General features: G+C 42.0%; 42 protein-coding genes and 3 tRNA genes (2 of these 45 cut by a window edge). 30 read left to right on the top strand and 15 right to left on the bottom strand.

The annotated features are described in order from the left end of the window. Nucleotides 1-729 carry the 5' portion of a bifunctional methylenetetrahydrofolate dehydrogenase/methenyltetrahydrofolate cyclohydrolase FolD gene (gene folD, locus GFB48_RS06085; protein ID WP_163932761.1) on the bottom strand. The gene continues 129 nt to the left of window position 1, outside the view, so only the first 729 of its 858 coding nucleotides appear in the window; the start codon lies at nucleotides 727-729; the stop codon falls past the left edge of the window. A 298-nt stretch (nucleotides 730-1,027) separates the two neighbouring features. Here folD and GFB48_RS06080 point away from each other — a divergent pair. From GFB48_RS06080 to GFB48_RS06040, 9 genes are all read left to right on the top strand, one after another. Continuing rightward, nucleotides 1,028-1,104, top strand: a tRNA-Pro gene (locus GFB48_RS06080). A 37-nt stretch (nucleotides 1,105-1,141) separates the two neighbouring features. Continuing rightward, nucleotides 1,142-1,218 (top strand) — tRNA-Arg (locus GFB48_RS06075). Between the two features lie 9 nt (nucleotides 1,219-1,227). Then, nucleotides 1,228-1,303 (top strand) — tRNA-His (locus GFB48_RS06070). Between the two features lie 303 nt (nucleotides 1,304-1,606). Continuing rightward, entirely contained in the window at nucleotides 1,607-2,911 is a 1,305-nt protein-coding gene (gene tig, locus GFB48_RS06065) for a trigger factor (RefSeq protein ID WP_163932641.1), read from the top strand. Between the two features lie 86 nt (nucleotides 2,912-2,997). Continuing rightward, nucleotides 2,998-3,606: an ATP-dependent Clp endopeptidase proteolytic subunit ClpP gene (clpP, locus tag GFB48_RS06060; RefSeq protein WP_163932639.1), complete on the top strand. Its 609-nt coding sequence runs from the start codon at nucleotides 2,998-3,000 to the stop codon at nucleotides 3,604-3,606. A 68-nt stretch (nucleotides 3,607-3,674) separates the two neighbouring features. Then, nucleotides 3,675-4,955 (top strand): ATP-dependent protease ATP-binding subunit ClpX, encoded by a 1,281-nt coding sequence (gene clpX, locus GFB48_RS06055; protein ID WP_163932636.1) that lies wholly within the window; start codon nucleotides 3,675-3,677, stop codon nucleotides 4,953-4,955. A gap of 163 nt (nucleotides 4,956-5,118) precedes the next feature. Next, nucleotides 5,119-7,467 (top strand): endopeptidase La, encoded by a 2,349-nt coding sequence (gene lon / locus GFB48_RS06050; RefSeq protein ID WP_163932633.1) that lies wholly within the window; start codon nucleotides 5,119-5,121, stop codon nucleotides 7,465-7,467. Between the two features lie 244 nt (nucleotides 7,468-7,711). Beyond that, a complete protein-coding gene (locus GFB48_RS06045) occupies nucleotides 7,712-7,984 on the top strand; it encodes an HU family DNA-binding protein (RefSeq protein WP_163932630.1) in 273 nt (90 codons plus the stop codon). 175 nt (nucleotides 7,985-8,159) lie between these two features. Continuing rightward, entirely contained in the window at nucleotides 8,160-10,001 is a 1,842-nt protein-coding gene (locus GFB48_RS06040; RefSeq protein ID WP_163932627.1) for a SurA N-terminal domain-containing protein, read from the top strand. Nucleotides 10,002-10,063: 62 nt separating this feature from the next. Here GFB48_RS06040 and GFB48_RS06035 read toward each other — a convergent pair whose 3' ends face one another. After that, entirely contained in the window at nucleotides 10,064-10,384 is a 321-nt protein-coding gene (locus GFB48_RS06035) for a hypothetical protein (protein WP_163932624.1), read from the bottom strand. Nucleotides 10,385-10,572: 188 nt separating this feature from the next. On the opposite strand from GFB48_RS06035, the gene GFB48_RS06030 reads away from it, so the two are divergent. Then, the gene (locus GFB48_RS06030; protein WP_163932621.1) at nucleotides 10,573-10,950 is read left to right on the top strand and encodes a hypothetical protein; all 378 of its coding nucleotides are present in this window, start codon (nucleotides 10,573-10,575) and stop codon (nucleotides 10,948-10,950) included. 2 nt (nucleotides 10,951-10,952) lie between these two features. Here the strand turns inward: GFB48_RS06030 and GFB48_RS06025 are convergent, their stop codons facing one another. Beyond that, the gene (locus GFB48_RS06025; protein WP_163932618.1) at nucleotides 10,953-11,756 is read right to left on the bottom strand and encodes a RecX family transcriptional regulator; all 804 of its coding nucleotides are present in this window, start codon (nucleotides 11,754-11,756) and stop codon (nucleotides 10,953-10,955) included. Nucleotides 11,757-11,843: 87 nt separating this feature from the next. Here GFB48_RS06025 and GFB48_RS06020 point away from each other — a divergent pair, with 87 nt between their 5' ends. The 3 genes from GFB48_RS06020 to pbpC all read left to right on the top strand — a co-directional run bounded on the left by GFB48_RS06020 (nucleotide 11,844) and on the right by pbpC (nucleotide 20,790). Further along, nucleotides 11,844-13,877, top strand: a complete 2,034-nt coding sequence (locus GFB48_RS06020; protein ID WP_163932616.1) for a TonB-dependent receptor — start codon at nucleotides 11,844-11,846, stop codon at nucleotides 13,875-13,877. Between the two features lie 240 nt (nucleotides 13,878-14,117). Beyond that, nucleotides 14,118-18,698 carry an alpha-2-macroglobulin gene (locus GFB48_RS06015; protein ID WP_163932613.1) on the top strand — a complete coding sequence of 1,527 codons (4,581 nt, stop codon included), beginning with the start codon at nucleotides 14,118-14,120 and terminating at the stop codon, nucleotides 18,696-18,698. Between the two features lie 19 nt (nucleotides 18,699-18,717). After that, entirely contained in the window at nucleotides 18,718-20,790 is a 2,073-nt protein-coding gene (gene pbpC / locus GFB48_RS06010; RefSeq protein WP_240464833.1) for a penicillin-binding protein 1C, read from the top strand. 53 nt (nucleotides 20,791-20,843) lie between these two features. Here the strand turns inward: pbpC and GFB48_RS06005 are convergent, their stop codons facing one another. Then, entirely contained in the window at nucleotides 20,844-21,302 is a 459-nt protein-coding gene (locus GFB48_RS06005; RefSeq protein ID WP_163932607.1) for an Lrp/AsnC family transcriptional regulator, read from the bottom strand. Between the two features lie 145 nt (nucleotides 21,303-21,447). Between GFB48_RS06005 and GFB48_RS06000 the strand changes: the two genes are divergently transcribed. From GFB48_RS06000 to GFB48_RS05990, 3 genes are all read left to right on the top strand, one after another. Then, complete coding sequence (locus tag GFB48_RS06000; RefSeq protein ID WP_163932604.1) at nucleotides 21,448-23,259, top strand: aminotransferase class I/II-fold pyridoxal phosphate-dependent enzyme; 1,812 nt, start codon at nucleotides 21,448-21,450, stop codon at nucleotides 23,257-23,259. Nucleotides 23,260-23,473: 214 nt separating this feature from the next. Then, the gene (locus tag GFB48_RS05995) at nucleotides 23,474-25,111 is read left to right on the top strand and encodes a sulfatase (RefSeq protein ID WP_163932601.1); all 1,638 of its coding nucleotides are present in this window, start codon (nucleotides 23,474-23,476) and stop codon (nucleotides 25,109-25,111) included. A gap of 314 nt (nucleotides 25,112-25,425) precedes the next feature. Then, nucleotides 25,426-27,525 carry a lipopolysaccharide assembly protein LapB gene (locus GFB48_RS05990; protein WP_163932598.1) on the top strand — a complete coding sequence of 700 codons (2,100 nt, stop codon included), beginning with the start codon at nucleotides 25,426-25,428 and terminating at the stop codon, nucleotides 27,523-27,525. Between the two features lie 103 nt (nucleotides 27,526-27,628). Here the strand turns inward: GFB48_RS05990 and GFB48_RS05985 are convergent, their stop codons facing one another. Further along, entirely contained in the window at nucleotides 27,629-28,402 is a 774-nt protein-coding gene (locus GFB48_RS05985; protein ID WP_163932595.1) for a hypothetical protein, read from the bottom strand. An 807-nt stretch (nucleotides 28,403-29,209) separates the two neighbouring features. Between GFB48_RS05985 and GFB48_RS05980 the strand changes: the two genes are divergently transcribed. The 9 genes from GFB48_RS05980 (at nucleotide 29,210) to GFB48_RS05940 (ending at nucleotide 38,386) form a co-directional block, all read left to right on the top strand. Continuing rightward, the gene (locus GFB48_RS05980; protein ID WP_163932592.1) at nucleotides 29,210-30,472 is read left to right on the top strand and encodes an efflux RND transporter periplasmic adaptor subunit; all 1,263 of its coding nucleotides are present in this window, start codon (nucleotides 29,210-29,212) and stop codon (nucleotides 30,470-30,472) included. Between the two features lie 21 nt (nucleotides 30,473-30,493). Further along, nucleotides 30,494-30,715, top strand: coding sequence for a hypothetical protein (locus tag GFB48_RS05975; protein ID WP_163932591.1), 222 nt, complete (start codon nucleotides 30,494-30,496; stop codon nucleotides 30,713-30,715). Between the two features lie 17 nt (nucleotides 30,716-30,732). After that, on the top strand, nucleotides 30,733-31,446 hold the full coding sequence (locus GFB48_RS05970) for an ABC transporter ATP-binding protein (protein WP_163932589.1): 714 nt from the start codon (nucleotides 30,733-30,735) through the stop codon (nucleotides 31,444-31,446). Between the two features lie 11 nt (nucleotides 31,447-31,457). Continuing rightward, nucleotides 31,458-32,759: an ABC transporter permease gene (locus tag GFB48_RS05965; protein ID WP_163932587.1), complete on the top strand. Its 1,302-nt coding sequence runs from the start codon at nucleotides 31,458-31,460 to the stop codon at nucleotides 32,757-32,759. 12 nt (nucleotides 32,760-32,771) lie between these two features. Next, nucleotides 32,772-33,986 (top strand): ABC transporter permease, encoded by a 1,215-nt coding sequence (locus GFB48_RS05960; protein ID WP_163932585.1) that lies wholly within the window; start codon nucleotides 32,772-32,774, stop codon nucleotides 33,984-33,986. A 78-nt stretch (nucleotides 33,987-34,064) separates the two neighbouring features. Beyond that, a complete protein-coding gene (locus GFB48_RS05955; protein ID WP_163932583.1) occupies nucleotides 34,065-35,423 on the top strand; it encodes a sigma-54 dependent transcriptional regulator in 1,359 nt (452 codons plus the stop codon). Between the two features lie 63 nt (nucleotides 35,424-35,486). Then, the gene (locus tag GFB48_RS05950; protein WP_163932758.1) at nucleotides 35,487-36,839 is read left to right on the top strand and encodes a PAS domain-containing sensor histidine kinase; all 1,353 of its coding nucleotides are present in this window, start codon (nucleotides 35,487-35,489) and stop codon (nucleotides 36,837-36,839) included. A 507-nt stretch (nucleotides 36,840-37,346) separates the two neighbouring features. Further along, entirely contained in the window at nucleotides 37,347-37,538 is a 192-nt protein-coding gene (locus GFB48_RS05945; RefSeq protein WP_163932581.1) for a class IIb bacteriocin, lactobin A/cerein 7B family, read from the top strand. 683 nt (nucleotides 37,539-38,221) lie between these two features. Beyond that, nucleotides 38,222-38,386, top strand: a complete 165-nt coding sequence (locus GFB48_RS05940) for a hypothetical protein (RefSeq protein WP_163932579.1) — start codon at nucleotides 38,222-38,224, stop codon at nucleotides 38,384-38,386. Between the two features lie 287 nt (nucleotides 38,387-38,673). Here the strand turns inward: GFB48_RS05940 and GFB48_RS05935 are convergent, their stop codons facing one another. Next, nucleotides 38,674-39,402 carry an RluA family pseudouridine synthase gene (locus GFB48_RS05935; RefSeq protein ID WP_163932577.1) on the bottom strand — a complete coding sequence of 243 codons (729 nt, stop codon included), beginning with the start codon at nucleotides 39,400-39,402 and terminating at the stop codon, nucleotides 38,674-38,676. 213 nt (nucleotides 39,403-39,615) lie between these two features. On the opposite strand from GFB48_RS05935, the gene GFB48_RS05930 reads away from it, so the two are divergent. Next, a complete protein-coding gene (locus GFB48_RS05930) occupies nucleotides 39,616-42,192 on the top strand; it encodes an ATP-binding protein (protein WP_163932574.1) in 2,577 nt (858 codons plus the stop codon). A gap of 186 nt (nucleotides 42,193-42,378) precedes the next feature. Here the strand turns inward: GFB48_RS05930 and lysS are convergent, their stop codons facing one another. Continuing rightward, the gene (gene lysS / locus GFB48_RS05925; RefSeq protein WP_163932571.1) at nucleotides 42,379-43,920 is read right to left on the bottom strand and encodes a lysine--tRNA ligase; all 1,542 of its coding nucleotides are present in this window, start codon (nucleotides 43,918-43,920) and stop codon (nucleotides 42,379-42,381) included. 10 nt (nucleotides 43,921-43,930) lie between these two features. Beyond that, a protein-coding gene (prfB, locus tag GFB48_RS05920) for a peptide chain release factor 2 (protein WP_163932569.1) occupies nucleotides 43,931-45,029 on the bottom strand; the annotation gives its coding sequence in 2 pieces (ribosomal slippage) (nucleotides 43,931-44,953 and nucleotides 44,955-45,029; 1,098 coding nt in all). 229 nt (nucleotides 45,030-45,258) lie between these two features. Between prfB and GFB48_RS05915 the strand changes: the two genes are divergently transcribed. Together GFB48_RS05915 and GFB48_RS05910 are read left to right on the top strand one after the other, a co-directional pair. Next, nucleotides 45,259-47,037 (top strand): aminopeptidase P family protein, encoded by a 1,779-nt coding sequence (locus tag GFB48_RS05915; RefSeq protein WP_163932566.1) that lies wholly within the window; start codon nucleotides 45,259-45,261, stop codon nucleotides 47,035-47,037. Nucleotides 47,038-47,130: 93 nt separating this feature from the next. Continuing rightward, the gene (locus tag GFB48_RS05910) at nucleotides 47,131-48,378 is read left to right on the top strand and encodes an EAL and HDOD domain-containing protein (protein WP_163932563.1); all 1,248 of its coding nucleotides are present in this window, start codon (nucleotides 47,131-47,133) and stop codon (nucleotides 48,376-48,378) included. Here GFB48_RS05910 and recJ read toward each other — a convergent pair. The 4 genes from recJ to brnQ are packed head-to-tail and all read right to left on the bottom strand — an operon-like array spanning nucleotide 48,375 to nucleotide 53,182. After that, a complete protein-coding gene (recJ, locus tag GFB48_RS05905) occupies nucleotides 48,375-50,087 on the bottom strand; it encodes a single-stranded-DNA-specific exonuclease RecJ (protein WP_163932755.1) in 1,713 nt (570 codons plus the stop codon). The two genes, GFB48_RS05910 and recJ, sit on opposite strands and share 4 nt — an antisense overlap. A gap of 43 nt (nucleotides 50,088-50,130) precedes the next feature. Next, entirely contained in the window at nucleotides 50,131-50,940 is an 810-nt protein-coding gene (dsbC, locus tag GFB48_RS05900; RefSeq protein ID WP_163932560.1) for a bifunctional protein-disulfide isomerase/oxidoreductase DsbC, read from the bottom strand. Nucleotides 50,941-50,992: 52 nt separating this feature from the next. Further along, nucleotides 50,993-51,886, bottom strand: a complete 894-nt coding sequence (xerD, locus tag GFB48_RS05895) for a site-specific tyrosine recombinase XerD (protein WP_163932558.1) — start codon at nucleotides 51,884-51,886, stop codon at nucleotides 50,993-50,995. A gap of 12 nt (nucleotides 51,887-51,898) precedes the next feature. Then, nucleotides 51,899-53,182 carry a branched-chain amino acid transport system II carrier protein gene (gene brnQ, locus GFB48_RS05890; protein WP_163932555.1) on the bottom strand — a complete coding sequence of 428 codons (1,284 nt, stop codon included), beginning with the start codon at nucleotides 53,180-53,182 and terminating at the stop codon, nucleotides 51,899-51,901. 245 nt (nucleotides 53,183-53,427) lie between these two features. On the opposite strand from brnQ, the gene GFB48_RS05885 reads away from it, so the two are divergent. Further along, on the top strand, nucleotides 53,428-54,120 hold the full coding sequence (locus GFB48_RS05885) for a tRNA1(Val) (adenine(37)-N6)-methyltransferase (RefSeq protein WP_163932553.1): 693 nt from the start codon (nucleotides 53,428-53,430) through the stop codon (nucleotides 54,118-54,120). An 18-nt stretch (nucleotides 54,121-54,138) separates the two neighbouring features. Then, the gene (gene srmB, locus GFB48_RS05880; protein WP_163932550.1) at nucleotides 54,139-55,377 is read left to right on the top strand and encodes an ATP-dependent RNA helicase SrmB; all 1,239 of its coding nucleotides are present in this window, start codon (nucleotides 54,139-54,141) and stop codon (nucleotides 55,375-55,377) included. Nucleotides 55,378-55,463: 86 nt separating this feature from the next. On the opposite strand, the gene GFB48_RS05875 is transcribed toward srmB, so the two are convergent. The 3 genes from GFB48_RS05875 to GFB48_RS05865 all read right to left on the bottom strand — a co-directional run. After that, entirely contained in the window at nucleotides 55,464-56,492 is a 1,029-nt protein-coding gene (locus GFB48_RS05875) for a TRM11 family methyltransferase (RefSeq protein ID WP_163932547.1), read from the bottom strand. 116 nt (nucleotides 56,493-56,608) lie between these two features. Continuing rightward, nucleotides 56,609-57,034: a nucleoside-diphosphate kinase gene (ndk, locus tag GFB48_RS05870; protein ID WP_163932544.1), complete on the bottom strand. Its 426-nt coding sequence runs from the start codon at nucleotides 57,032-57,034 to the stop codon at nucleotides 56,609-56,611. A gap of 81 nt (nucleotides 57,035-57,115) precedes the next feature. After that, on the bottom strand, nucleotides 57,116-57,671 hold the 3' portion of the coding sequence (locus tag GFB48_RS05865) for a glutathione S-transferase family protein (RefSeq protein WP_163932541.1). Its footprint extends 41 nt past the window's final position; 556 of the gene's 597 nt are visible here — the last part of the coding sequence; its start codon lies beyond the right edge, outside the window; its stop codon occupies nucleotides 57,116-57,118.

Here is a 57,671-nt window from a genome sequence, read left to right as displayed (position 1 = left end):
ATCACCGACAAGTGAACCGTTCTCTAAACGGTTAATGCCCACATCAATCACAATCGCACCTGGCTTAATCCAATCCCCAGGAATAAAGTTCGGCTTACCCACCGCTACCACCAGTAGATCAGCCTTTTGTACCTGTTCTTTTAAATCTTTAGTAAAGCGGTGACAAGTAGTCGTCGTGCAACCTGCCAGCAGCAGCTCTAGGGTCATAGGACGGCCTACAATATTAGACGCCCCCACAATCACGGCATGTAAACCATGCATGTCCACCCCGGTTGACTCGATTAGGGTCATAATGCCCATTGGCGTACATGGGCGCAGAACTGGAATACGTTGGGCTAAACGGCCAATATTATAGGGGTGAAAGCCATCCACATCTTTGTTTGGAGCAATGCGCTCAATCACCTTAGAGGTATCAATATGCTCAGGCAAAGGCAGCTGCACTAAAATACCGTCAATTTCATTATCTAGATTTAACACATCAATTAATGCCAATAGTTGCTCTTCGCTAGTGCTTGCCTCTAAATCATAAGACTTCGATTTAAAGCCAATTTCTTCACAGGCTCGGCGCTTTGAACCCACATAAACCTGAGAAGCAGGATCGCTACCAACTAAAACAACGGCTAAACCTGGTGCACGTTTTCCTGCAGCAACGCGCTCTGATACTGATTGAGAAATATTTTGACGTATTGAAGCGGCAATCGCTTTTCCATCTATGATCTGGGCTGACATGTGAGTGATGCTTCCTATTGGCATATGAGTCACTAAATGTAGCGCTATTTTAACAGCCCCTTGATACTGTGTCATTGCCAAAGCACCTGAATCAACTTGAAGTCTTATCAACTAAAAAGCGCTTGTTGTGTTAGCTAAAAAAATTAAACAGCGTTGCAAGTCATCATTGCCAAGCTTGATGATTCGCACAAAAAAGATTCAGTCACACTATTTTTTGAAAAAAACGTTTGACGCTTTTAAACTTAGTCAGTAATATCCGCTTCCGTTGTCAAGGCGAACTCGCCAACAACAACTGTATCGGTGATTAGCGCAGTTTGGTAGCGCATCTGGTTTGGGACCAGAGGGTCGGGGGTTCAAATCCCTCATCACCGACCAAATTCAAGGATGTCCTGGTTATAGACTCCTGAACAGTGCGCCCGTAGCTCAGCTGGATAGAGCATCCGCCTTCTAAGCGGATGGTCGCAGGTTCAAGTCCTGCCGGGCGTGCCACATACAATGGTGATTGTAGCTCAGTCGGTAGAGCCCCGGATTGTGATTCCGGTTGTCGTGGGTTCAAGTCCCATCAGTCACCCCATCTTATGAAGGTCAGCTTAATGCTGACCTTTTTTGGTTTTAGCCTCAAAAAAGTATCTATTTTTCATTCGCTTAATTAGTGCCCAAGCGCTGTATTGACAGAATTATGAAAAAGGACTACATAGCACTCGACTCTTATCCAAACGCTGGCTATAATGCCCCGTCTTATTTTAAAGCTATAAAATCCGCAAGCACGATTTAGGTATCTAGTAACCTATAAACAACAGTAGCAGCGGTAAGAATTTTTTAATGGGCGTTATTGCGTTCGTTTAAATAAAACATAGAATTTATTGAGGTAACATCAATGCAAGTTTCAGTTGAAACCACTCAAGGTCTAGAGCGTCGCCTGACCATTACTATAGAAGCTAAGCAAATCGAAGATATGGTTGCTGCTAAGCTAAAAAGCGAAGCAAAGCGCGTTCGTATTGACGGTTTCCGTCCTGGTAAAGTACCACTAAGCGTTGTTAACAAGCGTTTTGGCGCAGCTATCCGTCAAGAAGTAATGGGTGAAGCAATGCAACGTAGCTTCTTTGAAGCTGTAGTTGCTGAGAAAATCAACCCAGCTGGTATGCCAACTTTCGCTCCTACACAATCTGAAGGCGAAGATTTCGTATTCACTGCTACTGTAGAAGTTTACCCAGAAGTTGAACTTGCTAACCTAGACGCAATTGAAGTTGAAAAGCCAGTTTGTACAATCAAAGCTGAAGACATTGATTCAATGGTTGATACGCTACGTAAGCAACACGCTAAATTTGAAGCGGTTGAACGTGAAGCAAAAGATGGCGACAAAGTTAAAATTGACTTCGTTGGTTCTATCGATGGCGAAGAGTTCGATGGCGGTAAAGGTGAAGGTTTTGATCTAGAAATCGGTTCTGGCCGTATGATCCCTGGTTTCGAGTCTGGCATCGCTGGTCACAAAGCTGGTGAGCAATTCGATATCGAAGTTACTTTCCCAGAAGAGTACCACGCTGAGAACCTAAAAGGTAAAGCAGCGACTTTCGCAATTACTCTGACTGAAGTAACTGAAGCGGTTCTACCTGAACTAAATGATGAGTTTGTTGCTCTATTTGGTATCACTGAAGGTGGCGTAGACGCACTTAAAGCTGAAATTGAAAAGAACATGCAGCGCGAACTAGATCAAGCTCTGAAAGCGAACATCAAGACTCAAACTCTTGATGGTCTAGTAGCGAAGAACGAGTTAGAAGTTCCTGCAGCACTAGTTGAGCAAGAAGTTAACGTTCTACGTCAACAAGCGGTACAACGCATGGGCGGTGCTCAAAACAAGAATATGCCAGAATTACCAGCTGAGCTATTCACTGAGCAAGCTGCACGTCGCGTTAAGGTAGGCTTATTACTTGGTGAAGTTATCAAGTCAAACGAACTAGAAGCTTCAGATGAAAAAGTTGAAGAATTAATCGCTTCAATGTCTTCTGCGTATGAAGATCCAGCAGAAGTTATTGCCCACTACAAAGGTAATCAAGAACTTATGCAACAAATGAAAAATGTTGCACTTGAAGAACAAGCGGTTGAAAAGCTACTAGAAACAGCTAAAGTAACAGAGAAAGAAGTTGCTTTTGAAGAGTTCATGAACCAAGCTGGTCAACGTTAATTAACTGACCGGTTTCGTTTAGAAGTCATTTTTATGGCTCGCATGGATTGTTCCTTGCGAGCCATTTTTATTAGGAAAGGAATGATATGAATCAAGACCCACAAGCGGTAATGAATGCATTAGTACCAATGGTAGTCGAACAAACTTCCAAGGGTGAGCGCTCCTACGACATCTATTCTCGCCTTCTTAAAGAACGTATTATCTTCTTAACTGGTCAAGTTGAAGAGCATATGGCGAATTTAGTTGTGGCGCAGCTTTTATTTTTGGAAGCTGAAAACCCTGACAAGGAAATTTACCTGTATATTAACTCCCCAGGTGGTTCGGTAACTGCTGGTATGTCAATTTATGACACTATGCAATTTATCAAGCCGGACGTGGCAACGGTGTGCATGGGCCAAGCTTGCTCTATGGGTGCATTTTTACTTGCTGGCGGTGCTAAGGGTAAGCGCTATGTTCAGCCAAATGCCCGAGTAATGATTCACCAACCCCTTGGCGGCTTCCAAGGTCAAGCATCGGATATTGCTATCCATGCACAAGAAATTTTAGGCATAAAGCAGCGTTTGAATGAAACTCTTGCACAACATACAGGTCAACCACTAGAGGTAATCGAGAAAGATACCGATCGTGATAACTTTATGAGCGCAGAGCAAGCTGTAGAATATGGATTGGTTGACTCAATCCTAGCTAGCCGATAACTGCTAAACTAAATTTCACAGTTAATACTTTCCTAGTTCAGTAGTTCTCAGGCAGAAGAGGTATTTAAATGAATGATAACAATAACGAAAGCGACAACAAAAAACTGTTGTACTGTTCGTTTTGTGGCAAAAGCCAGCATGAAGTCCGCAAATTAATTGCGGGCCCTTCTGTATATGTGTGTGACGAATGTGTTGATCTTTGTAATGACATCATTCGTGAAGAAGTAAAAGAAGCTACCCCACAATTAGATGGTAAAAAGCTCCCTACTCCAAAAGAAATTCGTGCGCATTTGGATGACTATGTAATTGGTCAAGATACTGCTAAAAAAGTATTATCTGTAGCGGTATACAACCACTATAAGCGTCTACAAAACGGTGACCGTAGCAAAGATGGCGTAGAGTTGGGTAAAAGTAACATTCTTTTACTTGGTCCAACTGGCTCTGGTAAAACCTTGCTTGCTGAGACGATGGCACGTTTGTTAGACGTTCCTTTTACAATGGCTGATGCGACCACCTTAACCGAAGCCGGTTATGTGGGTGAAGATGTTGAAAATATCATTCAAAAGCTATTGCAAAAATGTGATTACGACGTAGAAAAAGCCCAACGTGGTATTGTTTACGTAGATGAAATCGACAAGATTTCTCGTAAGGCAGATAACCCATCGATCACCCGTGATGTTTCAGGTGAAGGTGTACAGCAAGCACTACTAAAACTGATTGAAGGAACCATTGCCTCGGTACCACCCCAAGGTGGCCGGAAGCATCCACAACAGGAATTCTTACAGGTTGATACCTCTAAAATCCTATTTATCTGTGGTGGTGCATTCGCAGGTTTAGATAAAGTGATTGAACAACGTGCGAATGTAGGAACAGGCATAGGCTTTGGCGCTGAAGTCAAAGGCGTTAATGAGCAAATGACCTTATCTGACATCCTTGCTAAGGTTGAAGCCCAAGACTTGGTTAAGTATGGTCTCATTCCAGAATTCATTGGTCGTCTACCGGTTATGGCTACCCTTGAAGAGCTTGATGAAGAGGCATTGGTACAAATTCTAAGTGAACCTAAAAACGCCATTACTAAGCAATATGCAGCCCTATTTGAAATGGAAGGGGTTGACCTTGAGTTTCGTCAAGATGCTCTAGCTGCCATCGCTAAAAAAGCAATGGAGCGTAAAACGGGTGCTCGTGGTCTGCGTTCAATTGTAGAAAATGTTCTGCTTGATACTATGTACGAAATTCCTTCCCTAGAGGGTGTGGTGCGTGCAGTAGTAGACGAAGGAGTCATTAATGGTGAATCGGAACCCCTATTGATCTACGACAATAGCGAACAACAACAAGCCGTTGCTGAGTAAAACCGACCTTCAACATTAAAAATGTTACTATAAAGGAGCCAAATGGCTCCTTTTTTCATTTAACCTATTGAAACTATCGATTTTACCCACATATACTTAATTAACACGTCGCCTTAAATTTTAAGTTGACCTAAGCATATTCATTACGAAACGGAATATAAGAATGACCCAAGAAACGATTGATCGCAAAGAATTGCCGGTTCTGCCCCTGCGCGATGTAGTAGTATATCCTCATATGGTAATTCCGTTATTTGTTGGTCGTGAGAAATCTATAGCTGCCCTAGATGCCGCTATGGACAAGGACAAGCAAGTATTACTACTGGCTCAACAGGATGCGGATGTCGATGAACCTAGCCTAGATGATGTTTATCAGGTAGGTACCATTGTTAATATTTTACAACTTCTACAGTTACCAGATGGAACAGTAAAAGTTCTCGTCGAAGGTGCTCAGCGCGCTAAAGTTTGCCAAAACTTAGAGGAAGAACCATTTTTTAAAGTTGAAGCAGAACCACTAGTCAGTGCCGCTATTGAAGAGCAGCAAGAGGAAGTATTGATTCGTTCTGCGGTTAATCAATTTGAAGGCTACATAAAACTAAACAAGAAAATTCCACCTGAAGTACTCACTTCGTTATCAGGAATTGATGAAGCTGCTCGCCTCGCAGACACTATTGCAGCACATATGCCCCTTAAGCTTGATGATAAGCAATCGATCTTAGAGATGATTGACGTTCAAGAGCGTCTTGAATACCTAATGGGGATGATGGAGTCTGAGCTTGATATCCTGCAGGTAGAGAAAAGAATTCGTGGCCGTGTAAAAAAACAGATGGAAAAAAGCCAGCGCGAGTACTACTTGAATGAGCAAATGAAAGCCATTCAAAAAGAACTGGGCGACCTGGATGAAGGCGGCTTAGACGAATTTGAGCAAATGGCCAAGAAAATTGAAGAGGCTGGCCTACCACCTGAAGCGAAAGAAAAAACCACTGCTGAGTTAAATAAGCTAAAAATGATGTCAGCCATGTCAGCTGAAGCCACCGTTGTGCGCAGCTACATCGACTGGATGACTAACGTACCTTGGAAGAAACGCTCTAAAATTAAACGTGACATTAGCGTAGCTGAGCAAGTACTGGATAGCGACCACTACGGTCTTGAGAAAGTAAAAGAACGCATAATCGAGTATTTAGCCGTTCAGAGCCGAGTAAAGCAACTTAAAGGGCCTATCCTATGTCTTGTGGGGCCACCAGGTGTGGGTAAAACCTCTTTAGGTCAATCCATTGCCAAGGCAACGGGCCGTAAATACGTGCGTATGGCTCTAGGTGGTGTGCGTGATGAAGCGGAAATCCGTGGGCACCGTCGTACTTATATTGGTTCTATGCCAGGTAAGATCATTCAAAACATGGCGAAAGTGGAAGTTAAGAACCCACTATTCCTGTTAGATGAAATCGATAAGATGAGCTCAGATATGCGAGGGGATCCAGCTTCAGCATTACTTGAGGTATTAGATCCTGAGCAAAACACAGCCTTTAACGACCACTACCTAGAAGTGGACTACGACCTATCAGATGTCATGTTTGTCGCGACTTCTAACTCAATGAATATTCCAGGTCCACTACTTGACCGTATGGAAGTGATTCGTCTTTCTGGTTACACCGAAGATGAAAAGCTTAATATTGCTAAGCAACACTTACTGCCTAAGCAAGTAAAACGTAACGGCCTGAAAAAAGGCGAGCTAATTGTAGAAGACTCAGCACTGCTTGGTATTGTACGCTACTACACCCGAGAAGCAGGGGTTCGTTCATTGGAGCGTGAAGTCTCTAAAATCTGCCGCAAAGCCGTGAAGAAGATCCTTCTGAATAAAGACATTAAAACGGTTACCGTTGATGGTGATAACCTAAAAGACTTCCTTGGCGTTCAGCGCTTTGACTTTGGCAAGGCTGAAAGCCATAACCAAGTAGGACAAGTCGTTGGCCTAGCTTGGACTGAAGTAGGTGGTGATTTACTGACCATCGAAGCCACCTCTGTTGCAGGCAAAGGCAAGCTTACTTACACCGGTAGCCTTGGTGATGTAATGCAAGAATCGATTCAAGCTGCAATGACTGTCGTTAGGCAGCGTGCCGACAAGCTTGGGATCAATGACGATTTCTATGAAAAACGAGACATCCATGTGCATGTACCTGAGGGCGCCACACCTAAAGATGGTCCTTCTGCCGGTATTGCCATGTGTACCACCTTGGTTTCTTCATTAACTGGCAACCCGGTTAGAGCCGATGTCGCCATGACAGGTGAAATCACCTTACGCGGTGAAGTGTTACCTATTGGTGGTCTTAAAGAAAAGTTACTCGCGGCCCATCGAGGTGGCATTAAAACCGTCATTATTCCAAAAGATAATGAAAAAGATTTAGAAGAAATTCCGGCGAATGTAATTGGTAATTTAGAAATTCACCCAGTTCAATGGGTGGATGATGTACTAAAAATTGCTTTAGAACGTCCGCCAGAGGGATTTGAAGCCGGATAATTTGTTCCAAATTGCCATTTTTTTTAAAAAATCGTGAAAAAAGTGGCAATTAGGGCTTTTCAAATCATTTTAAAGTGGTATCTTGATTGAGCACTGTCCATCAACACAAACCCTTGTGAGGGCTGGACTAGAGCTTAATTACAACAAGTAAATAGGGTCAAACTAGTTTGACTTAGTTTTTTAGCTACGCAGAAGTGCTAAAGTGGATTTAGCTAGCGTAGAAGTTATATTTATAGGGGATGACATGAATAAGTCTCAATTAATCGAGAAAATTGCTTCTGGTGCTGATATTTCAAAAGCTGCGGCTGGCCGTGCTCTAGATTCTTTTATTGGTGCAGTTACTGAAGGTCTTAAAGACGGTGAGAAAATCTCTCTTGTTGGTTTCGGTACTTTCGAAACTCGTCAACGCGCAGAGCGTACTGGCCGTAACCCACAAACAGGTCAAGAGATCAAGATCGAAGCTGCTACTATCCCAGCATTTAAAGCTGGTAAAGCGCTTAAAGACGCTGTTAACTAATCAAGCGCAGATTATATCTGTGTAACTAAGGCACCTTATGGTGCCTTATGATTTTAAGGTTTTACCTTAAACAGCCAAAGGCGCACTGATAATTCATGTGCGCTTTTTTATTGGTGCCAAATTATTTTCATTGGCAGTAAATATGATCGCCCAAGGCGACAAGTGAGTTATTTAGATGTTAGAAAAGATCCGCGAAGGTTCACAGGGTCCAGTAGCTAAGACGATTTTGGTTCTTGTTATACTGTCTTTTGCCGTTGCAGGTGTTGGCAACTACTTATCTGGTAACAATGTAGCTCCTGCTGCAGAAGTTAACGGTGTAGTTATTTCCCAAGCCGAAGTTGAACAAGCTTATAACAATGAGCGTGCTCGTTTAGAAAGTCAATTAGGCGAGATGTTCAACCAATTAGCCGCAAACCCAAGTTATATTGCAAGTATCCGTCAAGGGGTATTAGAGCGTTTAATCTCAAAAACGCTATTGGATCAAGCTGCAGCTGAACTGGGTTTGAGCATTTCTGATCAGCAAATCATAAAAGCCATTCGCTCAATGCCTGAGTTTCAAGTAGATGGTCAATTTAATAATGATGTTTACCTTGCTACCCTTAGAAATGCTGGTTTATCACCAAGTCGTTTCCGTGACATGCTAGAATCGGATCTAAGCCGAGCACAGTTAATTCAGGCGATCACAAACAGTGAATTCACTTTGGAATCTGAGGTTCAAGAGCAAGCTGTATTGTTAAGTCAATCTCGTGACATTCGCAGCGTGAATGTCAGCAGTACCGACTTTACTGACCAAGTTCAGCTCAGTGAAGAGCAAATTCAAACTTACTATGACCAAAACCTTAATCTTTTTAATGTTGAAGAAACAGTAACTCTTGAATATGTAGAGCTAGACCTAACGTCACTTGCTGCTAAAGTCGAACTTGAGCAAAGTGAGGTTGAGCAATACTACCAAGACAACCTTAGCCAGTATCAAACTCCTGAAAAGCGCTTAGCCGCACATATTCTAATCAATGATAGCGAAGGTGCAGAGTTAAAAGCCCAGGACATCTTAGCCCAAATTCGATTAGGTGCTGATTTTGCCGAACTTGCAAAAACTCATTCTGATGATACATTCTCAGCAGAGAATGGTGGCCAATTAGACTGGTTCCAAGCTGGGGTAATGTCGCAAGAATTTGATGACGCTTTGTTTGCCCTTGATAAAGGCGCTGTGTCTGATGTTGTTAAAACTGACTTTGGTTACCAAATCCTAAAAGTGCTAGATATTGAAGCTGCAGGCCAGTCACCGCTATCCGAAGTTAAAGATTCTATAGAAAACTCGCTAAAGCGTGATGCCGCTCAACAGGAATTTTTCCAACTATCTGAGCAACTTGCCAGCATTAGCTATGAAATACCTGATTCTCTTGAGACGGTTAGCAAAGAACTTGGTCTAGCAATCAAAACGAGTCCGGCATTTAATCGAATGGCTGCACCAGCACCATTTAACAAAGCAGATACTCTAGAAATTATTTTTTCTGATGAAGTTATCAATTCACGCTTTAACTCAGAGCCAATCGAAGTCGGAGCTGACAAGGTTATGGTGCTGCGTGTTAAATCGCACCAACTAGCAGGTACTCAACCTCTAACTGAGGTTACCGAGCAGGTTCAGCAAGCATTAACAGAAGAGCAAAGCTTAGCTCTTGCCAAAGTTAAAGCTGAAGAAATTGCCCAAAGTATTCGTGATGGTCAAACTGTCGCTGAGCTAACTGAAACTAAGACTCTTGGTCGCTTTAATGCCACCGTTGACCGCGGTATCGCAGAAGAAGCATTTAAACTGGCCATTGGCCAAACCAGCACAGCTCGAACTGCAGATGGTTATGGTGTAGTGGTCGTCGATGCCATTAATGTGGGTGAATCACTTGAAGCAGAAATGCTATCAGGATTCAGTCAGCGCTTAACCCAAGAACGCACTAATGCCCTTTACCTTGCTCTTATTGAGCACTTAAAGGCACAAGCTGAAGTTACCTACGCTGGCCAGTAACTGACACACTGAAACTAAAAAGGCGGCTGATTCAGCCGCCTTTTTTTATGGCAAGTTAGCCCTTAAGATTTGCGATTACGTTTTCGTTCTGCCTGCTTACCCGCTTTATTTAGTTTGCGGTCAATCTTATTGCCCTTTGCATTAAACTTTCTTTCAATTTTATCGCCTTTTGCATCCATTTTATTAGCCACTTTGGTTTTTCCTTTAGCTTCTAGGCGGGCAGCGTTTTTATCTAAACGGGAATTAATACGCTCTCCTTTAGCGTCCATTTTATTTTCAATTCTGTCACCTTTAACATCGAGTTTCTTTTCTACATCGACGGCTTGAGCACTGAGGCTGGTAAAAATAACAGTAATCGCTGCGGTAAGTAAAAGCTTCTTCATTAACATTAGGACTCTCCATTTTGATTGATATAGCTTTAACGAATCCAATCCCTAAAGGTTGACAACTCACTTGAAAAAAATGACTGAGGTGATTTATTTTGCATAAAGTAGGTTATCATCGTTGTTTTAAAGTGACACACTTAATACTTCACTACAGAAGCTATACAATTAATTTTAAAGGGATTCTTATGTTAAAAATAGTCAATACCCTGCTACTCGCGCTACTTCTACTTGGCTGCAGTGGCAAGCCCAGCGATAGCGAAGTATTTGAACAGATCACCGCTAGTATCACCACCCCTAATGTCTATAAAGTGGTCGACATTGAGCGCTTAAATGGCTGGATGGAAGATCAACAGTATGTGGTTGAGGTGAATTACACCATTATGTTTACCAACGATATTGAAAACGCTGCTAAACACATGGCCAAGCAAAGTGGGTTTTTAGGCGGGCTTGGCGCGATGGCCTTAAAAATGCAATTTGGCGACTTTAAAAAAGGCGATACCAGAAGCATTACTCATGCTTTTCATTTCAGACAAACTGAAAATGGTTGGCGTCTAAATGATTAGGCTCAAGCCGCATTAAATGCCTCATTAATCTCATCAGAGCTAAAGCCTTTGCGGTATAAATAAGCGTACGCTTTAGCTCTCCCCTTATGACAATTCATGTCATACTTTTTTTTTGATAATTGTTGTTTGCAGCTTTCAAAAAAGTCGACCTCACCATTAGCTTCTAACTGATACAGCTTATCGTTAAATTCGCTGACATCTATCAGACGCTGTTTTAACTCTTGCAAAATGACACTCTTACCCTTGCCTTTTTTATAGAGCTTAATAATTTCTTTGGTTAAATCCGCCTTTTCGGCTTTTACCTCAAGCTTGGTTTTAAGTGATGCTTTGGCTGGATGCTGGGCCAGTGCTTTATCAACTTGCGCGCGACTAAAACCCTTATTGGTCATTTGCTGATACAGCTTTTCTTTGGTGGTATTAGCAAACGTTTGAAAGCTGTTATTAAGCCTTGATACTGCTAACCGGTCTTCATCAATATTTTGTTCATGGGCGACCTGTTCTATTGCTTGTTGAATATCCGCCTCTTTTAAGCCACGCTTTTTCAGCTTTTGTTTAATGGCGGCGGCCCCCATTTCATTAAAGAAACACGACTCACTAAAACGAATGGCAAACTGTAAATCGGATTTTAAAAAGCCATCGTCTATCAGTTTCTTGATAACTGTATCTATCCATTGTTGGTTCTCAGTCTTGCGTTCAAGCTTTTGGCGAATTTCATTAACGGTGAAGTCCTGCTGACTTAGATGCCAGAAAGCAGAATTAAACACATTATCTATGGTTTTGGCTTGTCTTAAGGGAGGCTTATGCATAGCAGCAACAAAACTATTTCACTATATTCTTCGTAAACAAAGCATATCATGGAATACTAACTCTAAAATAATAATCAATGGACTGAAATGCACGCTTACCAACTCAATACAATCCTTATTTCTACACTTGTCATTGCCCCTGCCCTAGCCAGTGAAATGGATGAAATCATGGTGGTTTCAGCAAATCGCCACCAAGTGGCCATCAACGAACTGCCTGGCACAGTGCAGCAACTGACTGAGCAAGAGCTCGCAAACACTCAGGCACAACATATCCAGCAGGCACTCGTGCAAATTGCAGGTGTGACTTTTTCCCGTGGTGATGGTGTTGAATACCTACCAGGGCTGCGCAGCCCAGTTCAAACCGGCGCCGGTGCCTGTGGTTCAATATTATCAGCGATTGACGGGATACCACTAAGGGCGGCGGGCTTTTGTAATATTAATGAGTTATTTGAAGCCCCAACCGAATTAGGTGCCAGCTTGGAAATACTATCCGGCCCATGGAGTGCGGTATATGGCAGCAACGCCCTAACCGGAGTCATTAATGTACTTACCCCAGGTTTTGATAGCGGCTCTCGATTATCCTTAACGGCCAGCAGCAATGATTACTATCAACTCAATTTACTCAATAATGCCGATGTTGATGACCATAATTTATTGATCGGCCTTAGCCACACAAACGATGGCGGTTACCGTGACAGCTCAGGCTACAACCAGCAAAAACTGCTCTTTAAGCATGGCACTTCAGTGGCTGGTCTAACGCTAGTGAACACCCTAAATGCCAGCCGTTTAGACCAGCAAACTGCCGCTTACCTCGAAGGTAAAGACAGCTATAAAGATGAGCTACTGTCTAAAACTAACAGCGCGCCAGATGCCTACCGTAAAGCTAATTCCATCCGCTTAACCTCTAGCTTATCCAGTGATAATGGCAGCATTAACTGGCAAATTAATCCGTATTTGCGTCATGCTAATATGGCGTTTTTACAGCACTTTTTACCGGGCACTCCAGTAGAAGAAAACCAGCATACTTCAATTGGTGTGCAAACGTCATTACAGTACGATTGGTTAGATGCAGGAATCGATGTTGAGTGGACCCATGGTGAATTACTGCAATACCAATATAAACCCACCGAAGGCAGTGCATTTTTAGAGGCCACCATTCCCCAAGGTAAACACTATGATTACCAAGTGGATAGCCTGCTGATTTCCCCTTATATACAAGCCAACTTCAACCTAAGCGAACAGCTGATTGCCACTGTCGCCGGCCGATTTGATTACCAATCCTATGACTACCAAAATCAAATGAACTCTGGCCGAGTGGATGAGCAGGGCAATACCTGTGGTTTTGGTGGCTGTCGCTATGCACGACCTGAATCGAGCAAGGACAGTTTTAGCCATTTTTCACCCAAATTCGGGCTAAGCTACCAGCTGAGTACGAACCAACAGTTATATAGCAACCTAAGTCGTGGGCATCGCGCTCCCCAGGCGACAGAACTGTATCGCTTGCAACGAGCACAAACCAAAGCGGAATTAACAAGTGAAACCATAGACAGTTTCGAACTAGGTTGGCGTGGGGCAACCCCAAGCATTAATTGGCAACTTACCGCTTATCTTATGCAAAGGGATAACCTGATCCTGCGTGACAGCGATTACTTTAATGTCAGCGGTGGCAACACTAAGCATAAGGGCATTGAGGGAGCGTTTAAGCTTGCCCTAAGCCAAAGTATTCATTGGCAACTTAATGCCAGCTATGCCAACCATGAATACGGTGAAATTGCGCAATTGGGTGATGTGAAGGGCAATAAAGTAGACAGCGCTCCGGCGGTTAATGCCTCTAGCCAAGTTAACTGGCAAGTACTTGATAGTTTAGCTGCCACCTTAGAATGGATTTATGTGGACGAATACTTTACCGATATCGCCAACGAGCATAAATATGAGGGCCACCAGCTGGTCAACCTTCGCAGCCAATGGCAGATCAACCAGAGCCTGCAACTCAGGGCTAAGGTCGATAACTTATTGGATACTCGTTACGCAGAAAGAGCAGATTTTAGTCATTTTAGTGGTGATAGGTACTTTCCAGGTAGAGATCGCCAATGGTTGGTGAGTGTTCAATACCAATATTAATTAAATGATCGCTTTGGACAGACCGTTTAACTCCCCTAAAACTTAGACTAAGCATATCGTGTTGGTGTTTCCTTTATCATGAACACAAAGTATACTGACCAAAAAAACAACTTAAAATCAATGAATTATGCACATTTAAGGTGCTAAACTGTGATCTCTAGGGTGTTCCCCAAAATAGTCATATAAAGGTACAGAAATCAGTATCTACTATTTTTAGGTGCCAAGCTAAAGGATGCTAAGATGAATAAAAAGATAATAAACATATTTAAAGTGTGTATCTGTTATATGAGTTTAAGCTTGAGTCTCTATGCTAATGCAAAGAACAACAACTTGGCTCAGTACAATGCTAATGAGTCTGAACTGGAAATTTCCCTTACCAGTGTAGCGCCTATAGAAAATGGCCCTGTTTTAACGAAAAAGATGGGTTACCTACCGATCAGCTATAAAAACGTAACCGAAGTTGAGCTAGAACTTTTATGGCTAAATAAGCCCGGCAAAGTTATCTCCCAAAGAGACTGGAGTACTCAGGGGGGAAAATTAAGCGAATATCAAATCGAACGAGTGATTAATGACCTACAAAGTGTTTGGCTAGAACGCTTTAAGTTAGAGAACCCAAAGCAAAATATTGAGCATTCAGCACGCTTAGCCCTCCCGAGCAATATAAAAGATGGTTGGTATATCGCTAGAATAAGAAATACCGCTAAGTTGCAAAGCGAATACTTCCCTATTCATGTCAGCTCACTAGGACTACAAATTCGTCGTCATAACCAAAGTAAACTGTCATACCTAAAAGCCTTTGATCTTAACACTGGCGAAGAATTACAAGATGTAAAACTAAAAGTATTCTACGATGGGGCTGAAATTAATTCTTATGACAACATCAACCAGCCATTACAACTTAATAGAGGTGTCCTTGTTGCATCCTACCAAGATCAATTAGCTATCCTAAATATTAGTGACCGAGCCGCTGATCTAAACGATTTTGAGAGAATTTCTGGACCAAAATTTCAACATCACAAAGTCTATAGTTGGAGCACTAAAGACCTTTATCGACCTAATGAAACGATTGAGTTAAGAGCCTTATTAAGAAACCATGATGGTACCTTAGCTTTAGAGCAACCGTTACATGTGACACTTTTAAACCCTTATCAATCAAAAGTAAAACAACAACGCATTGAAGCCACTACTCACGGTTTCTATGAATGGAAAACAAAACTTTCCGACTCTATTGGCCGCTGGAGAGTTGAATTTAGAACCAGTGAAAATAGTCCAGTTATCGATACCTTTTACTTTCAAGTACAAGAGTTTAAACCTGAGAAAGTCAGCATCACAGGTGATGTGAGCAATAAAGTCGTTATCGCTAATGACCCCAACCAATTAAAACTGAATGTTAAATACTTATTTGGTGCGAATGCCACGGGCAACACAGTCGTCACTTCTGTGCGCTTTTCACAGCAATCTAAGCTATGGGATAAATATAGCCAATACAAAGTTGGCTTAGATGACAATCAGCCAGGGGCATACACGACAAAGCGGTTAAGCCAACAAACTATCGACCAAAATGGTGATGCTGTTATTGAGCTGCCGACTGATTTTGGGTCGCATGTAGCGCCAGTTAAGGCTTCTGTTGATGTTGAGATATTAGAAAATGGTAATACCTTAGCACGCAAGAGCTTTGGCTATATCATTTTACCCAATGATGATGCCTTTATTGCTTTAAGGCCAGTTAATACCAGCCCCGAATATGGTGAATCGATCCATTTTAAAGCTGGAATCATTACACCAATAAACCAGCACTTAAAAGAGGCAACAGTCAATTTAGACATCTACAGTTACCGCGGTAATTATTCTTGGCATTATATTGAAAACCAAGGTTGGGAAAAAACCAAACATGAAAACCCCTGGGTGTACCATGACACTGTCACTCAAGCAGTTAGCGGTATTACCGACGTCAAATTCAATTTAGATAAAGGCCATTTCAAAGTATTAGCAAGCATTGATACTGATGCCAGCGATGTGAATGTAAATAATACTGAATATGAGTTTTATAACAGCTGGTACGACAATGATACTGGCAACCGCCCAGGTAAACTTGAAACAAAATTAGATAAAAGTACTTATGAGTTAAACGCTAAGGCGTTGCTAAGTATTCACATCCCACAGGCCGGCAGAGTGAATATTGCGTTAACTTCCCAGGAGGTTTTATGGGAAAAAAACCTAGGTCTAGTTGAGGCTGGAAAGCAAGTCATTGAAATACCCGTTGAGCATGACCGTACCGACTTATTTTTAACCACAAGTTTAATGGTTGCAACACAAGGCCAGCCAATACAACAGAGTATTGATATTGTACCTCTTAAAATTAATCGAGATGATAATAAACTGGCAGTACAGTTAGAAACTAAAAATCCCCCTAGGCCCAATAAACCGTTAACGATTGATTTAAATGTTTCAGGGTTGAAAGGAAAGGGCCATGCCGTTATTAGTATGGTTGATAAAGGGGTAACGAATATCAGCGGCTATACTATAAACAATCCATTTGACCACTTTTACCAACAAAATGGCTACCCTTTTTCTTTAAAGGGTAATTTATATAATCAATATGGTCATTTATATTCTAACTTTGCGGAGGCCAAATTTGGCTCAGATGTTGGTGTTTCTTATCGAAAACAACTCAATCGTAGTGCATCTCAATTACTCGAAGTCAAAAGTTTATCAATTATTAGTAAACTCATAGAATTAGATGAGAATGGCCAGGCGACTGTTTCTTTAGATATACCTGATTATAACGGCGAAGTTGATCTAGTTGCCATCGCTTTTGACGATAACAACTTCGGTCACTATCAAAAAGATTTGGCCATTTTTGCTCCCTTAGTTGCAGAGCTATACCTACCCAACAACTTAGTGATAGGTGATAAAACCAGCTTAAGTGTTGTTATTCATAATATGGATGATGCTCAGCAAGCGATTGATTATCAGGTCCAATTACCCACAGGCCTGACTGCATCACTGACCACCGGAAGCGTCACCCTTAACAAAGGTGAAAAGGCCTCAAACCAAATCAATTTTGATGTTACAAAAACGCTGCTTAATCGCATTGATGATGTGATTAGCATTGGTTTAAAGGCCTCATTTGTTGATCCTAACCTAGCAGCCGAGAGTCAACACCGCACCTGGAAGGTACCTGTTCAGCACCCGACAGGAGTACAACAAACTCGCAAGCAAATTGAAATTGTTGAACCTAACCAGTCCTTTTCACTCAACACAGCACTTTTTAGTGGGTTAGAAGCACCTAAACAACACTTATTAATCAGCACCAAGCCTGAACTTAATCTCAATGTTATATCTGGTTCGCTGCTGCAATACCCGTACGGCTGTACCGAACAAACGACCTCGAAAGCTTGGGTTTGGTTACTACAACACCCACAGATTAAAGACAAAATTAGCAACAAATTAAACGATGAGACTATCGAAGATGTTTTAGCGAGCGCCACCAACATCATCAATAAAAGAAGAAGCTATAGTGGTGCCTATGGATTATGGAGTAAACATAGTGAGGATCCTTGGATAACAAGCTATGTTGCCGATTTCTTATTAACCCTAAAAGAGCAATATCCGGCCATCTACAAAGATGCTTGGAACCCCAAAACCAATGCCAAATTAAAAAGCTATGTGAAAAAAGCGGATAAAACCTCGAAAGACCTTGCCGTAGCAGCATACGCTGCGTACCTTCTTGCTAAACAAGGGCGCATACCTAGAGGCGAGTTATTGCTGTTACATGAGGAATTTGAATCTACAGCAGATAGCAACTATACGCCTGCACATATGAAAATGTTAGCCACATTAAGCCCACAGAGCAGTAGCGAAGAAAAGCAAATTAATAGCCTTTCTCAAGCTTATATCGCTAGTGCATTTGCTCATGTCGGCGATGTTAGCAAGGCCATTGAACTGATGGATTCTATTAAATTTGTTAGAAGTGATAAATACATTGGTGACTACGGTTCAGCAATTAGAGATCGCTCTTTAATCGCCAGCCTCATGTTGGAGTTATCTAAAAAATACCAAAATTTCAATACATTGTATGCTAATTGGTTTTTAGATGTGTATTTACAACAACATCAACAAAGCTATTTGAGCACCCAAGATAAAATCGCTCTACTAAAAGCTGATAACTATCAGCCAACTAACACACACTTCATGATTTCTGACGACCATTCAGGAAAGTCTTTTACTGGTGAAAATAACCTTAACTTGGTTGAGCAGTCCCATGGAGAATTAATCAATAACAATGATTTCCCTTTATATTTTGATGCCACAGTCAATGGATACTCTGCAGTAGGGCTGGACAAAGAAAGTAACATTTACGCATCTACAACCAAGCAATACTATTACCAAGATGGCTCACCTTATCTAGGGGAAGCGGTGAGTGTGGGTACTCGTCTCTATGTCGTAGGCACCTTCTCTGTCAGTGAAACAATCAAGCAGGGTATGCTAGTAGATAAAGTCCCAGCTGGTTTTGAAGTAGACAATCCCGCTCTTAGTGGCACACTCAATTACAACCATATTGAACCCAAAGATAAAGATGGAATTGTGATAAAACACTTAAATAAATTTGATCTTATTGAACATAGAAATGATAGGTTTGTGATTGCAGATCACTTCTATAAAAACAACCGATACGCATTTATTTATAGTATAAAAGCTCAAAATTCTGGCTTGTATCAGGTTCCACCTATGTATATAGAAAGCATGTACCAACCACAAAAGCATGTCATTAGCTATCCACAATTTAAGCAAATTTCAATCATAGATAATGCTCAATAAATATGTTGTAACAACAGTGATGCTTGTAATCATGGCATCACTGTTGTTTTGGTTTTTATCACCAATCACTACTAAAAACAGAGTTCAATATCCCAGTGCATTGCTCCTTAGCCAACAGCAACATGTGTTGCACAGGTACAGTAACGCTAAAGGTCAATATCAATTTGATGTTGAACTCGATAACGTCAGTAAGGAGTACCTAAAACTACTTATTAATTATGAAGATAAGTACTTTTTTGAACATTATGGAATTAATTTTAGCTCATTATTAAGGGCACTAAAACAGTGGTTAAGTAATGGTAGAGTTATCTCTGGTGGTTCAACGATCACAATGCAACTTGTGAGGATTGAACAAAACATCCCGAGAACAGTTTTGGGTAAATTACAGCAATTATTTTTTGCCCTAAAATATGAATTTACCCTGAGCAAGCAACAAATCTTGCAAAGATATGTTAATCAAATTCCTTTTGGTGGTAATTACCTAGGCATTGAAGCGGCCTCAAGATTTTACTTTAGTGTGTCAGCCCAGCAACTTACTAGGGCTCAAGCCGCATTACTGGTCGCCCTCCCCCAGCGCCCATCGGCTTACCGCCCAGATAGGTATCCTGAACTTGCAATAAAAATGCGCAACAAGGTCGCTCAGCGTGCTTATCAAAATCATATTTTAAGCCAATTACAACTCGATGCTATCTTAGAGCAACCTCTCGAATTACAGCCTTTAAAACAACAGGTTTATAGCGAGCACATTGCAGCTTGGCTGAGGCAACACACTAAAAGCAGTATTATTCGAACCACAATTTCAGAACAAGTTCAGTATCAACTCAACCTTATTGCCGATGTATATAAACCTCTTCTTAATTATGATAATTCCATTGCCATAATTGTTATCGAAAACGACACAGCAAACATTCTTGGGTATCTAGGCTCGATTGACTTTTGGAATAAAGAAATTGATGGACAGGTCGATCTGGTAAGGGCAAAACGCTCTCCAGGTTCAACATTAAAACCTTTTATTTATGCTTTAGCACTCGAGCAACAGTGGATCCATAGTAAAAGCTCTTTAATTGATACCATTCATAGTTTCGACGGTTATCGGCCGCAAAACTTTAACAAGAAGTATCAACAACTCATCCAAGCTGATGAAGCCCTAATACAATCCAAAAATGTTGCGGCAGTGCAATTACTCAATACTATCGAGATCACAAGCTTGATTAATTTGCTTAACAAGGCACATATTCAAATCAGCCCCGAACAACAAAACCTTTCTCTCGCTCTTGGGGGAGCAGAGCTAAGCTTATGGCAGTTAGTTCAGCTTTACCGCAGCTTAGCCAGAAATGGCTTATATTGCCCTCTTACTTGGAAAAGTCGCAGCTCTGGTTGCCCAAACAAGCCACTCTTAAGTCCTGAATCTGCCTATATTACTTTTCAAATTTTATCCCAGCAGTTAGGCCCAAGCTATCGTATACCCGCTTATCAAAGAAAAATAGCTTGGAAGAGTGGCACAAGTTCCAATCAAAGAGATGCATGGGCTATAGGGGTTAGTGGCGATTATACCGTGGGTGTTTGGACAGGCAGAGCGGATGGCGGTTCCGTTCATAATCAATTGGGTCGCATCAGTGCTGGGCCCATTCTATTTGATGTCTTTGATAGCCTTGCCCCGGATACCTATAAAATAGAAAAACCTAACAGGGTGAGCCAAATCCAGCCATGCCACAAGGCGACAGCAACAGCATCGAACACTTGTTCAGACAGCCAAGCTGGGGCCTATATCATCGATAGTTTTATCCCTAAGACTTTAAAAGTTGATGGCAGCATCATCAATTCAAAGCAATCTTTATCGCATCTGAATTTAGCTAATTTACTTTCTCAAGAATTAGTGATTAAGTCGCCAGAAAACTTAACGCATTTATTTAAGCACCAGCAATCAACACTTAAATTGAAGAGCAATCAAAAAGGCATAGATTGGTATATTGATGGTCAGTTATTAAGCAGCAATCAAATTACCCTAAACAAACTTACCAATGGCGATCATTTAGTGGAAGCCTGCAACAAGCTTTTTTGTGCTAAATCTTCAATCACAATTCACCCATAAGTCATTGTTTTGTTTATCTTTTAATTTAAACGTTAATTTTAAACAGCAAAAAATCAGCGGGGTATAGGGATTCTGGTGAGCCGTTTTACTTGCCCAAAAGCAAAACTAGATTCGATTGAAGCAATGCTTTCAAACATGTTCAGTTCCCTGCGAACAAACTTTTCATACTCTTTCAAAGATGGACTCACCACATGCAGCATGTAGTCATGGGCGCCAGTCATTAAAAAGCATTCAACCACCTCTTCCACGCGATTGATATGATCCTCAAATGCTTTCATTATGCTTTCGGTTGGCCTAACCATTTTAATAAGTACAAAGGCATTAATACTTAAGCCACATTTTTCTTGATCGACACTGGCATGGTATCCTTGAATAATGCCTTGTTGTTCGAGAGCTCTGACTCTCCTTAAACAAGGTGCAGGTGATAAAGAAACCTTTGTCGCCAACTCTTGATTGGTTAACTTGGCATCTTTTTGTAACTCATCAAGAATTTTCTTATCTATGCTATCCATGACCCTTTCGCAACTTATTTAACAAAACACCTATATTTAAGCAATTATTGATAACTTTCAAGCGCAAATACTCTTGTAAACGCAATCTAAAAAAGTATTGCTTGCCTACAATGGTGTTAACAAAAAAACAACAACAAGGGTTAGCATGAATTTTACCAACCAACTTAGTCCCCTTAGAAACACGACTAAACATGAACATCACCTAGCGTTAGCAACTGAGCAAGCGCAGCACTTTGGGGTTGATGCCGATTCCCCCTTTGGTAAAGCTATGATTGAACTTGCGGCAACCTTGTATCAAGCTAATAATAAAACCCATGATCTGTGGCAAATCACGGTGGACGGCTTAGCGAGCTTAGACAAAGGAGATCGCATTGCATGGTTCAATGCCAAACGTTTTTTATCTTTCCAATTGGCCAAAATCTTAGATAATTTACAAAAACCAAGCCAAGCAAGTTACCGAACTATTGCTAACAACAACGGTCATTTTGCATCAAAAGGCGTTTACCCGGTTTTTAATAATGTCGCGGCCATCTTTTCCGCCACTCCTGTTATCACCAGAACCGCCACTTATATGTTCGCCTGTACAGAGTGGATCGAAGATGCCTTTAATGGCAAAGAGCCTCTGCACGATATCTATTCAAGACTCATGAATCCAACATCGATAGCTTTAGCCAATCAGATGGTTGAACTCGAAGCAGGACAAGATGCAGATAAATATCTCGCTTGGAACTTTAACTCAGGCATGGGCGCAATTGATGGCCTGTTGAGCCACCTGCTATGCCATGAAGATATCATGATAGTATCGCGTAATATCTATGGTGGTGCTTATCAATTAATTGAAGACTTTTTTGCGAAGCCCCACAACCTCAATATCAGTGTTGAATGGGTTGATGGTTATTCTGCTGATGAGTTTGCCATTGCTATTGATCATGCTAAACAAAAGTATGCCGCTAAACTTGCTGCCGGTAAAAAAATGGTAGTCTATCTTGAATCACCCTGTAATCCCCATGGCTATGTATTAGATGTCGCAGGGATCTGCTATCAAGCTCATAAAAAAGAGTGCACCGTAGTGGTCGATTCAACGGTTGGAACACCATTATTACACCCCATTTTAAAGCGTTCAAATATAATGGAACGACCCGATTTTGTTATCCATTCCTATACCAAAGAGCTTGCTGGTTCTGGAACCACAACAGCAGGTGTTGTCATTGGTCGAATTGAACACATGTTTATTCCTAAAGGGGAAAAGGTTGAGTTTATAAAGCCAAATGGCGATACCGTGACGATTAATTGGGACCAGACTTTATTTTGGAACGTTTATTACGTTAAAGGGGCATTTCTAGATGCCGACAAAGCCTTTGAAGTACTTAATGGCATGAAAACCTATGAACTACGTGTGATCCAAAAAGCCATTAATACTCTATCTCTTGCCCGCATTTTAAATGAACATCCCCAGATAAATGTTTCCTGTCCTGGTATTGCCAACAGTGATAACTACTCTCACTGTCAGCAAAATATGTATTTAGGGCTACCAGCTTCACTATTCACCATCAATATGGAAGGAAAATCAGGCAGTGATGGCTTATCTAAAGCAACCTTTAAAAAGTTTTACGATATGCTTGAACCGGCTATTGGTATGCAAGTTAGCCTTGGACAAACGAATACGGTGGCACTCTGCCCTGGATTAACCACTCATTCCGAACTGAATCAAGATGCTCAAATAAAATCAGGCATATATGCGACGACAATGCGAATTGGCGTCGGATTAGAAGATCCAAGAATGTTAATTGCACATTTTATTGAAGCAGCGAAACACTCAATCGATAAAGAACAACAGGGTTTTTCAGAGGCATTTTTAGATGGCCAGAGCATTGACCGTATTTATCAAGAAACCTATCTGGAAGTTCAGCAAAAGTTTTTACAACATCTACCAAGCTTTACCGATATTAGCCTTTAAAGCAAACAACCTTTAGGGTGCCATGGCACCCTAATTTACCTTAATTAGTGACACTTCGGCCGACTAAACGGCTATCTAATAGTAAGCGCGATTGTTATTTACAAAACGCTAGCCTTTCCATAATCGAAACATAAAGCTTAAATGCCCACAAGCGAACCAGAGCTCATGTTAAGGTGACTTGCTAATCAATTGTAATGTCATAAGAATAACGAATATGAAGCTTTTGAAAACTGTTATTGCAACCACCGCTGCATTTTTACTATCTGCATGTAGCTATGGCCCCAAACAGCAAGTCCAACTTGAGGAAAAGGTTACCAGCAAACCTAATGTATTATTTTTAGTTGTCGACGACCTTAATGCCTGGGTAGGCTACCAAAAAATTCATCCCCAAGCGCAAACACCTAATATTGACGCCCTAGCTCAATCGGGTATTGCCTTTACTAATGCTCATGCTTCTGCTCCTGTTTGCGTTGCTTCTAGAGCCTCATTTATGACTGGCATACATCCCATTAATTCAGGGCTTTACACCAATGCAGGTTGGAAAAGCGCCCACAAAGTGATCCCTAACACCCCGCATCTTCCACAGCTTTTTAAAGCCGCAGGCTATAGTCTGCACGGTGCAGGTAAGATTTATCATAACTGGGTAACAGACACTACTGATATTAAGATTAACAAGCACAACACCACTTTACATGGGCAATGGTATGACAGCTTTTTAGATGAAGAACTCACTATGCCAGGTATCGAGCAACTGGCGGATGGTGAAGGCTATGGCATGGGAGATACAGGCCGTGGAAATAAGTATTACCCTTTTCCTGTTGGCGGAACTCGTCTGCATAAGGAACTAGGAGTCACAGCTGGTACATCATTATCTGCAGGCGCGATTCCGCGCGATAAAATGCGTAATGGCCTAATGCCAGATGAAGTCATTGCTAATTGGGGCGTTGATCAGTTAAAGCAGCTGGGTAAACAACAATCTGATCAGCCTTTCTTTATGGCCTTGGGGTTTATTCGCCCCCATGTGCCTTTTACCGCACCTACCGAGTACTTTGACCGCTTCCCTGTTGATGACATTATTCTGCCTAAAGCGACGGATATGGCCAACATTCCACTGTATGGTAAAGCGATGACTATGGGGCTCGTGCCTGGTGGCGACCACGCTGCCGTTGAAAAGTTAGGGGATAAATTCTGGCGACAATTGGTTCAGGGTTACCTTGCTAGTACCACTTTTGTGGATGCCCAAATTGGTAAAGTATTAAAACAGCTTCAAGCTTCTGGCTTGAGTGAAAACACTATGGTGGTGCTTATTTCTGATCATGGTCAAAACCTAGGTGAAAAAAAGAATTGGCGTAAAATGAGCTTATGGGAAGAATCAACCAAAGTACCATTTATCGTAAGAATGCCCGGCACAAAATACGCTGGTAGCCAAGTCAACTCTGCCATAAGTTTACTGGATCTATACCCTACTTTTAATGAAGTTATGGGTAATCAGCAACAACCTCATGCCGATGGTAACAGCTTGTTACCACTTATTAATGATCCATCTTTAGAATGGGACAAACCAGTACTTACCAGCTGGTTCTATAAAAATTTCGCCATTCGCTCTAATGATCATAGATACATTCTATACCGCGATGGTAGTGAGGAGTTTTATGATCATAATAATGATCCCAAAGAACAAAATAACTTAATCGGCCACCCTGAAATCGCTAAGCATATTGCCCGATACCAAGCCCTCATTCCAGCTCAAGTTGCGCTTCCTGTGGGTAAACAGGAAAAGCACACTGATCGTCTCGACAGCTTAGTAGAGCAATTTAAAGACCCTAACAAGCTTCCTGATTTTTTAAAATAGCTGAAAGATATAGAATAAGCCTTACCCATGTGAGGCTTATTCATTCATTTATTACTAGCAATAACAATAAACATCACTTCAGCACAGATTATTGAGTGATGAGTGCTAAAAGTTCATCAATAAGCTCAGTGAAATATTGCTTAGCATAACCAATCAATAAAAACTCAATATGATAATTGTTCAAGCAAAATACCTTCGTTGTAGTTCCCTACATGAAGGTTTTAAGGTTAACATGGGGTAATGTTGTAAAAGCCTTTGTAGTATTCAGGCAGCCTAAAGTGATAAGACGTTTCCTACTAACACTGTCAATATTAATGACTAGCTGGCAAAGTATATCTGAGGATATATTCAAGCTAAACATCATTGATTTACATAAGAAAATAAATGAGAACCCGCGTCATTATCTTTCATTATTTGAATCACAGGTGCAATTGGCTGGACTACTAAAAAATGACATTACTCTAAAGCGACAAGCAAACAAGCTTAAGCTACCAACTTCAGAACTCTTGGATAAAATTCTTTCTTATAAGCTTAGCTTAATTGGGCACCGAGCCTCATACTCCAGCCCTTCAATCCAAATAAATGAATTATCTCAATGGCTAGCCAATCAACCCAAAACCGCTTATCAACAGGGTGTGAGCCACTTAATCAAAGCCAAGTCATATATGATGGGAGATTCCAATTTCAATTCAGCATTAGATGAAATTAACCACATCTTCCAACTCAAATTATCACCTAAAAAAACTTTACACCAATGGTTATATGTTGAGGCCTACTTCAGTAAAGCTATGTTAGGTATTCTAATTGATTCTGCAGCTTCTCAATGGCCATTACTCGAAAACGCCAAAGCGATTACCGACAAAATCAACCATCCTTACCTCAGGGCAAAGCTGCACAGGATCAGAGGCCATTTATACGTTGAACAACAAAAATTGAAACTCGCCCTTAATGAATTTACCTTAGCAAAAGATATTTTTAATAACATAAATGCCCCCATACAGGGAGCGAGTATGTTAAATCATATTGCTTGGATCCATAAAGAATTCAAACAATATGCACTATCTGAAATGTATGCGAATCAAGCTCAGCAACTATTTAAAAAAAATAATATGCCCTCGGAGCTGGCTGACAGCCATCATTTATTGGCATCTATTTTTTATCAACAAGAGCGATGGCACGAATCTTTAGACTTGCATCTCGAAGTATTAAAACATGACATCAGTAAAGGAAGAAAAATCAATATTGCTACCAGCAACCTGAATATTGCCGAAGCATATTTCAAACTAAATCAATTAGATAAAGCACAACATCATATTAGTATTGCCCATAAGTTTTTTAAAAATAATCAAATCACTAAATTCTCAATCTTTACTCATATACTACTTGGAAAAATTGCCCACCAGCAAGGGCAATATACAAAAGCGATATTGCATTTCGAAGAGTCTCAGGCTCTCGCCCAAAGCACTAATAATTCTGAAGCGTTAACAACGCTTTTACCATTAAAAATAGCCAGTCAGCAAGCGAATAATGACTACCAAGGGGCATTAGAAACCCTACAAACTATAAATGAACAAGTAACCACTACACCCGCTGTTGCCAGCTTATCGATGGAGCAAAACCTGCAACAAATCGAGCATCAATTAAAAAAAGCTCAACAACAAAGCAACCTTATAAAATCTAATAAAGAAAAGTTATTTCAGTTCATTATTTTACTTACTTTTTTATCTCTGTTGTTAGCCTTTACCATCTTTTTTATGTGGATAAAGACCAACGATAAGCAATCTAAAGTAACTCAATTACGCAACTTGGCTATTCTTGAGCGCTATACCCAGTTACCAGGTTTAACTAATTTAGAGCAACATCTCGCTCAGGGAACCACCAAAACTCTGGCTGTTATTGTCATCCAGGAACTGCTCAATCAAGACATTGACTCTGGTATTGATAAGTTAAATGACCAACATAAAAACATCTTTAATGCCCTTTCTATGTTGCCGTATTGCCATGTTTTCATCTCACGTCCTGGCGTGTTAAACCTATGCTTTGAACACGACAATAACTTACAACAAGTTATCAGCCACCTTAGTAAACTGCAGCAAAATGGCGATCTGCCAGAGAATTTAGGTCTGGGCATTATTCAGCTACCGTTCCTAAGCCCAGAGCATAGTGAATTAACGCCAATGAAGCTTTATCAAATAGCCTTATATGCGTGCCAACTATCTATGCAAGCAATTGATAGCCTACGCTATGGGGTTCAGCTAGAAGCAATACCATCCACTTCTGCAGCCACATTTTCTGGTTCAATATTTGAAAAGTTACAAATAGCGATAAGCCGTGGAGTGATAAAAAAACAGCAATCCCCCATAATGCCAACAACCATAAATAAAGCCTCCAGAGAGCGATTAGAATTGGTTTAACTGTTTTAACTAATCGCCGTTGAATACTTTAATAAGCTGCACAGCTCTGTGCAGATAAAAATACCTTATGTTGAATAGACATTTAACTTATTAAACATTCCATTTATCGCGGGAAAACAAACGAAAAAGCAAATTTAGCTTGCCATTCAGGGCCATATTTAGGACTTGTCACTACTTTGTAACCACCGACTTTAAGCTCAAAGCCGTAGCCGCCACCCATATCGAACATCCTACCCCCACTTAATCCCAGTGGAATGGTCCAGCCAGCTTGATTTTTCCAATCATATGTTAAGACGCTATCGTAAGCGAGAAAAGTGCCAGGGCTTGATTTAAAGTTATAATAAACAATAGGTTGAATTGCCGTCATGCTAAAAGCATCCTCACCCCACATATGATTGACAATGGCAGATAATGACCAAATATCATTGCCACCGACGATTACACCAGCGAGTCCTCCGCCCCAGCCTGCACCAGCAAACTGAGCATCAGATCGGGTTTTAAGGGAGACCTGCGGCCCAATACCCCATTTAATATCTGAATCCGTAGAAGGCGCATAAAACATTTGAATAGAGCTATCGCCAATACCCCAATCGGTGCCGCCGCCATTGGGTTGCCCTAAAACCGGCACCACCGCCCGCGGCACAAGGCTAAAACCATGGTCCGTTTGAATCGAATAGACCGGCTGAAATTGAAAATCATAACCGGTTTGGTCTTGATTCAAGCCTTGATTAAGGCCTACCGTATTATCAATTGTAATGGCAGAAATGTAGGCCAACGGATCTTGCAGCTGCTTTGCCATTTTTTCAGCGGCAGTTTCTGCCCATGCATGATTGGTAAAAAATAGATAAGCGACAACGAAGCTTGAAATGAATTTCATATTTATTCCTTGAATATTTTATTTTAAACACTGGAAGTTCATTATGTAGGCGAATTTCAATACAACCATTCACTCTTAATATTAGCTTTAGATCTTGATTTAACAAGATATTATCTAGGTAATTGACGAGTAAAAAACACTGACTAGCGGTTAAAAATCAAACAGCACCAATATGAATGTTTAATAAAGTTCTACACTCATTCCATTTAAAAAAACCAGTACCGAACCACTTTGACACTTCAGTTTACCATTTAAAATCAACACCTTATTTTTAGATGTGAGCATATTGAAATTTGGCTTAAATCAGACTCAAAAGTTGCAGTTAAGTCGCGAGGCATTTTTAATACGCCACGACGGTAATCGGACACTTTCATAAACATGGACAGTGTCCGCGGACGCTTTTCAAACAACCCAACACCCCAAAATACACCTAATGCATTGATAAATAAGTAAATTAACTATTGGCACAGGAATTGTATTACCTATAGCAAGTATATATTTCGCGAACACTGCGGACAAGAGGGCATGTTGACCTTTCATGTTTACTTTATGTGCGAATTAAAGGTCAAGATAGCAAGGCACTCGAATTGAAGCATAGTTATTCTATGTAAAATGAGAGTAACGCAGATAGGTTGACCTTTAAACGCATCCTGCGGACAGCGTTTGTTAGCCATTTCTACTGCGTTGAAGCTCATTGGTGTGGAACAACCACACGTCAATCGCTTCGCCTTGTATAAAAGACTAACAAACTGCTGCAGAAACAAACAGCAAAGGTCAATATGCCCTAAATAATGGCAGGAGCCAATAATGATCAGAGACACCAGCGCCCAAGACACAGTCGTTAGTCAAAGCCCAATCGTTAGCTTTAAAAAGCCTATGGGTCTATTCGCTGTTGTGGCAATACTAGGCGGCGTAATTTGGACCACCTTTGCCAATGATGGTGTTAGCGAATCGATTGATAAAACCGATTTACGCTTTGCTACACTAATTAAAGGCGACCTTATTCGCGACATCGCCACCGCAGGCAAGATTGTTGCAGCTAATGCCCCGGTGCTTTATAGCACGGACAAGGGGGTGGTGACTCTAATTGCCAAACCTGGCGATAAAGTAAAGCAAGGTGAAGTTGTCGCCACCATTGACAGCCCAACATTGGTTAACGCCCTAAAGCAACAGCAAGCCCAACTTGAGGGCATGAAGAGTAATTTAGAACGTGCCCGTTTAGATGCCCGCCTAGAACAAATTAAAGCTCAGCAAATTCTGGATATGGCTGAGGTTGATCTAGAAGCGGCTGACCGTGAGTCTCGCCGGGGTGACAAACTGATTGCCGATGAATTGATTTCCCAAATCGATTTCGAGAAAAGCAAAGACGATCTCAAAAAAGCCAAGCTCAAATTTGCCCATGCCCAGCAAGAAGCTGAGCTAATGAAAGACACCTTAGCCTTTGAGTTAAAAAATCATGCTTCCGAAGTGAACCAACAGCAATTAGTCGTGAGCGAATTACAACGCCAAGTGCAAGAACTCAGCATTAAAGCGCCAGTGGCTGGAATCATCGGTAACTGGTTAGTCGAGCAAAAAGCCCGCATTGATGCCAGTTCACCAGTATTAACCGTGGTCGACCTAAGCGCCTTTGAAGCTGAACTGGCTGTACCGGAATCCTATGCCGATGAACTTGGCCTAGGCATGGATGTCGAGCTGAGTTTTGGGGCGATTAAAGTCATGGGCCAACTGAGTTCTATTTCTCCAGAGGTACGCAATCGCGAAGTGACCGCCAGAGTGCGGTTTGAGCAAACCGAACAGCTTAGCCTACGTCAGAATCAACGTTTATCCGCCCGAGTATTACTAGAGAACCGCCAAGACGTACTCATGGTAAAACGCGGCGCGTTCGTGACTACAGGTGGCAGTCGCGAGGTTTATAAGCTAAACGGCGATATTGCCACACGACAGGACATACGTTTAGGTGCGCGCAGCACCAGCCATATTGAAGTACTGAGTGGCGGCCAAGAGGGTGATGTTTGGGTGATATCCAGCATTGAAGACTTTAACGGCGCCCAGCAAGTGCTGATCCGCTAACTGACCAAGATAGGTAGCAACATGAATACACAATCAAAACTCAACCAATTTATCGTTAAGCTGATAGATGTTTTTCCGCTATTTATCTTGCTGTATGCGATTAGCCAGTTTCACCAGAAAGTAGAGCAAGTGCTACTTGGTGACTTTCATTTCAGTCAAGCTCAAAGCAATAACGAGCTTGAGCAACTTATTAATCTGATCCTCGAACTTCTTAAACTGCTGTTCGACATCAACCTGATTTAACTTTTAGGAGCAACCCCATGTTATTAATGAAAAACATTAGCAAGGTATTTAAAACGGACTTAGTTGAAACCCATGCCCTACGTGAATTCAACTTAGAGGTTAATGAAGGTGAGTTTGTTGCGGTAACCGGCCCCTCTGGTTCGGGTAAAACCACGTTCTTAAATATTGCTGGTTTATTAGAAGGGATAAGTGCAGGCGAATATCACCTTGACGGTGTCAATATTGCTAACCTTTCGGACAATGAAAGCTCAAAAATCCGTAATGAAAAAATCGGCTTTATTTTCCAAGGCTTTAACCTGATCCCAGATCTTAATTTAGCGGAAAATGTAGAAGTGCCATTACGCTACCGGGGCTTCAGCGCTAAAGAACGTGCACGCCGCGTGAAAGACGCCCTAGAAAAAGTCGGCTTAGGTGCCCGTATGAAACATTTACCTTCGCAGTTATCCGGCGGTCAGCAACAGCGTGTTGCCATTGCCAGAGCATTAGCAGGTGAGCCGCGCTTCTTATTGGCCGATGAGCCTACCGGCAACCTAGACAGCATTATGGCCCGCCAAGTGATGGAGCTATTGGAAGAAATTAATAAGTCAGGTACCACCATTATTATGGTGACCCACGATCCTGAATTGGCTCGCCGCGCCCAACGCAATATCCAAATTGTCGACGGTAAGGTATGTGACTTTACCCTATACAACGGCGGTCAAGCTGAAGTCGCTGAACAAGTGGCCAGCTAAGGAGCAACACTATGTTTTTCTATTACTTAGATTTAGCTTGGCGCAGCATTAAAAAAACGCCGCTACTATCACTCTTGATGGTATTTGCGATTTCAGTTGGTATTGGCATTACCATTACCGCATTAAATGTTTATCAAATGTCGGCAACTAACCCAGCAGGTGAGCGTTCCTCTGAACTTTATTCTGTGCGTTTATTCAGCCAAGACCAAGACAGTTGGGAAGAGCTAAACCCACAAATCACTTACCAAGATGGTTTTAACATGAGACAAAGCAGTATCCCTACTCGCCAAACACCCATGTTTAGAACCGGTATGGCAGTGCAAACTGAAGACCCGAAACAAGCCCCGAGATTAGAAGAGGCTCGCGTCACCGACAGCGACTTTTTTAAGATGTTTTCGGTGCCGTTTATTTATGGCGGCCCATGGGATAAACAAATTGATTTAGAAGCCGGTTACCAAATGGTGATCGATAAAGATCTTAACCAAGAATTATTCGGCGGCGAAAACAGCGTTGGCAAGGTGCTGTTTCTTAACCAAAAGCCTTATAAAATTGTCGGTGTAATCGATGATTGGGCGCCAAGCCCTAAGTATTATGATGTCAATAACGGTGCCTTTAATGAAACCGAATCTATGTTTTTGCCTTACTCATTAACACCAATCGAAGAGTATCAGAGCTGGGGCAACAACAATAGTTGGAAAAATGAATCCATTCTCTCTTATCAAGATAAACTCAACTCTGAAACCCACTGGAATCAATATTGGGTTGAACTAAATAACCCTGAACAAAAACAAGCCTTTGAGCAATGGTTATCTGGTTATATTGAGCAACAACAACAGCTTGGCCGTTTTAACTCGGATAAACCTTATGCCAGCTTATCTAATGTTGAACGGTGGCTTGAAGTGAACAAAGTAGTACCTGAAGACGCAAAAGTGATGGTGGGATTAAGTACCCTTTTCCTCGTCGTTTGCCTGGTTAACATGTTGGGTTTACTGCTGGCTAAGTTTTTAAAACGCGCCTCTGAGGTGGGGGTTCGCCGTGCCATTGGCGCCAGTCGCAGCCACATTTTTTCACAGCATATGGTGGAAGTAGGCTTAATTGGTTTCTTTGGTGGCGTGATTGGTATTGCCTGGGCGGCCATGACGTTATCCGCGTTATCATCCCGCTTTGGCGTAGAGGAGTCACTGACACAATTAGATATGAGCATGTGGTTTATTGCCCCAAGCATCGCCATTGGCAGCGCCTTACTTGCCGGACTTTACCCCGCATGGCGTGTGTGCGCCACCAACCCAAGCAGCCACTTAAAAAGTCAGTAATAGGAGCGAGTTATGTTACATATTAAACCCATTGTCAGCACCCTGTTACGCAGTAAAAGTGGGCCATTGCTGTTGTTAGTGCAAATTATTTTATCGGTCGCGATTGTGGCCAATGCCAGCTTTATTATTAATGAACGCCTAAAGTTAATGGCGCGGGAATCTGGCATTGTCGAAGAGCAGGTATTTGATTTTTCAATCTACAACTTTGCTCCTGGGGTGAACTATACCGAACAGAACTTACGTGATGTGCAGATAGTAAGGGATATTCCAGGTGTGATCTCGGCCACCTCCACCAGCATGACGCCGCTGAGCGGTGGCGGTTGGTCTTCCACTTTAAGCTATGGCCCATCTAAAGATGAAAGCAAGTCAGCACCTAATGCCGCCATGTATTATGGCGATGAGCAAATGGCCGAAACCTTAGGTGTGAACATTATTGAAGGGCGTAACTTTTACCCAGAAGAAGCCCAGTCTGGGCATCCCGAGCGCGCCAATAAAGTGATTGTATCTAAAGCTTACGCGAATGCCGTTTGGCCAGGTGAGTCAGCAATAGGTAAAACCATCTATATGGGCGGCTGGGGTATGCAAGCCTTAGAGATCATTGGTGTGGTGGAAAAACTGCAAGGTGCCTGGGTAAACGATAAAAACTTAGATTATGCGATGATTATCAATGTTGAGCTTGGCATTATGCCCTTTACCAAGTTTTTAGTGCGTGCCGAAGAAGGCGCCAAGACAGAGCTTGAGCCTAAAATTATTGCCGCTTTGCATCAAGACAATAAAGATAGGGTTGTCGATGGCTTTACCACTATTACCGACCACCGCGACCGGGTTTACCAAGCCCATGAATTAATGGCATCGGTATTGTCCATGATGGTTGTCTTGCTGCTAATTATTACCTCTTTAGGCCTAGCTGGTATGGTGATGTTTAATATTGAACGCCGCACTAAGCAAATTGGTACCCGCCGCGCCCTAGGGGCAAGAAAGCGCGATATTGTGAGCTTCTTCTTGGTCGAAAACTATCTATTAGTCAGCGTTGGCGGCTTAATCGGTGCAGTACTTGCGGTGCAATTAGGTCAGCAACTGATGAACCTATACAGTTTGCCTAAGTTGGATATTATTTTCCCTATCGTAACTGTGGTGGGATTATTTATCCTGACCACTGTGGCGGTGGTATTTCCTGCCAGAAAGGCAGCCAAAATATCGCCGGCGATTGCCACCAGAACCGTATAATGATCCTGTGCTTAATTTGATTTCAGGCTGTAAATGAGTCAAATTAAGCACTCTTAATTAAAGGAATTATTTTTCGCCATGGACAGTATTTTAATTGTTGATGATAACCATGCTATTTGCCAAGCTTTATCACTGATGCTTGAGCTTAATGGTTATCACACAATTAGCGCCGAAAACCCAGCCCAAGCTTTAGTTCAAATACAAAGCCAAAGTATTTCGCTGGTCATTCAAGACATGAACTTCACCAAAGACACCACCTCTGGTGAAGAGGGCAAAGAGCTGTTTTATGCCATTCGAGAGCTTGAGCCAGATTTACCTATTATTTTAATGACAGCTTGGACGCAACTGGAATTGGCCGTAGAACTGGTACGTTCAGGTGCAGCGGATTACATAGGCAAACCTTGGGACGACGATAAATTACTCACCAGCGTCAATAACTTAACCTCGTTAAGTCAGGCCAAAGCTCAAAATCAGCAGCTTACCCGAGTCGATGCCGAGCGCATGGCGCCGCTTAACGACGCCGATTTATGCGGCACTATTTTTGCCAGTGGCAATATGCAGCGCTGCATAGATTTAGCATTACAGGTAGCTAAAGCGGATGTATCGGTACTGATCACTGGCCCTAATGGCGCGGGTAAAGACAAAATCGCCGATATTATTCATGCCAACTCCCCCCTAAAAGATAAGCCCTTAATTAAAGTCAACATTGGTGCTTTACCTATGGACTTATTAGAGGCTGAGCTATTTGGTGCAGAAGCGGGGGCCTTTACCGGCGCTAATAAAACCCGCATTGGCCGATTTGAAGCAGCGGATGGTGGCACCTTATTTTTAGACGAAATTGGTAATCTGCCTTTAAGTGGCCAAGTAAAGTTATTACGGGTATTACAAACCGGCGAATTTGAGCGTTTAGGCTCACACCAAACCCGTAAGGTAAACGTACGAGTACTCAGCGCCACTAATGCCGACCTCCAACAAGACATTGAAAGCGGCAAATTTAGGGAAGACTTGTTTTACCGTTTAAACGTGATTGAGCTTAAACTGCCGCCACTCAACCAACGATTGGATGACATTATCCCGTTAGTGAATCACTTTATTGGTTCAGACTTTAAACTAAATAAACCAACCACTAAAGCTCTGCAACAACACAGCTGGCCTGGCAATGTGCGTGAACTGGAAAATGCCTGTAAACGGGCGATTATTTTAGCCCAGTCCCCAGAGCTGATCCCTGAAGATTTTGGTTTAACTGCTGTTGCAACAAGCCACTCGAAGCCGTCCAACAACAAGTCAAACCAAGTCCAGCCAGAGCTTGATAAAGCCTCGATTGAGGCGCTATTAATTCAGCATAATGGTGTCATTGCCAGAGCCGCTAAAGCAGTGGGGTTAACCCGCCAGTCTTTATACCGCCGAATGGAAAAACTTGGCATAGAAAAAGCCTAATAAAACAATAACAGATAAGAGCCTATCGTGATCAATAGCCTATTTAACCGTTTTCAATTATCCATGCGAAGCCGCCTCATATTAGGCAGCATTATTGTCACGCAAGTGGCATGGGCGCTAGGTTTCGGCTTGTTTACTCTGATGCTGGCTGAAACTATTGCTGCGCCTTGGTTATTGTATCTATGGGTGTCTGTTGCCCTTGTAATATCAAGTGGAATGCTCAGTTATTATGTCACCCGCTATCTGGCCGACTCTTTACACGCTTTTGAAGTTGGCCTGCTTAATTTTAAAGACAACGATTTTAGCGTTACCCTACCCAGTCAAAACGATTCACAACTCAACCGTTTATGTGAGCTGTTTAATGAATCAGCCTTAAGCCTGCGCGAACAAAGACAGTTTATTTATCAACGGGAAATGCTGCTCGATAAAGTGATTCAGTCATCACCTAATGTGATGTACCTGTTGGATGACAGCAACAAAGTGGTTTATGCCAATGACGCTGCCAGACACTTTTTTAATAAGGGTGTCGCCATTGCTGGCTTTGATTTTGCTGAGCTGTGCCAAGCCCTGTCACCTGAATTCACCCAAGCGCTGAACAACCCTAAGGGTGGCCTATTTAACATTGAACACCCCCAGCAAGATAACCAAACCTGGCATTTATCCCGTGGCCGTTTTCAACTTAATGGCCAATACCATCATTTGTACCTATTAAAGCAGATGACCCAGGAATTGAGCCGCCAAGAAGTCGCTGTATGGAAGAAGGTGATACGGATTATTAGCCACGAGCTCAATAACTCACTCGCGCCAATTGCTTCCATGGTTAAATCAGGCCGCAAGCTTACCGAGAGTATTAACGATCCTAAACTCGAGCTGATTTTCGACACCATTGAAGACCGAAGCGAGCACCTAAGCCAATTTATTTTTAGTTATGCCCGCTTTGCCAAATTGCCTATGCCAGTAAAATCTGTGGTAGAACTGGACAAGTTAATGCAGCAATTACAACAACATTACAGCTTTACCCTAGATGGCAAGTTACCTGACACCCAGTGTCAATTTGATGTGATTCAGATTGAGCAAGTGTTATTAAATCTATTGAAAAATGCCCATGAAGCTGGTGGTGATAACCAAGCCATTGCGATTACAGTCACCATAGAACACAGGGCTACAAACACCACTTTGGGTGAATATGCTACTACCGCCCCGTTTATTATCTTCCGCATCAAAGATAGAGGCCCAGGTATGTCATCCGATGTACTGCAGCAAGCATTACTGCCCTTTTATTCAACCAAACAAAAAGGCACCGGTTTAGGACTGGCCCTATCTAAAGAAATTATTGAAGCACACGAGGGCCAAATTAGCCTAAATAATCGTGACAAAGGTGGTCTACAAGTGACCTTAGCACTGCCACTTAACTAAATTCGCCAATTACCCTAACTATTGCTAGCTTATATGACCAGTAAGACAAAGTCAGCTTCATTCAAATAACCCCTTATTTTTCAAGTGCCTTAGCTCTACCAACAACAACTAAGTTAAATACCAACAGGTCAAACCAGTGTGCCATTCCCAAAAACTGAAAGGTAAAAATAAAAAATTGGACTAGCCTTAAAAATAACCGTTTAGGTAACGACTAGAAGGAGAAAGTTGTGCCAGAAGTTAAACGAATCCATTCAAACACTGAGCAGTATCAGCAACCCATATACTGCTGTGCAACACCACAAATCCCGTTGTTGCGGTATCAACTATGGTTTCCATTAGTCAATGAAATTTAGCCAGTAAAGATTACACATTATCTTTACACGCTAGAAGTGTGGCTGACTATAGTCATGATTATCGGAACAACTACAGCCAGCCATTGTGACCGCTAATGCTAAGCATTAGCTTAATCAACATCCGAATAACTTCGGATATATGGAGTATAACACAATGAGAGAATTGAACTTGAATGAGATCGAAGAGGTCAATGGTGGCATCGTCCCTATTATTGGGTTCGGTATAGCTCTAGCAAGCCATGTCGGTGTAGGGGGTGCTGCAACTACATTAACCGCACATTTTCTATCTGGTGCAGGCCTGGCTTTAGCTACATATGGCTTAGCTGAATTTTTATCAGATAAATAAATATAAGTGAGTCATTTATTAAATGGCTCACTTTAATTTGAGGTTAGTTGTAATGTCAAAAAATAGTCTCATATATTATTTAGGTTGTATAATCATTGGTATGTCCACAGCAATAATATCAGGAATAAAGCCTCCTTTCGCTTTGCTGTCTGCATTCCTTTTTATATTGGTAATCCTATGCATCTTTAAAATGTCTAAACCAAAGTAGGGAAATCAAATGCAAACAAAGTTAAAATTGATTCAGAGCGCAATGACACTGCACTTACTTTATTTTGCTAGCAAAAGCTTTTCGACAGAGTTTATGTTGCACATAGTTATCGTACTCTACCTACCTACCCTAATACTGCTCTACCTTATATGGCAAAGCAATAAGTTAAGCTAAATACTTAAGAAGCTGTAATAGGGCATCCTTTGGGCTATTTGAATTCGGATGCATTGGTTTAGTAGGAGGGTATTACAACTATCACTCCAGATTAGGTACAGGAAAGGTGGTCAATTCTGCTGATTATTTAATTATAGGTTTCGGCGTTTTCTTTTTCGCACTCATCATTATTATCGAGATTTTCGTACTCCATCAAAATAAGCGCAAGAAATAAACTAAGAGCATAAGTCGAAAAGTAACCATAAACATCACGCTTTTGAGACAACATACATTCACAATGTAATATTTAGTCGGATACTCTATGAAGAAGTTAGAGCAATTTTTAAAGATATTGAGTGGATGCTTGATTGTCTTATTTTTTAGCCAAAAACTGCTTGATGTTGACAGTAATGATTGGTTTAACCTTTGGCTTGCTGTGCTGATCAGCATTACCGTTATGTTTATAAATTCTTCAGATGAACCCTAACAGCAAGGGAGAGCATCCTTCAATTTACCCATTAGTAGTTTCTGCTAACTAACTTAATATGCTTATAGTTATGAAAAACATATTCAAATTTGAACTAGAACAACTTCGAAAACGAAAGATTGTTCACTCGTTTTGTAGTGGTCAACTAAAACTGTGGCCAACTTTAGTTAACCACTACAGTTCAAACCTCGCCAGTATAATACAAAACACATAGAGATAGATGCTGTAAAGCATTACCCTGATGTTTTGGTAAAGGTTTAAAGGATAAGGCTCCCTAAGCTAATGGTTTAAGGCTCTAAGACAAAACCATGGTCTTTAACAATATGCATATATTGGCCACTGATAGGATGGATAAAACCCAATTTATGCGCATGCAGCATCAGCCTTGTGGCTTGCTGGTGTGTCTGGGTCGTACCATAAAGGTCGCAGCCAAGGATCGGATGCCCGACATGCTGGCTATGTATACGTAATTGATGGGTACGGCCATGCCTCGCCAGGTATTCAACCAAGGTCAGCTTGGTATCATCGCTAACGCCAAAACATTTAAATTCAGGGTTAAGCTGAGCCCCAACAATATGCTGCACATTAACTACTTGAGTCTGCGCAGGCTTCCCTGAATCTGCCACACACATCAGTGGAAACACGCCCTTATCAATAGCCGCATCAATCAAATCTAACTGGCTATCAAGGTGCCCCGCCAACACTGCCACATAATGCTTTTGCACCCGCTTTTCACTAAATTGACGACACAGCAACGCATTAATGGCCTTGTTTTTAGCAACAATTAACAAGCCCGATGTGCCCAAGTCCAAACGATGTACCAAACGACAATCAGGATATTCTTGTACCAACCGATAATGGACACTATCGAGGTTCTGCGGATGCTTGCCCGATAAACTTAATAAGCCACTGGGCTTATTAATCACCAGCAACGCATCATCTTCATAAACGGTCTGAATGATTTCATGGCACTTAGGTGCAATGAAATTATCCGCAGGGTTATCACTCATGCTCATGGGAGTACAAAGGTTGGTTAAAGAGTTAGCTAGTTTACTACAAATGGCAGGGAGCGAGGGGCTTTAAGGTTGAAGGCTAGCTTCGCTGAAGGCTCAAGGTGAATCAATTACTCTCATTCAATTGGTTTACTAGTTTCATATTTCACTTTCTAATTTTGTTACAGGAATGTAAGTTATAAAAAAACCGTCATTAAATTCAGAGCGTTAAAATAAATGCAGAAAATAGAAAACACACAATTATGGAAAAAGACACTAGGCTCTAGCGAAAAAGAGTACAAAGATGAAATAGAATTCCTCCGTACTGAATTCAAAACCTTCCGTGAGCGTGCAGGCCAATTGGTTTCACTTATCAATAAAACTCTCCCAGATCTCACCATTCACGATATAACTCACTTAGACGCTCTCTGGGAAGTCGCAGATACCATTTGTGGCTCCGAGTTCAGTTTAAACCCTCTAGAAGCCTTTATATTTGGTGGAGCAATATTATTACATGATTCAGCTTTATGCGTTGAAGCATATGAAGGAGGTCTTGAAGGTATTAAAAGCACAAACCAATGGAAAGATGCACATTCAATGCTTACAAGTTCTGGGAGCACCTTAAATCCAGAAGATGCTTTAAAAGAGGCTAACTTCGCAGCGATTAGAGCACTTCACGCCTCTAGAGCTGAAGAGTTAGCGGATTCAGTTTGGAGTCTAAATGGCAATAGTTTAACCCTAATCAGTAACACCGACCTAAGAGTTAGCCTTGGTAGGTTAATAGGCAAAATAGCCTCAAGTCATCATTGGAATATTGAAAAAGTAAAAGATGAGCTTCCTGAGATTATCGGCCCACCAGCCGCATTTCCATCAAATTGGAGTATAAGTCCTAGAAAAATTGCTTGTATGTTGAGGTGTGCAGATGCTGCACACATATCTAGTGAACGCGCGCCCAACTTTTTAATGGCATTACGTAAAAGGTCTGGCATTTCTTTTGATCATTGGAATGCTCAAAATAAAATGGCATCTGCAGTTATTGACTCTACTGGTGAAAAGCTTTTATTTACTGCGAACCAAAGCTTCTCTCAAAATGAAGAGCAGTCATGGTGGGTAATTTATGATGCTTTACTTATGATTGATCAAGAAATTAAGACTTCCAATAGTCTTTTAAAAAGCATAAATAGCGAAGAATTTTCAATAAAGGGTGTTGCAAATTGCTCCTCACCAGAGGAAGTAAATAAAAATATACCAACTGAAAATTGGACTCCTCTTAATAAAGAGATTCATGTTAGTAATTTGCAGCACTTAATAACACAACTTGGCGGGAGTAACCTCTATGGAAAAGGTAGGGATGAATTAGAGGTTGTAATTAGGGAGCTATTACAAAACTCTCGTGATGCAATCTTAGCTAGAATGAGCTTTGATGAAGGTTTTTCAGATGGAAAAATCACAATCGAAATTAAACGGGATACCGACGGAACCTGGCTTGTTATTTCCGACAATGGTATAGGCATGTCTGAAAGAGTTTTAACTGGTCCACTTCTTGATTTTGGTACAAGTTTTTGGTCTTCAGATCTGGTGCTCTCAGAGTTTCCAGGCTTAAAGTCTTCTCCATTTAAGCCATTAGGTCAGTTTGGAATTGGCTTTTATTCTATTTTTATGGTCGCTAAAAAAGTTCATGTTTCTTCAAAAAGGTGGGATAGCGGTTTAGATGAAACGTTGTCACTTAGCTTCAATAATGGCCTATCACTGAGACCATTATTCCAGAAAGGACGAGCCTCAGGAGTTTCCAGCAATAACACTCAAGTAAGGCTCTTACTTAAAGATTCGTATGGAAGCTTAGACTCCCACAACATTAGGCATAGCGTTCAAGGTTTCGAAGATTTCACTGTTAACAATGAAGCTTATTTGTCAGCCCTTTGTGCGGGACTTACTGTCAACGTATATTTTAAAGACACTGAACAAACCAAACTCATCCATAGAAAAGACTTTTTTGACCATGCTGAAGAATGGCTAAAAAAAATAGCCTTTTATGACTTCAGACCAGCTGATGAGAAAAGCTTGATACTTGAAACCATCGAGAAAGAAAGCAATCGAATGGAGAAGATTATCGATCCAAATACTGGTGCGTTGGAGGGCTTTGCTGCAATAACTACATCCCTTTACAAACTACCCCATTTTATCAATGCCAGAACCGTTGGAGGGTTAATGCCAACTATCCATTCGAGGACTTCTGATAACTTTATAGGCTTTATAGATAATGAACCTGATTCAGCAAGAAGAAACATAGGTAATAACCAACAATACTCAATGGGTTATAAAGCATGGTTAGAGAGTCAGCTTAAGCGATTGGAGTCCCAAGAATGGACCTATGAAGATAGGTTGGCATTATCCCATAGTCTCTGTGATCTTGGTGCTGACCCATCAGATACAGGTATGGTAGCTATGGTTAGTCATAGTGACAAAGATAATATACTCGTAATTGGAATTGATGAGTTATTAAATATAGCTATAAATCAAAAACTTGTTTTACTTAACGATACAGGATTTAATCAGATTTGCAGTGACAAAAGTTTTGAATTAACTAATAGAGAGTTTCTTATTTTTCCAGTTAAATCAAGCAGCTTTTACAATATTAAGAGCCTAAGCTCTTCTCCAAATAAAACTCACAGCCTGCTTGATATACTTAGAAATAAAGCGAAAGAAAGAGGACTAGAACTCAACTTAGAGTTTCAGGATACACCACATAAAAATAAAATGACTGGCTCTATCATCAAAAAAGGCACTATATCGTTATCACCGATTGGTGAATAAACTGAACAAAAAAGCCGCTTATTCTTTTGAATAAGCGGCTTTTAATCATTTTTAAGGCCTTTTTGCAAGGCTAGCAATGAAAGTTCGAGGCGACAAATAAAGCTAGCCCGTTGAGCTTAGTGCCCTAAGTGATGCGGGTAGCTTTATGCAGTCAACAAAGAAATTTCGAAGCTAATGCAGCAAATACTACTCTTCTTCTTTCTTAACATTATTATTCTGCGGACGCATTGCCGGGAATAGAATAACATCACGGATGGTGTGAGTGTTGGTGAACAGCATAGCTAGACGATCAATACCAATACCCTGACCTGCTGTTGGTGGCAGACCATGCTCTAGTGCCGTAATGTAGTCAGCATCGTAGTACATGGCTTCGTCGTCGCCGGCATCTTTTGCATCAACCTGTGCCTTAAAGCGTGCATCTTGGTCTTCGGCGTCGTTAAGCTCTGAGAAGCCGTTGGCCACTTCGCGGCCGCCGATGAAGAATTCGAAACGGTCGGTGATGAATGGATTTTCATCGTTACGACGTGCCAGTGGCGAGATGTCTGCTGGGTAACCGGTAATGAACGTCGGCTGGATTAGCTTAGGCTCTGCGGTTTCACCGAAGATTTCCTCTAAAAGCTGGCCACAAGTCCAGAACTTCTCTACATAGATGTCTAGTGATTTAGCGATAGCGGCCATGTGCTCACGGTTTTGTACGCCGTCATAGTCAAGAGCCTGAATATCAGCATGATCTGGGTTGTAGTGCTTAATCGCTTCTAGCATGCTCATACGTGCATACTTGCCACCAAATTCTACAATTTCAGCCGTCTCTGGATCTTCACCGTAAGGCATAGAAGTGCTGCCTAGTACTTCCATTGCGGCGTAGCTCAGCATTTCTTCAGTAAGATCCATAAGATCGTTGTAATCCGCGTACGCTTGATAGAACTCCATCATGGTGAATTCTGGGTTGTGACGCGGTGATAGACCTTCGTTACGGAAGTTACGGTTAATTTCGAATACACGCTCGAAACCACCAACCACTAGACGCTTTAGGTACAGCTCTGGGGCAACACGTAGGTACATGTCGATGTCTAGGGCGTTGTGGTGGGTGATAAATGGACGTGCCGTCGCACCACCAGGGATTACGTGCATCATTGGCGTTTCAACTTCTAGGTAATCCTTTTGGATCATGAAGTTACGAATAGCCGATACCAGCTTAGAGCGGATAGTAAATGCTTTACGAGACTCTTCGTTAACGATTAGGTCAACGTAACGCTGACGGTAACGAGATTCAATGTCTTTAAGACCTTGGAACTTTTCTGGTAATGGACGCAGTGCTTTAGTGAGCAACTGGTACTCGGCCATATCAACGTAAAGGTCACCTTTACCTGATTTAAATAGCTGACCAGTTACACCAATGATGTCACCAATGTCTAGGCCTTGGAATTTGGCTTTTAGTTCTTTTTGTACATCTTTGCCAGCATAAGCTTGAATACGGCCAGATACATCTTGAATCACCAGGAATGGTCCACGCTTAGCCATGATACGACCAGCGATTGAACGCTCGATGTCCATGCCTTCTAGCTCTTCTTTGGTGTGGTGTCCAAATTCCGCCTGAATGTCTGCAGCCTTATGTTTGCGATCGAAGTTATTTGGGTGGCCGTTTGCAGGGCAGTTTGCACGGATGTGATCAAGCTTAGCGCGGCGCTCTGCGATCAACTTGTTTTCGTCTGGTGTTTGCTGTGTCATAAGTCTTTTCCTACAGGCCTGACTTCAGGCTAGCTTCGATAAATTTGTCTAAGTCACCGTCTAGTACCGCAGTGGTGTTGCGGTTTTCTACGCCGGTGCGTAAATCTTTAATGCGTGAGTCATCCAATACGTATGAACGGATTTGGCTGCCCCAACCAATGTCAGACTTAGCGTCTTCCGCGGCCTGCTTGGTTTCATTTTGTTTTTGCATTTCTAGCTCATAAAGCTTGGCTTTTAGCTGCTTCATGGCGTTATCTTTGTTCTTGTGCTGCGAACGATCGTTCTGACACTGCACAACCGTGTTGGTTGGTAAGTGAGTAATACGTACCGCAGACTCAGTTTTGTTTACGTGCTGACCACCCGCGCCCGATGCACGGTAAACGTCAATACGTAAATCGGCTGGATTAATGTCTACTTCGATTGAGTCATCAATTTCAGGGTAAACAAACACTGAAGCAAAAGAAGTATGGCGCTTTCCTGATGAATCAAATGGTGACTTGCGCACTAAACGGTGTACACCCGTTTCAGTACGTAACCAACCATTGGCGTATTCACCACCCATACGAATGGTGGCGCCTTTAATGCCAGCCACATCACCATCGGTTACTTCGATCAATTCGACCTTGAAGTCGTGGGCTTCGCCCCAACGCAGGTACATACGTAACAACATATTTGCCCAGTCTTGAGCTTCGGTACCACCAGATCCCGATTGAATATCCACATAACAGTCATTACTGTCTTGCGCACCTGAGAACATACGGCGGAATTCCAATTCTGCGAGGCGTTTTTCTAATTCATCGGCTTCGGACACTGCTTCATCGAAGGTGTCTTGATCTTCGGCTTCTACCGCTAATTCAACCAGACCTTCAATATCTTCTACACCACTCTCTAAAGCATCTAGGGTTTTAACCACGGCTTCAAGGGCGCTGCGCTCTTTACCTAGAGCCTGAGCTTTTTCAGGTGTATTCCAAATTTCTGGTTGTTCTAATTCAAGTGATACCTCTTCTAGACGCTCTTTTTTGCCGTCATAGTCAAAGGTACCCCCTAAGAAGTCCTGCCCTTTCAGACAACTCCTTAATTTTGTTCAATACTGGGTTTACTTCAAACATGCATGTTCTCGTATTTTGAAACGCTATCAAAGGGCAAGGATTTTACCCTATGGCAGTGGTTAATCCTAGAGCAAAATCCTTGTTAAATAGAAGTTTTAACCTAATTTTTGAAGTTAATATGGCCATAATGGCAACTATCATTGCCCTTTTGGGGTTTTGACATCTATCGCTTGGCACAATACATTGTGCATCTATCAAAGTTTAACCAATAAAAAGGCCTGTCATTTCTATGAGCCCACAACAAAAACTTGAAGCCTTACGCACGCAAATGCGTGCCCAAAATGTCCAAGCACTATTTATTCCCCGTGCCGATGAATACATGGGGGAATACGTATTACATCATAATGAGCGCTTACGCTTCGCTACGGGGTTCACCGGCTCGGCAGGCATGGCTATTATTACCCTTGATAGCGCCGCGATTTTTGTTGATGGCCGTTACACAGTGCAGGTTCGTCAACAGCTATCGGCAGATCTTTTCGAGTTTTACGACCTTGATAACCAACAACAATTAATGTTTTTGGCCAAGTCACTTAAGCAAGGTGACAAAGTAGCGATTGATGCCAATTGCCACAGCTTAACTTGGGTGAATAACACCAATGCTAGCCTGCAAATTTTAGGTATTGAGCTGGCCGCTTTGCCAAACAATTTAATCGATGCGATCTGGCAAGACCGACCACAGCCAAGCCAACTGCCAACCTTTACTTTCAGTAATGAAAGCGCAGGCGCAACGTCTATCGAAAAGCGTCAATTAATCGCAGCTGAAATTAACAAGCATGATGCCGATGCCCTGTTAATTACTGAGCTTGATGCTATTTCATGGCTATTAAACCTGCGCAGCCTGAATATTCCATGCTTACCTGTGGTGATCGGCCGTGCGCTGCTATATGCCAATGGCGATATGGTATTTGCCACCAATACTGCACTACTAGAAGACGATGTTAGCGCCCATGTTGGTAGCGGTGTCCGCTTTATTGAAGAGGCTGATTTTAACAAAGAATTTGCAGCATTAAATGGCAAAACCATGTTGGCTGATGCCAATATTAGCCATGCCGCCAGCCAGTTAGCTGCCCTTGATGCTGGCATTGAACTGATTAATGCCACCGATCCTACCGCACTCATTAAAGCTCAGAAGAACCCAACTGAGCTTGCTGGCATGCGCCAAGCTCATATAAAAGACGGCATTGCCGTGACTCATTTTTTAGCTTGGTTAGATGAAGAGGTTGCTGCGGGCAACTTTTACGATGAAGGGGTACTGGCCGATAAGCTAAAACGCTTCCGTGAAGTCCAGCCAGGCTTTAAAGACTTAAGTTTTGATACCATTTCTGCGGTAGGCGGTAATGCAGCCATGTGTCACTACAACCACAAAGACACCACCCCTGCAGTCATGCCAGATAACAGCATTTACCTTGTCGATTCAGGTGGCCAATACCTAGAAGGCACCACAGATGTGACCCGTACGATTGCTATTGGCCAGCCAAGCAGCGAACACATTAAAATGGTGACCTTGGTCCTTAAAGGTCATATTGCCTTAGACCAGCAAAAGTTCCCTCGTGGTACCTGTGGCGCCCAGTTAGATGTACTTGCTCGCCAGCACTTATGGAACCAAGGTTTTGATTACGACCACGGTACAGGCCATGGTGTCGGTCATATGTTAAGCGTGCATGAAGGCCCACAGCGTATTGCCAAAAACACCAACTCTGTGCCGTTACTACCAGGTATGGTGGTTTCTAACGAACCGGGTTACTACAAGGCCGATGATTTTGGGATTCGAATTGAAAACTTAATAGCCGTTCGAGAAATGGATAATGACTTTGAGCGCCCTATGCTGGGGTTTGAAGCTCTCACACTGATCCCTATCGATAAACGATTAATTGATAAGACATTATTAAATGAAAATGAAATCAATTGGTTAAATAGCTATCACCTACAGGTTCAACAAACACTCATGCCTCAAATAATGGATAAAAATGTGCAACTTTGGCTCGCACAGGCAACATCTGAACTATAATCAAAAACAGCGGTATTTTTTACCGCTGTTTTTCTATGAGCCATCATTTTTTTGCAATGGATGCGAGTTAACATTTAAACAAACTAATACTCTATGAAAATATTTAGCGCTCGCCAACCCGTTGTCAACCGCCAACAACAGTTAGTCGCTTACGAGTTACTGTTTCGTAATAGTAATGACAACTGCTTTCCAGATGTGGATCCAAAACTTGCCACTCTAGAAATCATTCATCACGCGAAATACCACTTCGGATTGCAAAGATTCACTAATGGGCTTCCCGCTTTGGTTAATTTTTGTGAAGAAAATTTACTCAATGACGATGCTTTTTCATTACCAAAAGATAATTTATTCATTGAAATTATAGAGAGCACCAAGCCAACTGAGGAAGTTTACCAAGCCTGTAAAAAACTCTTTCATAGCGGTTACAAACTCGTTCTCGATGATTTTGTCTATGAACCTGATTGGTGTAGATTTTTACCTTATATAAAAGTCATTAAAATCGATATCAGCTTAACCCCAATCGAAGAAGTTCCTTCGGAACTTTGGGTTTTATGCCGCAAATATAACATTAAGCTATTAGCGGAAAGGATTGAAACCCAAGCACAATTCGAACTCGCTTTGAATACTGGCTTTAACTACTTTCAAGGCTTTTGGTTTGGTATGCCAGAACTGACATGTTATCGGGTTCCTGCCGCCAAAGAAAAAGTCATAAAATTTATACGAGACCTTATTCTTGGCAACCACAATCAGGAACTTAGCGAACTTTTTAAGGCTAACCCAAAGCTAACAGAAGCCATAAACCAGCATTATTACGCACAAATAAATACTCAATTCCATCAATACTTAGAACAGCATAAATACTTAAGAGGGCAATGCTTATATGGGCTTTACACTTTGTCTTTTCTACCACCCTTCCCTGCAGAAAAACAACTGCACAAGACCCTAACGAGAATGGTATTTCATGCTCAAATTAGTCTGTTATATAAGCCTACATTAATCACTGAAGCCATGCTTTTAGCGATCCTACCCACTGTTGCATCAGCGTTAGCTATCGAAATAACCGAATTAACAGAGCAATTACCTATATCCGATGATTTGAAACAAGCCTTAATCGATGGAACAGGTATAAGCTTGTACAAGTTCAGCCAGCTGAGTCGCTGTTTTGAGAATGGCAGCTGTATTCAGTGCACCAAAGAATTGCAGCTGTTCGATATCAGCTACCAGCAAGCGCATCACTGCTTCAGTTTAGCCCGCAAGCTGGCTGATGGCTACTTGCAAGCTTGCTTGGCTCATCCGCATCAAATTATTTATGATCAAAGCTTTGAAGCCATCAAAAATTAAAGGGCCGTAATTTGTTCTACCATCAGTTGCACTGATTGAGCACCACGGAATTCATTGACATCTAAACGATAAGCCAATTCAACTTGAGTCGCTTGATTATTGGGCCATGCTTTTAAATCTATATTAAAAGCAATGGCATCAAAACTTTGTCCACAAGGCGTATCGAGTATTAATTTCAGATGCTTTTCACCCACGATTCGTTGCTGAACAATCGTAAAAACACCATCAAAAACAGGCTCTTCAAAGCCTTGCCCCCAAGGGCCAGCTTCGCGAATGGCAAAAGCGGTTTCTAATGTAATTTGCGAACCGGTTAAGCTGCCGTCACTTAATATAATGCCCGTCAGTAGCGATGGGTCGACCGTCTCTTCTAGCACCCGCGTAAAGGCTTGCTGAAACTCATCAAAACGACTTGCATCAATGCTCAAACCCGCTGCCATTGCATGGCCGCCAAATTTAATGATCAACCCTGGATGGCGACTATTAAGCAATTCCAATAAGTCACGCATATGAACGCCTTTAATAGAACGGCAAGAACCTTTTAGTTGGCCTTGGTCACCATTAGCAAAGACCACGACTGGACGGTGATAGCGCTCTTTAATACGAGACGCCAAAATACCGATAACACCTTGATGCCAATCACTTTGGTAAAGGGCAAAACCAAAAGGGAGTTGCTCTGGGTCGAGATCGAGTTTTTGCAACTGCACTAATGCCTGCTCTTGCATACCCTGCTCAATGTCCCTTCGCTCAGCATTAAGTCCATCAAGCTCTTCAGCAAGCTGTCTAGCTAATAATGGATTATCGCTGATCAATAATTCCACGCCATGGGACATTTCATCAAGACGGCCAGCGGCATTGATGCGAGGACCTACAGCAAAACCAAAATCACTGGCAACGGTTTTCCATGGTTGACGCTTGGCTACCTCTAACAATGAAGTAATACCAGGGCGACATTTACCTTGACGGACTCTGCGCAACCCTGCTTGAACTAAAATTCGATTATTCGCATCCAAAGCCACCACATCCGCCACTGTGCCCAAAGCCACAATATCGAGTAACTCACTTAAATTTGGCTCAGGTCGATGGGCAAATGCCCCCTGCTGCCTGAGCTCGGAGCGAATTGCCAACATTAAATAAAAGGCAACCCCACAACCTGCAATTGACTTTGATGCAAACATGCAACCATGTTGATTAGGATTAACAATAGCATCGGCACGGGGTAAATTTTCTCCAGGTAAATGATGATCCGTTATCACTACCTGCAAGCCTGCCTGTTTCGCCGCTTCGACACCTTCGATACTTGAAATGCCATTATCGACGGTAAGTAATAAATCGGCCCCTTGTTGTTTGGCTAAGGGAACTAGCTCTGGGCTTAAACCGTAACCATAATCAAAACGATTAGGGATCAGGTAATCGACATTACTGCACCCCAGAGCCCGTAATGCAAGTAAACAAACCGCTGTAGAGGTGGCGCCATCGGCATCGAAGTCACCTATAATGACTATTTTTTTACCACTAACAATAGCTTCAGCGACTAATTTGGCTGCCAGCTGGATCCCTTTCATATTATCGGGCCTGAGCAACTTGCTAGGGTGCAACTGTTCCTGCTCAGCCAACACTCCTCGGCGAGCATATAACTGTTTAATTAGAGGGTGAGGATGGTTTAGATGGCTGTCGTCTACTTTTGGACGGCGCTCAATTTTATGCATGATTTTCTCAAAAAAGGGGCTTCTTAGCCCCTTTATTTCTTATTTATCAAGATTGTTTTAATGATTGCAAGAGACGTTCTGGTTCTAGGTATCCTGGTACCAACTGCCCCGATGGCATAATAATCGCTGGGGTGCCAGTCACCCCAAACTCTTGCCCTAACATGTAATGTTCCATTACAGGGTTATCACAGGTGGCAGTTTTAGTTCTTGTGGTTTCTTTAGCTTCATCCATAGCAGTATTTCTATCTGCTGCACACCATACGTCTTGAAGTTGCTTATGACTTTTAGACCCTGCGCCGCCACGTGGGAAAGCAAGGTAACGAACAGTGATGCCTAGATCATTGTAGTCATCCATTTGCCCATGTAATTTACGACAATAACCACAGGTTACATCAGTAAATACGGTAACCACATACTTTTCATTTTTCGCTTTATAAGTGATCATCTCAGCTTCTGCTGATTTTAATTTAGGCGCTAATGTTTTGGCCTTTTGAGCTTGCAGCTGGGCGTTGGCTTGCTCAACCAGATTCACTTCTGTCGCCGTTTCGAGTAACAGGCCGCCAATTAAGTATTTACCATCTTGACTGATAAAGAAGGCTTTCGAATTAAATTGAACTTGATAATAGCCCGGTACCGGAGAAACAGAAAAATCACTCACTTTAGCAAATATCCCTAAACCGATTAAGGCTTCTTGAGCTTCAGTGACCTCGGCTTGCGATAAAGTGGTTACGCTAGTTTGAGCAACGTCTACCTCTTTTTCTTTAGAAGTGTTTTGGGATTCATCAGCGCAAGCTGATGTCATAATCAAAGCACCAAACAATGCCATGCTGGTACTAAACTGCTTAAATAATTTCATTAGTAATCCTTTTTTCAACTGCCAACAAGATTACTCACTTGAGGCGAGGCAATCAACCCCTTGGATGGTGTTGTTGATGCAATTGACTCAATCGAGCCTGCGCTACATGGGTATAAATTTGAGTCGTTGAAAGATCGCTGTGGCCTAATAACATTTGCACAACACGTAAATCCGCACCATGATTTAATAAATGAGTAGCAAACGCATGCCTTAAGGTATGAGGTGAGATCTCATCTTGATTAATACCCGCCCGTTGAGCATAAATTTTAATCCGATGCCAAAATGTTTGTCTCGTCATCGCTTTGGCGCGCTTAGAAGGAAACAGCACGTCACTGCTTTTTAAGCCGAGTAGCAAACCTCTAGATTGGCATAGGTAGCTTTCAATGGCCGCAATTGCCTGCTCTCCTAGCGGTACAAGACGTTGCTTATCCCCCTTGCCAATTACCTGCACAACGCCCTGTCTTAAACTCAGTTGCGACAATTCCAGCTCAACCAATTCGGTTACTCGTAGGCCCGTCGCATAAAGCAACTCTAGCATAGCATGGTCCCTATGCTCGATAGGGTCGTTGATATCAGGGGCCTCAATCAAGGCCTCGACTTGAGCTTCTGATAAACTTTTAGGTAAATGACGGCTGGCTTTGGCTGACTCAATGTTTTGCATAGGGTTTTCGCCACGACGACCAAGGGCAACTAAATATTTAAAAAAGCCCTTTAATGAAGAACGACTGCGAATATTGCTCGATTTTGCAAACCCCTGTTCAAAGCGCCAGTCAAAGTATTGCCTAAGCTGCTCGGTGGTAAGCTCAGATACACAAAAACCATGTTGCTGGCAAAAGCCAACCACATGGTTCATATCGTGACGATAGCTATTAAGCGTATTATCACTGAGTCCTTTATTGAGCCATAAGTGCTCAATAAAGGCATCGACAATTTTATTATCTTCCATGAAAAGTGTGGATTAGTATTCTTTCTTCTTGTTTAAAAGATACATAATAACTAACACTAAACTTACTGGTACTACCCAACCTAGTGAACTGTCCATCATATTTTTCATAAAGCTGGTATCGACACCTGCTGCAGCTAGGCCATCTAACGCACCATAAAATAGAGCGGTTGAAATGATCACACGATGGGAAGATTTTGGATCGCCAAAATAGTTATTGAAAAACGTCACAACCACAAGAGCAATCGCTACAGGGTAAACGGTGTAAAGCACTGGCACACTAATCGCAATTAATTGCTCCAGACCAACGTTAGCTACTAACGCACAAATAGCAGAGAATAAAACGGTGAACTTTTGATAGCCAATTTTTGGAAATAAACCACCAAAGAAGTCAGAACAAGCACTAATTAACCCTACCGCGGTAGTTAAACAAGCTAGGCTTACCACCGCAGCTAAAATAATTTGGCCTGCATCACCGAATACGTTGAAAACGTATATGCTAAGGATCTCACCACCATTGGTTGCATCTGGAGCTAAACCAGCAGCATGAGAACCTAAAACAAATAGCGAAATATATACATAAGCTAAGCCGATTGCTGCAATGATGCCAGCCCAAACAAGATATTTAGCTTGGGCATCGGCTTCTGTGATCCCTTTAGTTTTTAGAATATCAATAATCAACATACCAAAAAGTAAAGAAGCCAGAGTATCCATGGTGTTATAACCATCAAGAAAGCCCTTCACAAATGGGGCATCTTTATAGCCTTCAGCTGCCACTGGTGCTGCAGCACCATCAAAAAATACCACTGATGCCGCTAATACCGTCAACAAAATAATCAAGATTGGGGTAAGCATCTTACCAACGGTATCTAAAAGCTTTCCTGGTTTTAATGCGAGAAGTAAGCTTACGGCGAAAAACAGCAGAGTGAAGAGTAGCTGGGTAGTTTCATTTGGATCAGAGATAAATGGCACGGCACCAATTTCGTATGCCACTAAGCCCGTTCTTGGTGCTGCGAAAGCAGGACCAATAATGATATAAATCGCACTCGCTAAGCCGGTTGCCATTGCCACAGGCAACATTGAAAATATCTTGCCACCAGATTTTGCTACCGCAATTAAGGCGATGAGAGGTAACCCCACGGCGGTTAACAAAAAGCCAAGCATGGTGAGTAACATGTCCTGACCACTTAATAGGCCCGCCATAGGTGGGAAGATTAAGTTGCCCGCCCCGAGAAAAAAGGCAAAGGTCATAAACCCTAGGCCTAATGTGTCAGTTATTGTTAATTTACCTTGTTGCACTATTTACCCCAAATCATATCCAAAGATATCGACTAAATTGAATTTATCTTGGCCACCACATCTAGGTGAGGCACTATCATTCATTCGATTGTGTCGATTCTTTCGTGAACAATCAAGCAATCTATAATAACTATTGCTTATACGATCATAAAATCTACAACTCAGAAACGATTTACTAAGACTTATGTAATCTGCGCTACAATAGCGTTTTATTAAATAAAATCACACATTTCACTAGGAGAAATATGCCCTTCCAATTTAAGCAATTTTTTATTGATGACAGTCTGTGCGCTATGAAAGTATCTACCGATGCCGTCTTATTTGGCTGCTGGGCAAATGCGAATGGCCACACCCTTGATATTGGAACCGGTTCGGGGGTGTTAAGCTTAATTTTGGCCCAAAGGTTTGGGGATATAAAAATTACCGGAATTGATATTGATAGCCAAGCGGTTATGGCCGCTTCGACCAATGCTGCCAATAGTCCTTTCTACGACCGAATCCGTTGTGTTAAAGAAGATGTGAATGAATTTGTTAGCGAAACAAAATTTCAATCCATCATCTGTAACCCACCTTATTTTGATAATAATTTAAAAGCTGAAGATGCCAGACGCTCTCTCGCTCGTCATACTGATTCTTTAAGTTTTGCGCAACTAGCACAAGCAGCTTGGCGACTTGCAGATGACCATTGTAACTTCAGTTTGATCATTCCCGCTGTCAGTTACGACAAATTAGTACAACAATGCTGCGATCAAGGTTGGATTTTGAACAAACAATTGCAGATTTTTACTAAGCTAAACAACCCAGTGAGCCGATATCTGTTACAATTTGGCAAGCACAGAGAAAAACTCATCAAACAAAGCTTATCAATCCATCAAGCCGATGGCGGTTACAGTGATGAATTTATCTCGTTAACGAAAGACTTTTATTTAAAGTTTTAGCCTTCGGATTATAAAATTATGCAATTTGATGAACTTCAGCTTGATGCCCTGCTGATGGAATCTCTGGCCCGTATGGGTCATACTACCCCGACCAACATTCAACAGCAGGTATTGCCTGTTGCTATGGATCAGCGCGATATTCTTGCAAATGCCCCAACCGGGACGGGTAAAACGGCCGCATTTCTACTTCCTGCAATTCAACACTTGCTCGATTACCCTCGCAAGTTCGCTGGTCCTCCAAGAGTTTTAATCTTAGCGCCGACTCGAGAGTTGGCGGTACAGGTACACCAATATGCCAGTCATCTTGCTTATGGTTCAGACCTAAAAGCTGGGGTAATCACCGGTGGCCAAGACTACATCAAACAAAAAGAAATGCTTAGTGGCAAACTGGATATTCTTGTCGCGACCCCTGGCCGTCTACAAGAATATATTCACAAAGACGAAATCGCACTCGATGCCATTGAAATTTTAGTGATTGATGAAGCGGATCGCATGCTAGATATGGGCTTTAGACAAGTCGTCAGTGAACTTGCCCAAGGTTGTTTTAACCGTCAGCAATCTATGCTGTTCTCTGCCACCTTAGAAGGGGCTGGGGTCAACGCTTTTGCTCGCGAACTGCTGACCGATCCTGTTGAGTTAAACGCAGAGTCAAGCCGTAAAGAAAAGGCGAAGATCCACCAGTGGATTCACATTGCCGATGACTTTAATCATAAAGTTAATTTATTGATTCACATTCTTAATCAAGAAGATGTAACCCGTGCCATCGTGTTTGTAAAAACCCGTGAACGCGTCGCTCAGCTTGAAGGACTATTACAATCGGCAGGCATTAAAGCTGCTTTCCTTCGTGGAGATATGGAGCAAAAGGCACGCTTCCAAGCAATTTCACGCTTGTCAAAATCAGACGTCAATGTACTGATTGCCACAGATGTTGCCGCTCGCGGGATTGATGTTGAAGCCGTCAGCCATGTAATTAACTTTGATATGCCGCGCACCGCAGACACCTATGTGCACCGTATTGGCCGTACTGGTCGTGCTGGCGCTAAGGGAACGGCGATTAACCTGCTTGAAGCCCATGACGCGGCCGTAGTGGGTAAGATTGAACGTTATATGAAAGAGCGTTTAGCCCGTCGTATTATTCCTGAGTTGCGTCCTCAATTTAAAGAAGCACGCCCACCAGCGAAAAAGAAAAACAAAGTTAAGATCAAAGCGAATGCTAAGGCTCGTAAGAAAGCTACAGCAAAAAAGAAGAAGAAGTAAGCTTCTATAAATACCCAAAAGGGTTCCAGTTGGAACCCTTTTTACTTCAAGCTTTCGTCTATTAACTTTTGATTTTGGCTAGGATTCTACCCCTTCACCGCCACAATAATATTGCGGTTAATGGACTGATCTACGCGGTGCACAAAGCCCACATAAGGCGTATCCGCTTTTACTAAGAAACCTGCCGCTTCAAAAGCCTGCGCCGCTTCTTTCCACTTTAACGTGAATTCATTGTAAGACAGCACAACTGCACCGCCACGCTTGAGACAGTTTTTCCAAGCCGGTAAAGCCTCTTCTAATAACTCTAATGGGCTGCGTGCCATTTTCACATCGGTCGCTTGTTTAGACCCATGCTGCACACCATAAGGTAAATCAGACACCATTAAATCGATGGAATTTTTCTTAACGACTTTATCGCATATGCGAGTGTCTGCAGCCATCAGTTTGAGGTTTTGTGGCGCTGCTTTAAATGCTTCTTTGGAAATGGCAGTATCAACTATAAAGCAGTTCGCCAATTTTTTGCCTTTTTCGCCGGTGCGCTTTTCTTTTTTAGTTTCATGCTTGTAACGACCATTTTTAAGGTACTTAACAATAAAAGTTTGAATTTCTTGTACCCATTTATCGTTGATCTCTACCCCAACCACGTCTAAGCCACGAATAAGGCCTTCATATAATGTGGTACCTTTACCACACATAGGATCCATCAAGGTTTTAACCTTGCTATCAGTATCACAAGCACTTAAGCCAAGATTCACCATTAACCGGGTAAATTGCTCATTGGTTTTACCGGTATAGCGTAAAATTTGGTTCATACTTTCAGGGAAAGTACCGTAAGGTTCAGGCTGTAATGGCTTGAGCAACCCTTGTGGCATAACTTCAAAAATAGCGTAATAAATCGATGAAGCAGAAATTTGCCTTAATTCATCAGAACTCAGAGGATCTTGGGTACTAAAAGCTATCGCGGCAGGTAAACCTAATTCACGTTCGCCAATATCTTGCACCTGCACATTTAAACCAGCAAACATAGCTTCAAGCTCTAACACAGCAATTTTTAGGGCGGTATCAAAGTAGATTCGGTTATGGCCCGGGTTAGCCAAAATAGCGTAATGATGCATGAAATTCTCAAATTTAGACTAAAGTGTGGATTTTAGGTGGCAAGCACTATAACTGCCAGCTTTTAATAAAAAAAAGGGAGCTAAGCTCCCTTTTTAGTATAATTTATAGCAATTGCTTATCTTGGACAGATCTCATTGTCAGTAAAGAAGTAAGCAATTTCTCGTTCCGCAGATTCAACCGAATCAGACCCATGTACCGAATTTTGCTGCATCGAGCGAGCAAAGTCTTTACGAATCGTCCCCTCTGCAGCAGTTTCAGGGTCAGTCGTACCCATTACTTCACGGTACTTTGCAATAGCGTTTTCACCTTCTAGCACTTGAACCATAATTGGCGCACTAGACATAAATTCAACAAGAGTAGGGTAAAAAGGACGGCCTTCATGCTCAGCATAGAACCCTTCTGCTTGCGCTTTGGTTAAGTGCACCATTTTCGCGGCAATAATTTTTAAGCCAGCGGCTTCAATGCGCTGGTAGATACTACCGACTAGATTACGGATTACGGCGTCAGGCTTTACAATAGAAAAAGTGCGTTCAATAGTCATTTTGGCTCCGGCCATTTCGTTATAATTCACTATTCGGCGTCATTATAATCAAATAGTTCACTATTGAACACTATTTAAGAGCTAAATAAATTTCTGGATTGCATCACTTTGAGAAATAAAATTTGGCAACACTTCTATCCTCTTAAGCCAAGCTGTTACATTGGGAAACTCAGTCATATCGATACCTAGGGTATCAACACCTGCGATATCGGCATATAGAATAAAGTCTGCGATGGTCAGTTTATTGCTTGTTATGTAATCATGTTGCGCTAACGCATCGCTTACTTCAACCAAGGCACTATGGCCTTTGGCGAGCATCGCATCAAAGGCATTCTGGTTTGACGGATTGATACCCTCAATGGTTTTTAACTCTTTAGCAGCAGCCAGTGTTGGACGTACCTGCCCTTGCTCAAAGTACTGCCACTGAAGCGTTTTCAGCATTGGCCAACGTTCTACTGGAAAAAATTGAGTCCCAGAAACTAAGAAAGTTAAAATGGCATTTGCTTCATATAAGACTTTACCATCATCTAATTCCACTCTGGGGCATATTTGAGGCTGCTCATCTTCGACGTCTTGCAATTGATCTTGATGGTGCCAAGTATGGGGGATTTTTAATAATCGTAGTAATAATTTGATA

It is taken from the genome of Paraferrimonas sp. SM1919, assembly GCF_010993985.1.
Lineage (GTDB): Bacteria > Pseudomonadota > Gammaproteobacteria > Enterobacterales > Shewanellaceae > SM1919.
The sequence above is the reverse complement of the archived record's forward strand: the minus strand, read 5'-3'. Positions and strand labels throughout refer to the sequence as shown.

Bases quoted from the DNA above. Each gene is read 5' to 3' on its own strand.
- tig (WP_163932641.1), top strand. From the start codon at position 1,607: ATGCAAGTTTCAGTTGAAACCACTCAAGGTCTAGAGCGTCGCCTGACC.
- clpP (WP_163932639.1), top strand. From the start codon at position 2,998: ATGAATCAAGACCCACAAGCGGTAATGAATGCATTAGTACCAATGGTA.
- clpX (WP_163932636.1), top strand. From the start codon at position 3,675: ATGAATGATAACAATAACGAAAGCGACAACAAAAAACTGTTGTACTGT.
- lon (WP_163932633.1), top strand. From the start codon at position 5,119: ATGACCCAAGAAACGATTGATCGCAAAGAATTGCCGGTTCTGCCCCTG.
- GFB48_RS06045 (WP_163932630.1), top strand. From the start codon at position 7,712: ATGAATAAGTCTCAATTAATCGAGAAAATTGCTTCTGGTGCTGATATT.
- GFB48_RS06040 (WP_163932627.1), top strand. From the start codon at position 8,160: ATGTTAGAAAAGATCCGCGAAGGTTCACAGGGTCCAGTAGCTAAGACG.
- GFB48_RS06035 (WP_163932624.1), bottom strand. From the start codon at position 10,384: ATGAAGAAGCTTTTACTTACCGCAGCGATTACTGTTATTTTTACCAGC.
- GFB48_RS06030 (WP_163932621.1), top strand. From the start codon at position 10,573: ATGTTAAAAATAGTCAATACCCTGCTACTCGCGCTACTTCTACTTGGC.
- GFB48_RS06025 (WP_163932618.1), bottom strand. From the start codon at position 11,756: ATGCATAAGCCTCCCTTAAGACAAGCCAAAACCATAGATAATGTGTTT.
- GFB48_RS06020 (WP_163932616.1), top strand. From the start codon at position 11,844: ATGCACGCTTACCAACTCAATACAATCCTTATTTCTACACTTGTCATT.
- GFB48_RS06015 (WP_163932613.1), top strand. From the start codon at position 14,118: ATGAATAAAAAGATAATAAACATATTTAAAGTGTGTATCTGTTATATG.
- pbpC (WP_240464833.1), top strand. From the start codon at position 18,718: ATGCTTGTAATCATGGCATCACTGTTGTTTTGGTTTTTATCACCAATC.
- GFB48_RS06005 (WP_163932607.1), bottom strand. From the start codon at position 21,302: ATGGATAGCATAGATAAGAAAATTCTTGATGAGTTACAAAAAGATGCC.
- GFB48_RS06000 (WP_163932604.1), top strand. From the start codon at position 21,448: ATGAATTTTACCAACCAACTTAGTCCCCTTAGAAACACGACTAAACAT.
- GFB48_RS05995 (WP_163932601.1), top strand. From the start codon at position 23,474: ATGAAGCTTTTGAAAACTGTTATTGCAACCACCGCTGCATTTTTACTA.
- GFB48_RS05990 (WP_163932598.1), top strand. From the start codon at position 25,426: ATGACTAGCTGGCAAAGTATATCTGAGGATATATTCAAGCTAAACATC.
- GFB48_RS05985 (WP_163932595.1), bottom strand. From the start codon at position 28,402: ATGAAATTCATTTCAAGCTTCGTTGTCGCTTATCTATTTTTTACCAAT.
- GFB48_RS05980 (WP_163932592.1), top strand. From the start codon at position 29,210: ATGATCAGAGACACCAGCGCCCAAGACACAGTCGTTAGTCAAAGCCCA.
- GFB48_RS05975 (WP_163932591.1), top strand. From the start codon at position 30,494: ATGAATACACAATCAAAACTCAACCAATTTATCGTTAAGCTGATAGAT.
- GFB48_RS05970 (WP_163932589.1), top strand. From the start codon at position 30,733: ATGTTATTAATGAAAAACATTAGCAAGGTATTTAAAACGGACTTAGTT.
- GFB48_RS05965 (WP_163932587.1), top strand. From the start codon at position 31,458: ATGTTTTTCTATTACTTAGATTTAGCTTGGCGCAGCATTAAAAAAACG.
- GFB48_RS05960 (WP_163932585.1), top strand. From the start codon at position 32,772: ATGTTACATATTAAACCCATTGTCAGCACCCTGTTACGCAGTAAAAGT.
- GFB48_RS05955 (WP_163932583.1), top strand. From the start codon at position 34,065: ATGGACAGTATTTTAATTGTTGATGATAACCATGCTATTTGCCAAGCT.
- GFB48_RS05950 (WP_163932758.1), top strand. From the start codon at position 35,487: ATGCGAAGCCGCCTCATATTAGGCAGCATTATTGTCACGCAAGTGGCA.
- GFB48_RS05945 (WP_163932581.1), top strand. From the start codon at position 37,347: ATGAGAGAATTGAACTTGAATGAGATCGAAGAGGTCAATGGTGGCATC.
- GFB48_RS05940 (WP_163932579.1), top strand. From the start codon at position 38,222: ATGAAGAAGTTAGAGCAATTTTTAAAGATATTGAGTGGATGCTTGATT.
- GFB48_RS05935 (WP_163932577.1), bottom strand. From the start codon at position 39,402: ATGAGCATGAGTGATAACCCTGCGGATAATTTCATTGCACCTAAGTGC.
- GFB48_RS05930 (WP_163932574.1), top strand. From the start codon at position 39,616: ATGCAGAAAATAGAAAACACACAATTATGGAAAAAGACACTAGGCTCT.
- lysS (WP_163932571.1), bottom strand. From the start codon at position 43,920: ATGACACAGCAAACACCAGACGAAAACAAGTTGATCGCAGAGCGCCGC.
- GFB48_RS05915 (WP_163932566.1), top strand. From the start codon at position 45,259: ATGAGCCCACAACAAAAACTTGAAGCCTTACGCACGCAAATGCGTGCC.
- GFB48_RS05910 (WP_163932563.1), top strand. From the start codon at position 47,131: ATGAAAATATTTAGCGCTCGCCAACCCGTTGTCAACCGCCAACAACAG.
- dsbC (WP_163932560.1), bottom strand. From the start codon at position 50,940: ATGAAATTATTTAAGCAGTTTAGTACCAGCATGGCATTGTTTGGTGCT.
- xerD (WP_163932558.1), bottom strand. From the start codon at position 51,886: ATGGAAGATAATAAAATTGTCGATGCCTTTATTGAGCACTTATGGCTC.
- GFB48_RS05885 (WP_163932553.1), top strand. From the start codon at position 53,428: ATGCCCTTCCAATTTAAGCAATTTTTTATTGATGACAGTCTGTGCGCT.
- srmB (WP_163932550.1), top strand. From the start codon at position 54,139: ATGCAATTTGATGAACTTCAGCTTGATGCCCTGCTGATGGAATCTCTG.
- GFB48_RS05875 (WP_163932547.1), bottom strand. From the start codon at position 56,492: ATGCATCATTACGCTATTTTGGCTAACCCGGGCCATAACCGAATCTAC.
- ndk (WP_163932544.1), bottom strand. From the start codon at position 57,034: ATGACTATTGAACGCACTTTTTCTATTGTAAAGCCTGACGCCGTAATC.